Origin of the sequence: Burkholderia sp. SIMBA_051, from assembly GCF_046534915.1 — a bacterium.
Taxonomy (GTDB): Bacteria; Pseudomonadota; Gammaproteobacteria; order Burkholderiales; family Burkholderiaceae; genus Burkholderia; species Burkholderia ambifaria.
Genome location: NZ_JAWRXS010000016.1, coordinates 1 through 57,671, shown reverse-complemented (window position 1 = coordinate 57,671; position 57,671 = coordinate 1). Strand labels below are relative to the sequence as shown.

Below are 57,671 nucleotides of genomic sequence, written 5' to 3'. Positions count from 1 at the left end.
CACGTTGCCGATCTCGCGAACGACAGATCGGCCGAGGATGCCGAAGATGCCGACGCTCCGCCGCCCGCCGCCTCGCACGGTGGCGACGCGCCGGCCTACGTGATGTTTACGTCGGGAAGCACCGGCAAGCCGAAAGGCGTCGTGGTGCCGCATCGCGGCGTCGTGCGACTCGTCGATCGGCCGAACTACATCGCGATCGAGCCGGACGATGCATTCCTGCTGCTGTCCCCGATCACCTTCGATGCGTCGACGTTCGAGATCTGGGGCGCGTTGCTGAACGGCGCGCGCCTCGTGGTGTACGACGGCGCCGTCTTCGACCCCAATGCGGTTTCGCAGCTGATTCGCGAGCAGCGCGTGAGCGTGATGTGGCTGACCGCCGCGCTGTTTCATCTCGTCGTGCGCCGCTATCCGGCCATGCTGACCGGCGTGCGTGTGCTGCTGGCGGGCGGCGACGTGCTGCATCCGGATGCGGTCAATGCCGCGCTCGATGCGTTCCCCGACATCACCGTCGTCAACGGATACGGCCCGACCGAAAACACCACGTTTACGTGCTGCCACGTGATGACGCGCGACAACCGGCCTGACGGCGTCGTACCGATCGGCACGCCCGTGACCGGCACGTCGGTGCATGTCGTGCGCGGCGACGGCGATCTCGAGTCCGTTCCGGACGGGCAGGAAGGCGAGCTCTACGCCGGCGGCGACGGCGTCGCGCTCGGCTATCTGAACCAACCCGACGCGACCCGCGCGGCCTTCGTGTCGGATCCGGCCGGGCCCGGCCGGCTCTACCGCACCGGCGACATCGTCCGGCGCCGTGCGGACGGCACGCTCGAATTCGTCGGTCGGCGCGATCGGCTCACGAAGATCCGCGGCTACCGCGTCAGCCTCGACGAGGTGCAGCAACTCGTCACGCGCTTGCCGTGCGTGGAGGAATGCGTCGTGCAGGTTCGCGAAGACCCGAACGGCGAAAAGTCGTTGGTCGCCACGGTCCAGACCAACGAACAGCGCGACAACATGCCTGCGTTCATTCGCGGCGAACTGCGCAAGCTGGTGCCTGGTTTCATGATTCCCGACGCCATCGCCGTGTGCGCCGAACTACCGGTCAACGCGAACGGCAAGGTCGATCGGGTTCGACTCGCAAGTCCCATCTGAAAATCCGGAGAACGTAATGACTGAAAAAACTGTTGCCATCCCCGACATGATCGCCTCGACCTGCCGGGACACGCTCGGCTTCGCCGACCTGCGCGGCGACGAGGATTTCTTCGACCGGGGCGCCAGCTCGCTGACGATCGTCGAACTGCAGATTCAGATCGAAAACCGGCTGCAGGTGCGGGTGCCGACCAGCAAGCTGATGGCTGCGCCCACGATCGACGGCTGGGCCGGCATCTACGAAGCCGCGGCCGCCGAACTCGCGTAAGCGCGTGCGTCATTTCCCGAACACCGCTTCGTCCGTTCGAAGCGGATGCATTTAATCGATTCGACCAGGAGCAGCTCCATGCAGAACTTTCGACTGACGCCCGAGGAAATCGCCACTTTTCGCGCGCAAGGCTACATCGGCCCGTTCACGCTGTATTCGCCCGAGGAAGCGCGCGAGCGCTACAGGACGATCCGCGCGCAGCTATTCGATCGTGAATACGCGGTGTACGACCTGCCGCCGACGAGCCCGATCGCCAATTACGATCGCCACCTCGACGTCAATCTGCTGAGCGAGCATATCGGCCGGCAGGAAATCGTCCAGCGGCTGAACTCGATTCTCGGGCCCGACGTCATCTGCTGGCGTTCGGAGATGTTCCCGAAGTATCCGGGCGACGAAGGGACCGACTGGCACCAGGCCGACACGTTCGCGCACGCGTCGGGCCAGCCGCAGATCGTATGGCCGGGCGATCAGCGTTTCGGCGGCGCGATCACGGTATGGACGGCGCTGACCGAAGCGACCGAGCAAAACGGCTGTCTGCGGTTCGTGCCGGGCACGCATGAAGAGATGTTCTACGACGAGTCGAGGAAGATGCAATTCGATCCGTCCAACATCAATGCCCTCGAGAAGGACGGCATCAAGCGCGGCTTCTTCGGCTACGACTATCGCAGCCTGCAGAAGGATCCGGACTGGAAACCGGACGAGAGCAAGGCCGTGTCGATCGTGATGAAGCCCGGCCAGTTCGTGATCTTCTGGTCGACGCTGATGCACTCGTCGTTTCCGAACTCCACGGTCGACCAGACCCGGCTCGGCTACGCGAGCCGCTACGTGCCGGCCGCGGTCAAGGTCTACCCGGACACCGACACCGTCGACGAATACGGCAGCAAGATCTCGCTCGACAAGTTCGGCGTCGTGCTCGTCTCCGGCGAGGATCGATTCGGGCATAACCGCCGCGTCGAGCGCAACGCACGCGGCGTGAGCTTCGCGCAGCAACCGTCCTACGCCTGACCGACCGCCCCCGCGGCTCTGAAACCGGCGAACGGCGCGATGCGCCGTTCGTCATTCGACCGGTGCCAACCCATGATCCAGCCTATCGAGATTCCTCATGTCCGGCGCGTCGACCACGTCGTCGCGTCCGTCGTGGCGAGCGTCCTCGGCCGCGACGCCGTGACGCCCGACGACGACTTCTTCACGATCGGCGGCTCGTCGATTTCCGCCGCGCTGGTGAGCACCCAGCTCGAGCGGCAGCTCGGCCACGACGTGCCGGTGCGCCTGCTGTTCGAATATCCGTGTCTTCGCGTCTTCAGCGAAAAACTGCTCGAATCCATGAGCGTGGCCGCACGGTAGTCCCGAGATCACTGTCCTGAATCGCCTTCTCCTCGGAGGAATTCGCTTTGAACAAGCACTATCGCGCCGAAATCTACGATTTCGACAAGCAGGTCGAGCGCGCGGATCTCACGCTCGCCGATGCCGCATTGCTGATTCGCGATCGCAAGGCCGCCGCGGTCCTTGTCGATCTGGTCGATCCGAGCGCGCTCGACCGATGGTGGGACGATCCGGCCTTCCCGCCGGTCACGCAGCACCAGAGCTTCGCCGGCGCCGGCAAGTCGGGGCTCGCGATCGGGCCGACCCAGCGGCTGGTGAAAGAGCAGTTGATCCCCGGTCTGATCGACTACTTCTCCTATGCAGGCCGCACGAATGCGGCGCTGCGCGACACGGAATTCGTCAAACTCTGTATCCGCGAACTCGGCGCCGGTTCGGTCCGGGTCGGCGACTGGGGCGAACTCCCGCTCGTGTCCAAACGGGAATACCAGCCGGTGCCCAACGGGCTCTACAGCGTCCCGCCGCATTGCGACGCGATCCACTTCGGCCGCGAACCGCTGAACTGGCCGATCAAGGACGGTTACGACGAAGGCTACGATCAGATCTCGCTCTTCCTGTCGGTCCAGGACGCGGAAAACAGCGCCGGCCTCGTCATGTGGGACTACCGGCCCGCGACGCGCGCCGAGCTCGACGAACTGATGAGCGAATTCGCGCAAACCCGCCGCATCGACCGGCTGGACCGCGTGCGCAGCGTCACCATCAACGGTCGACCAGGACAACTGAACATTCTCAATACGCGCGTCATGCATGCGGTCGAGCAATGCACGACCGTGCGCCGCACGCTCGGATCGTTCCTCGTCTGGCACGACGGTCAATGGCGGATGTTTCACTGATGACAGACATCGCTTCAACGGCGGGGAACGACGCCGCGCGCAGTCGGCTCGAGGCCGAGATCGCGGTGTTCGAACGGTTCGCCGCGTCGAGCACGATCGGTCGCGCGCGCGTCGAGCGGGTCGAGCGTTTCGGCTTCGTAATCCATCCGCCCCACGCGAACGCGGCGCACGAGCCGCGATTCGACCTGTTGTTCATCGCGCTGACGCACGGCAACGAATACGCCGGACTCCCCGTGCTCAATGCGCTTTGCCGCTACGTGGAGGCCGGCGTGCTGGCGCCGTCGGTGTCGATCGGCTTCCTGCTCGGCAACGTCGACGCCGCGCGGCTTGGCACGCGCTTCGTCGAACGCGACTTGAACCGCACGTTCGGTCGCGCCGAGCGCGACACGGCCGACGACCGACGTGCTCGCGAGATGGAGCCGGTGATGAGGCGCGCCCGCTTCTGCGTCGACCTGCATCAGACGATCGAGCCGTCGGAAGCGCCGTTCTTCGTCTTCAACTACCACCCGACGAGCCTGCAACTGGCGCACGCGATCGCACCGGACACCCCCGTCGTCACGCATTGGGGCAGGCCCTTTTCCACCGCGTCCGCAGGCGGCTGCACGTCGGACGAATTCATCCAGCAGGGCGACGGCGTTGCGCTGAGCATCGAGCTTGGCCAGAAGGGCTTCGGCCTCTACCAGATCGCGGCGGGCGTGCGCGTGTGCCTGGACGCGATCACCACCGTCAGCGCGGTTGTCCACGGCGCTTCGTTGCCGCCTGTCGATGCGTGCGCGAATCCGATCTATACGTGGGCGCACATCGTCCCCTATCCGGACGGCGAGGTCAGGCTCGACGCGGGCTTGCGAAATTTCCAGCCGATCCGGGCCGGGGATCGGCTCGGCATGCGGGACGGCGCGCCGCTCGTCGCCGGCACGAGCGGCCTGCTGCTGTTTCCGAAATACCGGCGCTCCGAATCCGAGCCGAAGCCCGCGGAGCTTTACCGTCTATTGAGGCAACCGGCACTGTCCGAACTGGGCAAGGGCGACTGCCTTATGCCGCAATCCTAATCATTCCGCATACGTGGAGGCATCATGCAGCACACTTACCCAGCTCAACTGATGCGCTTCGGCACCGCGGCGCGCGCCGAGCGCATGACCATCGCCTCGGCGGTTCAAGCGCTCGATGCGGACGAAGCCGACGCCATCGTCATGGACATCGTGCCCGACGGCGAGCGCGACGCATGGTGGGACGACGAGGGCTTCTCGAGCTCGCCGTTTACGAAAAACGCCCACCACGCGGGTATCGTCGCCACGTCGGTCACGCTCGGCCAACTCCAGCGCGAACAGGGGGACAAGCTCGTTTCGAAGGCGGCGGAGTACTTCGGGATCGCCTGTCGCGTCAACGACGGCCTGCGTACGACCCGATTCGTTCGCCTGTTTTCGGATGCGCTGGACGCGAGGCCGCTGACGATCGGACACGACTACGAAGTCGAGTTCCTGCTGGCGACGCGACGCGTGTACGAACCGTTCGAGGCGCCGTTCAACTTCGCGCCGCACTGCGACGACGTGAGCTACGGGCGCGACACCGCGAACTGGCCGCTGAAGCGATCGTTTCCACGGCAGCTCGGCGGGTTCCTGACCATTCAGGGCGCCGACAACGACGCGGGCATGGTGATGTGGGACAACCGGCCGGAATCGCGCGCCGCACTCGATGAGATGCATGCCGAATATCGTGAAACCGGTGCGATCGCCGCGCTCGAAAGGGCCGCGAAGATCATGCTGAAGCCGCAGCCCGGTCAATTGACGCTGTTCCAGAGCAAGAACCTGCACGCGATCGAGCGCTGTACGTCGACGCGACGCACGATGGGCCTGTTCCTGATCCACCAGGAAGACGGCTGGCGCATGTTCGATTGAGCGACGGCAATCGTGCTTCGCGCGCGATTCGCTCGACACGCTTCCCATCTGCCGGCCGGTTCGACGAACCTGCCGGCCTTTTTCACTTCCGGCGTCCGTGGGCGCCGGCATCTTCGACAACAGGCACCTCCATGAACGACATCGTGCTGGCCATGCGCGCGCGTGGCATCAAGTCCTCCGCAGTGCGCGAGCTGCTGGAGTTCAGCAAGAATCCGGACGTGATCTCGCTGGCCGGCGGCATCCCCGCTTCCGACCTGTTCGACATGGACGGCATCGACGACACACTCGGCGCCATCCTGCGCGACGAGCACCGCGACCTGTTCCAGTATGGCCTCACCGAAGGCGAAGCGGGCTTGCGCCAACAGATCGGCAACTGGGCCGGCACGCTCGGCATACCGGCTTCGCCGGAATCGATGCTGATCACGTCCGGATCGCAGCAGGGGCTCGATCTCGTTGCGCGCGTGCTGTTCGATCAGGGCGATCGCGTACTCGTCGAGCGGCCGACCTATGTCGCCGCGCTGCAGGTATTCCAGTTCATCGGCGCCCGGATCGACGGCATCAACGGCGGCCCGGACGGGCTCGATCTCGACCAGGTCGAACGCGAACTGAAGCGCGGCGGCGTCAAGGCGATCTACCTGACGCCGAATTTCGCGAATCCGACCGGCTACACGATGCCGCTCGCGCAGCGTATCCGCCTGGTCGAACTCTCGCAGCGTCATGGCTGCGCGATCATCGAGGACGATCCGTACGGCCAGTTGCGCTTCAGCGGCGCGGCGATTCCGAGCCTGCTGTCGATCGCTTCGCAGCAGCCGGGCGGCAACCGCACCGTGTGCTACCTGTCCACCTTGTCGAAGGTCTTCTCGCCCGGCGTGCGCGTCGGATGGATCGTGCCGCCCGCGGCGCTGCGTCCGCCGATGGCCGTCGCGAAGCAGGCATTCGATCTGCACACGTCGACGCTGACGCAGAACATCGTCGCGCGCTATCTCGCGTCGGGCCGCCTGGCGTCCCGCATCGACGTGCTGCGCACCGCTTATCGCACGCGCCGCGACGCGCTGACGAAGGCATTGCGCGACGCCTTCGGCAACGACCTGTCGTTCAACGAACCCGAAGGCGGGATGTTCCTGTGGTGCCGCTTCGCGCGGCAAGTTCAGGCGGAAAAGGTGCTCGAAGCGGCCATCCGCGAAAAGGTCGTGTTCGTGCCCGGCAACGCATTCTATGCATCCGATCCGGAACGCGACACGCTGCGCGTGTCGTATTCGATGCTGGGAGAACAGAGTGCCGAAGAGGCCGCTCGCCGGTTGAAGCGTGCGTGGGACGCCGTCGTACGCGATTGACGAAGTCGACGCTGTCGTCGCGTGGCGCGGCGCGCATCCGGATACGCTTCCCCGTGCGCGCCGCCCCCGTCACTCGCCGACGATCTGCATCGCCGGGGCCGAACGCGAATGCGCGCGCAGCGTGAGCCGCACGAGCGGCGCGGTCAGCGCCGTCGTCACCAGCGCGAATATGACGAGGATCGTATAGACGCGGGTCGGAAGAATCTGCATCTGCAGCCCGATCGACAGCACGATCAGTTCCATCAAGCCGCGCGTATTCATCAACGAGCCGACCAGCATCGCGTCGCGCGGCGCAAGCCCCGTCACGCGCGCACCGATGTAGCTGCCGCCGAACTTGCCCGCGAACCCGCCGGCGAGAAACACGCCGAACCACAACCATGAAGACGCATCGTCGATCATCCCGATCGACGCGTGCAACCCGGCGTACGCGAAGAACACCGGCATCAGCACGAGCTTCACGAAGCCGTCGACATTCTCGCGCCACTCGACGTCCAGCCCCGGCACGCGACGCACGAACAGCGCCGCCGACAGCGCCCCGAACGCGCTATGGAAACCGATCAGCGACGTTGCGACCGCCGACGCCAGCACGAAGCAGAACAACACCGCCAGCCGGTCGCGCGTCGCGTGCGCCGTCTGCGCCAACCGCATGAGCAGCGGGCGCACGACGAAGCGCGCCAGCAACGCACTGATCGCCAGAAACACGAGCAAGCTGGCGAGCATGCGCGCGAACGCCCAGCCGGGCCCGTTCGACAGCGACGCGATCGTCGCCAGCAACATCCAGCCGAGCGCATCCGTCAGCATTGCCGCGGACATCGCGTGCCGCGCGCCGCTCATCGCGCCGAGCCGCAGATCGTCGACGATGCGCGCCATGACCGGCACGGCCGACACCGCGAGCGCGACACCGCAGAAGAGCACATACGGCAGCCACGGTGCGTCGATCGCAAGCGTGTCCTTCGACACGATCGCGATGACCATGCCGATCGCGGCCGGTATGCACAAGCCACCGATCGCAACGGCGACGGGCACGCGCCACCGGCCACCGCGCAACGTGACGCCGAATTCCATGTGCAGCCCGAGCTGGAACATCAGCAACACCAGCCCGATCTCACCGACCTGCGCCATCGCCGACGGCGCGCGCGGGCCAAACAGCACATCGTAGAAATCCGGTGCGATCGCGCCGAACAGCGAAGGGCCGAGCAGGAGCCCGGCCGCGATTTCGCCGACGACCGCACATTGGCCGAGCCGCTCGGCAACACGGCCGCAGACGTTGCAGCACGCGATCACGAGCATGAGTTGCAGCAACCAGATAGTCATGGAATGCCTCGGGAAAAATCGACTGGCGGAAACGGGGAAGCGGCGCAAAGCCGAAGTGTGGTCGAACGTGCATCGCAACGCGTGCAGTACGTACGCACACTTCGCGATGCCGTCAACCGAATCTCGGCATCGATCCTATAGCGCGGCTACGCGTGGCGATACTGGAAGGACCTACAGGCGGGCGGTGTCCGGCGACGGTCGCATTCGACGCACGCGCTCAAGCCGCGCGATCGGCCGCAGCAGACAACCTGCCGTCGCCAACGGACGGCGCGTGGAGAAAACCGTTGCGAATGAAGTTCGCCATTTCCTCGACCAGCGGCGTCGTGCCGGACGGCGGCAGATGCAAGGTCACGGCGAAATCCGGCAACGTGGGCAAACCCTGCGCCGGCCGCAGCGTCTGCAGATCAGAGGGGACCGTCGACGCGAGCCATGCGGTCACCGCCATGTCCATCCGGACGGTCGCCTTGGTCGCCTCGATGTCGCCGTTTTCGAACACCGTCCGCCACGCGATCTCGTGCTGCGTCAACGCGTCGAACAATGCCGGGCGAAACACGCACGCGTCGCTGACGATCGACACCGCCAGCGGCCGCTTCAAGTGCGCGTTGCCGCCGACCGCGCCGACCCACGCGAGCGGCTCGATGCGCAGGCGCTCCCCGCCCGGCTCGCTCGCCGGCTGCTCGATCACCGCGATATCGACTCTTCCATCGAGCAGCGCGGCCGACAGTTCGACCGACGCAAGATTGACGAGCACGATCTCGACGTGCGGATAGTGGTGAGCAAACGCCTTGAAAATGCCGGCGAGATAGGTGCCGACCAGATCGGACGGTGCGCCGACGCGCAGCACGCCGGCAAATACCGGCTCGCTCATGTCGTCCCAGATGCGGTCGTTGAGCCGCACGAGCTGCTCCGCCCGCTCGAGCAGACGTTCGCCCGCGGCAGTGAGTTTCAGGCGGCTCTGCGAGCGATCGAACAGCCGCTGGCCAAAGCACTCTTCGAGCCGCTTGATCTGCTGGCTGATCGCGCCCTGGGTCAGATGCAGCGCGTGCGCCGCCGCCGTCATGGTCGAGCGACGCGAAACGGTGACAAAGGTGCGCAACAGACTCGTATCGAGATTGCGGGGCATGGGGAGAAATAGAGTATTAGCAACGCTAATAGGCCCATTATAAACATTCCATACCCTAGCTTGCGAAAGACTTTTAGAGTTTGTCAGGCACCCGATCCCATTCGCGCCAAGACGGATTCCAAAGCCGCCCGCTCTTCATACGAGGTTGTCCAACCATGTCCCAGACGCTGTTCTCACTGATCGTGTTCGTCATCGTCGCCACCATCACGCCGGGCGGCGCGACCACGCTCGCGACGGCGTCGGGCACGCAGTTCGGGTTCAGGCGCAGCGTGCCGCTGCTCGGCGGCATCGCGCTCGGCCTCGCATCGCTCGCGGCAATCTCGGCGGCCGGGCTGGCCGGGCTGCTGCACGCGGTGCCGGCGCTGCAACTGATCATGAAAGTGCTGGGCTCCGCCTACCTTCTGTGGCTCGCGTGGAAAATCGCGTCGAGCGGCGCGCCCAAGAGTCACGTGAATGCCTCGCAAACGCCGACCAGCTTCCTCGGTGGCGCGCTGCTGCTGTGGCTCAATCCGAAAGGATGGACGATGGCGCTCGGCGCGGCCGCGTCGTTCGCGGCGCTGACGCCCGACCCGATGCACCTCGCCGTGATACTCGGGATCGCATTCGGCATCGCAGCGATCTTTTCCCTCGTGCTGTGGTGTACGGCCGGCGTGCTGCTCGGCCGCACGCTGCGGACCGACCGTCATTGGCGCATCGCAAACGTTACGCTGGGGCTCCTGCTCGCGCTGTCGATCGTGCCGATCTGGCTCGACTGATCGTGCACGCATGCCGTACCGCATGAAAGAGGCAACGTGCGCGCAGCACACGAGATGCGCGTAGCCGACAAGAACAAACGGCGGTTCGTCGTACCACGCCGTCGACAACACTCGACTACACCACGATCGAGCGCTTCGCTGAAGATTCAGATTCGACTCGACGCTTGACGGCTCGTCTGCCGGCCGGACGCCGGCGGGTCGTCGCCATGCAACGACGACGCAACCGGCTCTGCATCACGCACGTGCGAAGCATCCGTGCATGCATCCGGCGAAAGCATTCGTGCAGCACTTCAGGCGCCGGGGTCAGCGCGCTTTCCAGAACAACACACACAACAGCATCCGGCCGGAACCGGGTGCATCACGTCGGTGGCACTCGAAGAGTTTCACGCTTCTTCCCCGACTGATTCAGCCAGTCGATATCGACACGCCGCGGAAACCTCCTGAATCACTGTGTTGCGCGCGGGCTCGAGCTTCCCGGCTCCATGCGCAGCGAACATGTCGTCCGCGCACGCGGCCTGGTCATCGACCGCGTGCGTTTGACACTACACGCTATTTGGAGATTGTTGTGGATGCATGGAGAGAAGACGTCATGACGACGTTGTCGCGCGCGCTGAGCTTCGACGATGTATTCGAAATCGTTGCCGCACAGGCACGCGCGCTCGATTTTGAAATGTGCGCCTACGGCGCACGCGACCCGCTACCCGTGACGCGGCCCACGTTCCGTACACGCAATACCTATCCGGAATCCTGGCAACAGCGCTATATCGAGGGAAACTATTTCGCACGGGACCCCGTCGTCCGTTACGGGCTGATCTATACGTCACCGCTTGTATGGCCTGTCGACGCGTGCGCGGATGAATCGTTCTGGGAGGAAGCGAAGGCGCATGGTGTTGCGTACGGCTGGTCGCAGCCCATTCGCGACAAGCACGGGCGCATCGCGATGTGGAGTGTCGCGCGTAGCGCGGACCCGATTTCGGATCTCGAACTTGCGGCCACGGAAAGCCGGCTGATCTATCTGGCGCACGCCGCTCACGCGGTGAATTCGCGCCTGGTCGACGCGCCGGCGGCCGCGATGCAAATGGGCCCGTTCACCACGCGCGAAAAGGAAGTGCTGAAATGGGCCGCTGACGGGAAGACCGCGCTGGAAATCGCTTCCATTCTTTCCATCTCGGAGCGAACCATCACCTTCCACATGCAGAACATCATGGAGAAACTCAACTCGGTCAACAAGACACAGGCGATCGTCAAGGCCGTGTTGCTCGGCATCATCTACTAATCACAAACGGCGCGATTCGGTCTCCCGTACCGGTTGCCGTCACAACGGCATGCGTGTCTGAAGCGCGTGCATGCACGCTGCAGGTATAGCCGCATGCGGAACCCGTCCGCCGCCCCGGTGTCCGGCACCATGCCGGCGCCGGCCATGCCGAACGCTTGCGCGCCGTGCTCCGCGTCGCCGATTCGACCGGCCGTCACAGTCCATTACGCACGTGATCGAGCAGCGCCTGCAGCGGATGACGCACCTGCCGCGCGGACATGCGCTTCACCTGGCTCCGACACGAATAGCCAGTCGCCAGCGCTTCGCCCTGCGCTTGCGGCGCATCGACATGCGCGGCCCACGATTGTGCATAGATCGTCTTCGATGTCTGCAGGTTGCGCGCCTCGTGCCCGTAAGTTCCCGACATCCCGCAACATCCGGTCGCCTGAACCGTCAGCCGCAACCCGCGGCGCGCGAACACCTGCGCCCACTGCTTGCCGCTGTCCGGCGCGTTGGTCTTCTCCGTGCAATGCGGCAGCAGCCGGTACGCTGCCGAAAGATCGGCAGCGCCCGCGTCCGCGCCGCCTTCCGGCAGCGCGTGCAGCAGCCACTCCTGCGGCAGCGCGACCTTCGGCACGTCGGCCAGCCCCGTCACCTTCAGGTATTCCTGCCGATAGGTGAGCGTCATCGCCGGATCGAGGCCGACGAGCGCGACACCCGAGCGCGCGAGCGCCGCCAGTTGCGTCGCGTTGCGAATCGCAGCCTTCTCGAACGCGCGGAGAAAGCCCTGCACATGCAGCGCCTTGCCGTTCGGCGCGAGCGGCGCGAGCCAAACCTGGAAGCCGATGCGTGCGGCCAGCTCGATCAGCGTCGCCAGCTGCTCGGTGTCGAAATAGCGCGTGAACGTGTCCTGCACGATGACGACGCTGCGCGCGCGCTGCGCGTCGCCCAGCGCGGCGAGCGCGTGCGGATCGGCCGGCCGAACGTTCCACCGCCGGATCACGGCCGCGAGATCGAAGCGGCTCAGGAGCGGGCTGTCGACCATGCCGACGTGCCGCTCGAGCAGCGTGCGCACCCAGCCGGCACGCATCAGCCCGTTGTACAGCGCCGGCACGCGCGCCACCCACGGCATCGTGAATTCGAGCGAGCCGATCAGGTAGTCGCGCACCGGCCGCAGGTAGCGCTGGTGATACAGCTCGAGAAAGCGCGAGCGGAACTCGGGCACGTTGACCTTGACCGGGCACTGCCCCGCGCATGATTTGCATGCGAGGCAGCCGGCCATCGCGTCATACACCTCGTGCGAGAAGTCGGCTTCCCCGTTGCGCGCGGCGCGGCTGTTGCGCCAGCGCGTCGCGAGACCGCGCAGGAACGGCTGTCGCGTACGCGCCGCCGCGACGACGTCGATGCCGGCCTGTCCTTGCAGGCGCAACCATTCGCGCATCAGCGACGCGCGCCCCTTCGGCGACTGCACCCGTTCGCGCGTCGCCTTCCATGACGGGCACATCGCATCGTCCGGATCGAAGTTGTAGCACGCGCCGTTGCCGTTGCAGTGCATCGCCGTGCCGTAGCTCTGCCATACGCGCTCGTCGATCTGCCGGTCGTGGTCGCCGCGCGTGGGCACCTCGTCGATCTTCAGCAGCCGCAGCGTGTTGTCCGGCGGCGTCGCGATCTTGCCCGGGTTGAACTGGTTGTGCGGATCGAACGCGGCCTTCAGTTGCTGCAGCGACGGATACAGTTCGCCGAAGAACGCCGGCGCATATTCGGAGCGCACGCCCTTGCCATGCTCTCCCCATAACAGGCCACCATGCCGCTGCGTGAGTTCGGCCACCGCGTCCGACACCGGCCGCACCAATGCGGCCTGCTTCGGGTCCTTCATGTCGAGCGCCGGGCGCACATGCAGCACACCCGCGTCGACGTGGCCGAACATCCCGTACTGCAGCCCGTGGCCGTCGAGCAGCGCGCGGAATTCGGCGATGTACGCCGCCAGGTTCTCGGGCGGCACCGCGGTGTCCTCGACGAACGGCTGTGGGCGCGCCTCGCCCTGCACGTTGCCGAGCAAGCCGACCGCGCGCTTGCGCATCGCGTACACGCGCTTGACCGCCTCGTCACCGGTCGCGAGCGTGTGGCCCAGGCGCTCGACGCTCGTATCGGTGCGCAGATGCTCGACGAACGCACGCACGCGCGCATCGACCTCCTCAGCATCGTCGCCGCTGAATTCGATCAGGTTGATGCCGAGCGTCGGACGCGCTTCGTCCTGCGGGAAATACTCGGCCACGCTGCTCCACACGAAATCCTTCATCGCGAGCATCAGCACCTTCGAGTCGACCGTCTCGATCGACAGCGGCTTGAGCGCGAGCAGCGCGCGTGCATCGCGCAGCGCGTCCATAAAGCCGGCGTAGCGCACGTTCACCAGTACCGAAACCTTCGGGATCGGCAGCACGTTCAGCTTCGCCTCGACGACGAAGCCGAGCGAGCCTTCGGCGCCGCACAGCACGCTGTTCAGGTTGAAGCGGCCATCCGGTTCGCGCAGGTGCGCGAGATCGTAGCCGGTCAGGCAGCGATTGAGCTTCGGAAACTTGGCGTCGATGAACGCGGCTTTTTCGTCGCTGATACGGCGCGCGGTGCGATAGACCTTGCCGACCCGGTCCTGCCGCGCGCAGCGGCGTTCCAGCTCGTCGTCCGCGAGCGCATCGCTGTGCAGCTGCTCGCCGCCCATCAGCACGAAGTCGAGCGCGAGCACGTGGTCGCGCGTCTTGCCGTACGTGCAGCTGCCTTGCCCGCTCGCATCGGTGTTGATCATCCCGCCGACCGTCGCGCGGTTCGACGTCGACAGCTCCGGCGCGAAAAAGAGGCCGTGCGGCTTCAGCTCCGCATTGAGCTGATCCTTGACGACGCCCGCCTGCACGCGCACCCAGCGCTCGTCGGCATTGATTTCGAGGATCCGGTTCATGTTGCGCGACAGGTCCACGACCACGCCGTCGGTCAGCGACTGCCCGTTGGTGCCGGTGCCGCCGCCGCGCGCGGCCACCGCGACGTCGCGGTGCGCGGGGTCGGCCAGCAGCCGCGCGACGAGCCGCACGTCCTCCGCATGCGCGGGACAGATCACCGCCTGCGGCAGACGCTGGTAGATCGAGTTGTCGGTCGCCTGCACGGTCCGGTTCGCATGGTCCGCGCGGATTTCGCCGGCGAATCCGGCGGCCTGGAGGGCGGCGAGAAAGTCGCGGTAACGGCCTTCGGGCGGGCTGACGGGACGGGGCAACGGAGCGATCGACATGGGATGAAAGCGCGAGATGGACGGAGGCGCTGCGCGGTCTCGATCAGAAACATGACTTTTGAGCAAGATTCCACGCCACGCGGAAATCGAGTATCTTGCGAATCAGCGCGAGAAACAAACGAATTCTCCCCCGGCAAAACTTGCATAAAACTCATGAATTACCGTCGCCTGACCCCGTCCATGTCACTGTTGCTGGTGTTCGAGGCCGCCGCGCGCCACGAAAGCTACACGCGCGCGGCCGACGAGCTGTCGCTGAGCCAGAGTGCGATCAGCCGGCAGGTGCAAACGCTCGAGGATCAGCTCGGCGTGCCGCTGTTCCGGCGTGAGGGCCGCTCCGTGAAGCTGACGGAAGTCGGGCGGCGCTACTTCGTCGAGCTGAGCGGCGCGCTCGGGCGCATCCGCGGCGCGACGCTGCAGGCGATGTCGCACCAGGCCGGCGCCGGCACGCTGCGGCTCGCGACCTTGCCGACCTTCGGCTCGAAATGGCTGCTGCCGCACCTGCACGACTTCTATGCCGCGCATCCGGGCGTGACCGTGCACCTGCATTCGCGAATCGGCGGCATCGACTTCCATACCGACGATCTCGACGCGGCCATCACCGTCGGTGCGGGCGACTGGCCCGGCCTGCACGCGCACCGGCTGTACAACGAGTTCCTGATCGCGATCGCGAGCCCCGATGCGGCCGGGCGCCGCAAGGCCGGCCCGCGCGCGCCGGCATGGGCGGTCGGGCAGACGCTGCTGGGCGTGACGAGCAATCAGCACGCATGGGCGGAATGGTTCTCGCACTTCGGCCTCGATCATCGCGAGATGCGCATCGGCCCGAGCTTCGAGCTGACGTCGCACCTGATCCAGGCCGTGCGGGCCGGCATGGGGATCGGCCTCGTGCCGAAGGTGCTGGTCGAAGACGAACTGAGCCGCAACGAGCTCGTGTCGATCGGCGACGCGATCACCAGCCAGCGGAGCTACTACCTCGTGTACCCGCCGGAAAACGACACGCTGCCGTCGCTGGTGGCGTTTCGGGAGTGGCTGCTGAAATCGTGCTGACGCGATCACGTGCGCCATTCATCGAGAATCTGCTCCGCCAGGTAGTCGCACGGCGGCCGCGCGGACTTGGCGCTGCGCGCCAGCACGACCTCGAGTTCGCCGAGCGGCGGCAGCCCGTGGCTTTCCGAAAGCTGCACGAGATGATCGGGAATGCAGCAGCGCGCGAGCGGCGCAACGGCGAGCCCGGCCTCGACCATGCTCAGTAGCCCGAGGTGGCTCGGGCTTTCGTAAGACATCCGGTACGGGATCTTCTGCCGGTTCAGCGCCTTGACCGCGTGATCGCGCGCCATGCTGCCGCCGTGCGTGAAGAACGCGACCGGCAGCGGCCGCTCTTCCCACACGTTACGCTTGGGTGAGCCGACCCAGACGAGCGGCTCCATCCGGATCAGCTCGCCGGTCACGCCCTTGATCCGCGTGAGGCACGCGAGGTCGACGGTGTTGTCCTTCAGCATCGGCACGAGCGCGCTGCTCGGCTGGCCGATCACGCGCACTTCGACGCGCGGATGCATCGCCGCGAACTTGCCGAGCACCTGCGGCAGCAGCGACGAGATGTAGTCGTCGGGCACGCCGATCGTCACGCGACCGCGGATCTCCGGCCGCACGACCGACGCCCACGCCTCATCGCGCATCGCCAGCATCCGGCGGCCGTATTCGGCGAGCACGCGGCCGTCGTCGGTGGCCGTGACGTTGCGCGTGTCGCGGATGAACAGCGGCTTGCCGAGCGCATCCTCCAGCGCCTTGATCTGCATGCTCACCGCCGACGGCGACCGGTGCACGGCCTGCGCGCCCTGCGCGAACGATCCGGATTCCGCGACGGCCACCACCATCGCGAGCACATCGAGGTCGAGCTTTTTCATATCGATTCAGAAAAACTGATTAATCGATTCAGTTTATCCCGTTTTACTGTTTGCCTCCATGATCGGACAATGAATCCCGTCAGCACTCATTCGATGCAGGAAGCGAACAACATGCATACGTCCGGATCGCTCTACGGGTTTCTCGTCATTGGCGGCATGCTCGCGGTCACGCCGGGGCCGAACATGGTCTACGTGATGTCGCGCTCGATCGCGCAGGGGCGTGCGGCCGGGCTCATTTCGCTCGCCGGCGTGATGATCGGCTACCTGTTCTACATGTTCGGCGCGGCGTTCGGCATCACGACGCTGTTCATGAGCGTGCCCTATGCGGGCGCCGTGCTCGGCGTGGTGGGCGCCGCCTATCTGCTCTACCTCGCATGGCAGGCCGTGCGGCCCGGCGGCCGTTCGCCGTTCGAGGTGCGGACGCTGCCGAACGAGCAGCCGCTGCGGCTGCTCGCGATGGGCGCGACCACCAGCGTGCTGAATCCGAAACTCGCGATGCTGTTCGTGTCGCTGCTGCCGCAGTTCATCGATTACCGGCAAGGCAGCGTGTTCGGCCAGTCGCTGTTTCTCGGTTCGTTGTTGATCGCGGTGTTCGCTTCCGCGAACGGGCTGGTCGCAATCTGCTCGAGCAGCATCGCGACGTTCCTGCGCGGGCGTCCGGCACTGCTGCTCGCGCAGCGCTGGGCGATGGGAGCGGTGCTCGGCAGCCTCGGCGTGCAGATGCTCGTCGAGGCGTCGAGAATGGCGGATTTCGCGTAACGCGCTCGGCGGGTCGCGGATCGGCTGAAGCGCCGGCCCGCACGCGCCGCCCGTCGTGCGGCAGCGCTCGTCGATGGCCGGCGACACGTATCGCCGGGCATCGCATTCACACGCTCGGGCAGTCGCGGGTGGTCATAACCGGCTGCCGCACACCCGCGCGCATCACGCGGCAACCGCCTGCCGCCGCGCTTCGAGCTCGCGCACGAGCGGCAGCACGCGCTGGCCGAAGTACTCGACTTCCTCGATGAAATGCAGGAACCCGGTGAGCACGAGATCGACGCCAATCGCCTTCAGCGCGACGATCCGCTCGGCGATCTGCTGCGGCGTGCCGATCAGGTTCGTGCGGAAGCCGTCGTTGTACTGCACGAGATCCTCGAACGTCGACTTCGCCCAGTTGCCCTCGCCTTCCGGCGATGCGCTGCCGGCCTGTTTCACTGCATCGCCGAACGCATGCACGGCCTCGACGTGCGCGTGCCGGATGATGTCGTCGAGCACGGCCCGCGCCTCTTCCTCGGTGTCGCGCGCGATCACGAACGCATTGACGCCGATCCGCACGCGATGGTTGTTCGCCGCGGCCTTTGCGCGGATGTCGTCGATCTGCGCCTTCAGGTTCTCCGGCGTGTTGCCGTTCGTGAAGTACCAGTCCGACACGCTCGCCGCGTTGTCGCGCGCCGCGCGCGAGCTGCCGCCCTGGAAAATCTCCGGATGCGGCTTCTGCACGGGTTTCGGGCTCAGCGTGTAGTCGTTGAAGCGGTAAAAGTCGCCCTTGAACGTGAAATTGTCCTGCGTCCAGATACCCTTCAGCGCCTGGATGAACTCCTTCGAGCGCCGATAGCGTTCGTCATGCTCGAGCCACGGCTCGCCGATCGCGGTGAATTCGCCCTTGAACCAGCCGCTGACGACGTTGATCGCGATGCGTCCGTTCGAAATATGATCGATCGTCGCGAGCTGCTTCGCGACCACGGCCGGATGCCACGGCCCCGGCAGGATCGCGGCGAGCACCTTGAGCTTCGTCGTCGCGTGCAGCAGCGCCTGGCTGAACGAGACCGATTCGTGCTGGTATTCGGCGCCGTAGCCGGCCGTGAAGCGGATCTGGCTCAGCGCGTAGTCGAAGCCGGCCGCCTCGGCCGTGCGCGCGAGCTTCTGGTTGTATTCGAGACTCCAGTCGGTACGCTGCTCGATCGTGCTGACGACGAGGCCGCCGCTGACGTTCGGCACCCAGTACGCGAATTTGACGCCGTCGGCGGAAGGTTCGTGAATGCTCATGAAAGGTCCTGATCGAAGGGGAAAACGGGTTACGCAGCCACGGCGGCGAGTGCGCGCGGCCGCAGTTGCGGCACCGCACGGTCCACCGCGAGCGCGATGCGGGCGCGCAGCGCGGGGTTCGCGATCTCGTAGCCGTCGAAATCGCTTTCGGCCGCGTACACGCCGATCGGCAACGTGCGCGCCTGGAAGAAGCTGAACAGCGGCCGCAGTTGGTGATCGATCACGAGCGCGTGGCGCTCGCTGCCGCCGGTGGCCGCGAGCAGCACCGGCACATCGATCAGCGATTCGTGATGCACGAGGTCGAACAGGTGCTTGAAGAGGCCGGTGTACGACGCGCGATACACGGGGCTCGCGACGATCAGCACATCGGCCGTCTCGATCGCGCGGATCAGTGCGTCGAGATCGGGCGGTACCTGCGCACGCTTCAGCGCGCCGGCCAGCCGGTTGCCGATCTCGCCGAGTTCGATCAGCCGCGTGTCGATCGGTAACGTGTCGCCGAGCGCGGCAACGATCGCGTTCGTCAGCGCCAGTGTGCGTGACGGTCGTTGCAGCCCGCCCGACAGGGCGACTACGTTGAGGGTGTTGCTCATGCCATGCGTTCCCGTGGTCGAGCGGCGCGCTGTCGCGCCGATACGGTGCCAGGGTTGCAAGGAGCGTGCCATTGTCGACGGTTGCGCGATCGTCCGATCATCTGCATCACGAAGTTTTCCTCGATCGCCCGCCGGGTATGGGTTCCGCGGCCAATTGGCCAGCCGTGGCAAGCGTTCCAGGAAACGCCTCACATCGATATTCCACAGCGAGATGAACCGGCGGAAACAGCGTTGCTGATGCGCTGCTGCTCAATCAGCAGTTTTGCGCGCGGCGCGCGTCCGATCGCAGCGGTCAGGCACCGTCGCATCGAACACGATAACGTCGAATCCACTGTCGCCGCAGCGCGCTCGCGCGTCGCTGCATCCTGCGCAGCAATGCCGCTTTCGTTATCAGAAATCGATGCTTCCAGTGCGGCGCAAAACACGGAACACTCAGCTGACCACGCAGCAACCGGACCGCGCCGCCCATCGGCGCGGGTCCGCCCGTTCGAACGACTCACGCCTTGATCGCCATGACCTCCCTGTTTGCCACGCCGCGTCCGGTCAATCTTCGTATCGTCACCGCTCAGCCGGACGAATCGCGCACGCGCTCGCGCGGCGCGCCCGTTCTCACCGGCCCGGCACATCACGCGACGGATCGCACCCGTGCACACGTGTTCGTCGATCCGCGTTCGCTCGCGCTGCTCGAACGCGTGCGGCGCGTCGCGCCGAGCGACGCGAACGTGCTGATCGCCGGCGAGACCGGCACCGGCAAGGAATTGATCGCGCGCCGCGTGCACGACGTCAGCCATCGCGGCGACGGGCCGTTCGTCGCCGTGAACTGCGGCGCGCTGTCCGACACGCTCGTCGACAGCGAACTGTTCGGTCACGAGAAAGGCGCATTCACGGGCGCGGTCGGCGCGAAGCCCGGCTGGTTCGAAGCCGCGAACGGCGGCACGCTGTTTCTCGACGAGATCGGCGACCTGCCGCTGTCGATGCAGGTCAAGCTGCTGCGCGTGCTGCAGGAGCGCGAGGTCGTACGGCTCGGCTCGCGCGCGAGCATCCCGATCGACGTGCGCGTGGTGGCCGCTACCAACGTCGACCTGGAACAGGCGGTGGCGGCCGGACGGTTTCGCGGCGACCTGTTCTACCGGCTCAACGTCGTGCGGCTCGACGTGCCGACATTGCGCGAACGTCCCGGCGACATCCTGCCGCTCGCGCGCCACTTCCTCGACACATACCGCGGCCGCCTCGGCCACGGGCCGCGCGGCATCGATCCGCGCGCGGCGCGCCGGCTCGAAGCGCATCCGTGGCCCGGCAACATCCGCGAACTGGAGAACGTGATGCATCATGCGGTGCTGGTGAGCCGCCACGATGCGTTGCAGGACACCGACCTGAAGCTGTCGTCGGCATGCGCACCGGCCACGGGCGCGCGGGAAGCAGCGAGCCATGCGCCTGCTCAGGAAGCGCTCGAACTGGCGCTGTGCGCGCTGTTCGACGACGCGCACGAGAACCTGTTCGAGCATATCGAGGACACCGTGATGCGGGTGGCGTTCGACTTCAGCCACCGCAACCAGATCCAGGCCGCGCGACTGCTCGGCATCAGCCGCAATGTGCTGCGCGCGCGGCTGATTCGCGCGAAGGTGATCGCGGCGGTCAAGTAAGAGGAAGCGCGCGGCGACCCGCAGTGCCGCGCTTTCGCGATGCGGATAACGCTCGCGCCGAGCCTGCCACGATCCCTGCTGCGTCGTCGACCGACGCGAGTGAGGCGGAGCGCGGCACCACCACGGCAAGCCGCGGCCAACGAACCGAGCGGCGTCGGGCCGAGTCCCGGCATCAAGCCGCGTTGCAGCCCCACCCCGCCCGAACCGCTCGACCCGCCATTTGCCGCCCCGTTCCGCACGGCCGTGACCGAAGCGCCGCCGACCAGGCTCATGACGAGCCCGGGAATCGGCGCGACGCTGTTATCGTTACATTCGTGCTACGAATGCATCACCCGTAACGCCGACTCTGCTGTGCGCGTCGCCTATCGTTTACAGCACGCCGCCCGGCCGGCCCCCGCCCCATCGTCAGGAAACCGTCGCCATGAAAAAACTCGTGAACCACCCGTCCGATGTCGTGCGCGAAATGCTCGAAGGCATCGCGCGGCAGTCGCCGCATCTCGCGATCCTCGGCGACGAGCACGTGCTCGTCCGCCAGCCGCTGCCCGAGCCGTCGCAGCGCCCCGTCGCGATCCTGTCCGGCGGCGGCAGCGGCCACGAGCCCGCACACGGCGGCTATGTCGGCGAAGGGATGCTGAGCGCGGCCGTCTGCGGTGAAGTGTTCACGTCGCCGTCGACCGACGCCGTGCTCGCCGCGATCCGCGCGAGTGCCGGCCCGAACGGCGCGCTGCTCGTCGTGAAGAACTACACCGGCGACCGCCTCAATTTCGGGCTGGCCGCCGAGCTCGCACGCGCGGAAGGCATTCCGGTGGAGACGGTGATCGTCGCCGACGACGTGTCGCTGCGCGGCCGCGTCGAGCGCGGGCAGCGACGCGGAATCGCGGGCACCGTGCTGATCCACAAGCTGGCCGGCGCGGCCGCCGCTCGCGGGCTGCCGCTTGCCCGCGTCGCGGCAATCGCGCGCGACGCGGCGGCCGAACTCGGCACGATGGGCGTCGCGCTCGACGGCTGCACGATCCCCGGCGCCGAGAAATCGGGGTTCAGTCTCGCCGATCACGAGATCGAGCTCGGCCTCGGCATCCACGGCGAGAAAGGCGTCGAACGCACCGCGCCGCTGCCGGCCGACGCGCTCGTCGACACGCTGCTGTCGAGCATCGTCGCCGATCTCGTGCTCGATCGCGGCGAACGCGTCGCGCTGTTCGTCAACGGTCTCGGCGCGACGCCGGACATGGAGCTGGCGATCGTGCTGCGCGCCGCGTACGACAACCTGAACCGGCGCGGCATCACGGTCGCGCGCGCGTGGGCCGGCACGTTCCTGTCCGCGCTGAACATGCCCGGCTGCTCGATCTCGCTGCTGCGCTTGAACGACGAACGCGCCGCGCTGCTCGACGCGCCGACGCAGGCGCGCGCCTGGCCTGGCGGCGGCGCGGTCAATCCGCAGATTCATCTGGCCGCGGCGGCCGCGCACGACGAGCCGCTGCCGCCGCTCGATGCGGCCGGTCGCGCGTGGGCCGCGCGGCTGCAGCCGGCGCTGCACGCGGTCGCGCACGCGTTGATCGACAACGAAGCGACGCTGACGGAACTCGATACGGCCGCGGGCGACGGCGATCTCGGCGCAAGCATGTATCGCGCCGCGCAGGCGATCCTCGCGTTGCCGGAAGCCGCGTACGCCACGCCGGCCGGTGCACTCGCGGCGCTGGGCGCCGCGTTGCGCCGTGCGATCGCCGGCAGTTCGGGACCGTTTTATGCGACCGCGCTGGTGCGCGCGTCGCGACGCCTCGCCGCCACCGACGATGCCGACGCGACCGCCGAGCCGTCGGCGCGCGACTGGGCCGCGGCGTTCCGTAGCGCGGTGGATGCGATCGGCGAGTTGGGCGGCGCACGCGCCGGCGACCGGACGATGCTCGACGCGCTGGTGCCGGCCGCCGCTGCGTTCGACCGCGCGCTCGACCATGATCGCGACCCGGCGAGCGCGTGGGCGGCCGCGGTGGAAGCTGCGGAACACGGTGCGCGGCAAACGGCCGGCATGACGCCGCGCGCCGGGCGGGCGAGCTATCTCGGCGAACGCGCGATCGGCACGCCGGATGGCGGCGCGGTGGCGGTCGCGTGCTGGTTGCGCGCGTTGCTGCCGCATATTCGCTAGGCACCGATCCGGGCGATGCGCCGGCCTCGCGAGCCGGTCTGCCAGGCCGCCGGGACTGCCGGGCCCGCCGCGCCCGCCGCGCCGCCGCATCCCCGCATCCCCGCATCGCCGCATCGCCGCATCACCGCGCCGCCGCATCGCCGCATCCTCGTCCACGGCACGGGGGAAAACCCCAATCCCCAATATCGTCCTATGACATCCGGCCTCGCTAATTGGCGGGATTACTTTGATCCTCGTCGGCGCCCGCCCGGGCGCATGCTGATAACGAGGATCCCTCATGCGATACGTGCCATCGTGGACTTCCGTTTCCCCCGCCGCGTCCGTCCCGGACGAGACGGCTTCCCGCGGCGACGAGCCGCACTGCCTGCCGCGGGTCGCGATCGCGGCCGCCGCCCTCGGCAATGCGACCGAATGGTTCGATTACGGCATTTACGCGTACGGGCTCGCCTACATTTCCGCCGCGCTGTTTCCCGGCAACACGGCCAGTGCGACATTGTTCGCGCTCGGCACCTTCGCCATCTCGTTCCTGATCCGCCCGCTCGGAGGCCTGTTCTGGGGCCCGCTCGGCGACCGCCTCGGCCGCAAGCGGGTGCTCGCGCTGACCGTGCTCACGATGTCGGGTGCAACCCTGCTGGTCGGCATGCTGCCGACCTACGCGACGGCCGGCTGGCTCGCGCCGGCGGCACTCATCGTGCTGCGCATGGTGCAGGGCTTCTCGACCGGCGGCGAATACGGCGGCGCGGCGACCTTCATCGCCGAATACGCACCGGATTCGCGACGCGGCCTGTGCGGCAGCTTCCTCGAATTCGCGACGATTGCCGGGTTCTCGCTCGGCGCGCTGCTGATGCTCGGCTTCGCGCTGCTGCTCGGCGACTCGTCGATGCACGCATGGGGCTGGCGCCTGCCGTTCCTCGTCGCGGCCCCGCTCGGGCTGATCGGCTTCTACCTGCGTTCGCGCCTCGAGGAAACGCCGGTGTTCCGCGAGCTCGAGGAGCAGGCGCAGCGGCGCGAGCAGAGCACCGCGGCCACCGCGCTGCCGGTCGGTCAGCTGCTGGTCCGCTATGCGCGGCCGCTGCTGCTGCTCGGCGGGCTCGTCGTCGCGTTGAACGTCGTCAACTACGTGCTGCTCGCGTACATGCCGACCTACATGCACAAGGAACTCGGCGTCAGCGAGAACATGTCGCTGCTGATTCCGCTGATCGGCATGCTCGCGATGATGGTGCTGCTGCCGTTCGCCGGCTGGCTGTCGGATCGCGTCGGCCGCAAGACGATGTGGTGGATCTCGCTCGTCGGGCTGTTCGTCGCGGCCGTGCCGATGTTCACCTTGATGACGCACGGCGTGCTCGGCGCATTCATCGGCTTCGCGGTGCTCGGCCTGCTGTACGTACCGCAGCTCGCGACCATTTCCGCGATGTTCCCGGCGATGTTCCCGACCCATGTGCGGTATGCGGGCATGGCGATCGCATACAACGTGTCGACGTCGCTGTTCGGCGGCACCGCGCCGATCGTCAACGACTGGCTGATCGGCAAGACCGGCAATACGATGATTCCCGCGTACTACATGATGGCGGCCTGTGCGGTCGGGCTGGTTGCGCTGGCGGGCGTGATCGAGACGCGCGGGTGCTCGCTGCGCGGCGACACGGTGCCGGGGCGACCGGGCTGATACGCGGCTGATCCGCCTCGGCTTCCGCTTCCCATAAATGGCATCCTTCGCATCGCCCGCCTTCCGGCAACGGACCGCGGGCGATGCGCATATCAGCGGTACATCCACTTGCCGCCCGGCGTGAGGTCGTTTCGCGTGAGCCACGGATACGGCAATTCGAGTCCGGCACCGCCCATCAGCACCCCACGCACGGCCATCACGGGGAGCAGGTTTCGCTTGCGCCCGGCAGCGATTAACATCACTGCACTTTCCGTGGATGAGCCTGACCATGAACGATGCTCAAGACAAGGGCACAACCTCCATCAGCCTGGTGCGTGAGGCCATTCTCGTCGCGACACAGCGGAATCTCGATGTGTCGGCCGTTCTGCAGCACGCTGGAATCGCGGCAGAATTGTTGAATGCGCCGAGAGCCCGCGTGCCGGCGTTGGCCTTTTCGCGCCTGTGGGCGGCGCTGGCCGACTTGATGGACGACGAGTTCTTCGGTCTCGACAGCCACCCACTGCGCCGGGGCAGTTACGCGCTGATGTGCCACGCGGTGCTGCATTCGGACAATCTGGAACACGCGCTGCGCCGCATGCTGAAGTTCCTGCGTGCCGTCCTCGACGACATTCACGGCGAGTTACGCTGCGAAGGCGAGCATGCAGTGATCGTCCTGCATGACGATGGGCGCACACGCCGGCTCTTTGCCTACGGCACGTGGTTCATCCTCGTGCACGGTTTTGCATGCTGGCTCGCACGCAGACGGATTCCGCTGATCGAGATGAGGTTTCGCGCGTCCGCACCTAGCGATGACAGCGACTACCGCATGCGCTTCTGCGAGGACGTGACGTTCTCCGCGGAGGAGACCCTGATCCGGTTCGATCGCAGTTTCCTCGACCTCAAACTGTCCGGCACGGAAGCGAGCCTGCGTGCATTCCTGGAGAATGCACCGGCCAATATCCTGGTCAAGTATCGCAATGAATCGAGCACGACGGCCCAGGTCAGGCGCCGACTCAGAAACCAGGTCCCCGACGACTGGCCGGACCTCGACGCGCTCTCGCGGTTGCTGAATCTATCCGCGGCCACGCTGCAACGCCGCCTGCTGGCCGAAGGCACGAACTACCGGCAACTGAAAGACGAATTGCGCCGTGACATCGCAATCGAGTTGCTTTCCAGCACTTCTCTCACGGTCGCGGAAGTCGCTGCACGGACTGGATTTCAGGAAGCCAGTGCTTTTCACAGGGCCTTCAGGAAGTGGACGGGGGCCAGCCCGGGAATGTACCGCCAGGGCAAGGCGAACGCTTGATCGTACCTTCGAGTGGTCGACAGGCTCGAGCCTCGTTTCCAAACGAGCGTTGCGCAAGAGCAGGGATGCTGAGGCCAGGCAAGGCCACGCCGTGCAACCGATGAATCGCGCGCGGGCAGGCAGCGCCGATGCCGCATTCCGCTCATGCTCGCTCGAATTCCCGGGTAATGGGCAGCCGACGCACGAAGCACAGTGAAAACCCGGCGTGTCCACAGACCTCACGCAAACTGAGGTCGGCGGGCATGGATTGGTGTGCCGCCCAGGCTGACACTGCAACCGCGTTCGGCAAACCAGCACAAGCCTCGCGCCCGGTTGCGCGGCGTGACCGGAGTTGGCTCCGCGAAAGCCCCGCACTTGATAAACACCGCAAGACAAGCAATCGCTTACTCGGGCCGCAGTTTTCCCTTCGACCCGCCGCGCGACAAGAAGAATCGCCCTCGATGAGCAGCGCATTGCGGTAGCAAAAAATATATGGAGACGAGAATGAGAACCCGGTTCAGAATCCGCCGAAGCCCGGCTATTGTGAGTGTTCTATTCGCAGCATCGGCCGTTACCGTATCCGGCTGCGGCGGCGATGACACGGCATCGGCAAACGCCGCGGTCGTGACGGCAGCCGCGAAGTGCAGTGCGTTGGCTGGCACGATCGTTCCTGCCACCTCGATCGGGTTGCCGACAACCGGTGCGACTGTCGTGTCCGCGACGCTCGTCGCCGATACCGCTTCTGGTAACCGCAATGGTGAGTACTGCAAAGTGCTCGGCACCATTCATCCGGTCGATTTCAACGCGCCCGATATTCGGACGGAGGTGGATCTTCCGACCAACTTCAACGGAAAAGCGGTCCACTTTGGCGGCGGCGGATTTGACGGCACCATTGCCGATACCGAGGGTTCGCCCGCCGACGGGTTCCTGGCGGGGGCAGAGCCCGCGGGCGTCAGTACGCCGTTGCGCCGGGGTTACGTAACGATGGGGAGCGACAGCGGGCATGAGGGAAACGCCCTGGACGGTTCGTTTGCGGCAAACGACGAGGCACTCGCCAACTACGCAGGCGACCACATCAAGAAGACGCACGATTTCGCAGCCTACCTTGCAAAGGCACGATATGGGTCGGACTTCGTGCACAGCTATTTCATTGGCGGCTCGAGCGGCGGACGACAAGGCTTGATCGCCGCGCAACGATTCCCGCACGACTACGACGGCATCATTTCCACCTATCCCGCGTCGGGAATCGCGGGGCTGTGGTTGCAGATGGGCAGGATCTCGCGATCTCTGCTGGCGCCCGGAGGATACGTCACGCCCGCCAAAGGCAAGGCCGTGCTCGCAGCGGTCATCAAGCAATGCGACGCGCTGGACGGTGTGGCTGACGGCATTATCAGCAACCCTGCTGCGTGCGTGTTCGATCCGGCAGCGATTCGCTGCTCGGGCGGCGGCGACACCGGCGACAGTTGCTTGTCGGACGCGCAAATCAATACGCTGAACACCGCCGGCACACCGCTCGACTTCGGCTTCGATCTGGCAAACGGAATTCACACCTTTCCGGCATATAACGCGTTCTCCGGTGCGGACTTTTGGTCGACTCCGCTGGCCTGGGGTAGTTCCGCCGCCGATGCGACGGTCGAGCCCGGGGTGATCGGCAAGACCGCATTTTTTTACGCGTTCCCAAATGACATGCTCCGGTTCGCGGTCGCTCGCGACGCTGCCGCCAGCATTCTGAATTTCAATCCTGCGAACCCGGGCTCATTGACCTCGCGCGTCCAGGCGGTGAGTGCGCTCATGGACAGCACCAGCACCGACTTGAGTCAATTCCAGAGCCGCGGCGGCAAGATCATTCTCCAGCACGGACAGTCAGACCAGTTCATCCCCGCGCAATTGTCGATCGATTACTACAACAGGCTGGTCTCCCGATTCGGGCAGGGACCACTGGGTCAATTTCTGAAGTTCTACCTGGTACCGGGTGCGGCCCACAGCTTCGGCGGACAATTCAATGGTTCATATGACGGTCTGACGGCATTGGACAACTGGGTGACGAAAGGTGTCGCGCCCAAAGATCTGACCATCACCGACCTGACTCCGGCAACAGCCGGACGTACCCGACCGCTGTGCGAATACCCGCAGTGGCCCAAATACATCGCGGGCGACCAGAATCTGGCGGCGAGCTTCTCGTGCTCGAATTAGTCCGGTTCGGCGTGCGCGGCAATCGGCTGTGCCGGGCGGTTGGCTTCCGCCCGGAATTGTCCGCGCTGACGCAACTGGGTCCGCACGTTCCAGCCCGATGCAAATCACTACCCTCGTTACGCGCGTACGCAAACGAATAGACAAATAGCCCGTGCGATGCGGACCGTCGCACGGAGCACGGTCTGCCCGACGGACAGCGGCGATCCATCGTCAAGAGAAGCGATTTCTCCAACTGGCTGCCGCCAGTGCCATAACGCCGCAACCATCGGTGTCCGGCGACCTCATTCAGGTTGAAGTTCACGGACATGGACTGCCAATCGCGCCCGTCCGACACTGGTTGCAACTCGCGCGCATTTCAAGCACGACATTAAATCCAAGGAGCCGACATGAACCAGATAGACGTGTACTCACTCGCCGGTCGAGCCAGATTCAATGGCTTCCATGCGCTTGTGCTGTTCTGGTGTGTCCTGATGTTGATACTCGACGGCTACGACCTTGCCGTCGTCGGCGCGGCGCTGCCGTCGATCATGAAGGACATGCACATCGACGCGACCAGCGCCGGCATCATGGCCGGCTCGACGCTGTTTGGCGTCATGCTCGGGGCCATTTTCCTCGGCACGCTAGCTGACCGTTTCGGACGACCAACGATGATGTGCGTTTGCGTGGCGCTGTTCAGTCTGTTCACCGCGGCCGCCGGGTTGACGAGCGATCCCGTCAGTTTCAGCGTCACGCGCTTCGTCGCCGGTCTGGGCATCGGCGGCGTGTTGCCGATCGTCACCGCGCAGATGGCGGAGTTTTCGCCCAATGCGTTGCGTACCCGATTGGTCACGCTGGTGTTCGCCGGATATTCGATTGGCGGAATTCTGGTGGCGCTCACCGCGAAGCAGCTTATCGGCAGCTACGGCTGGCAATCGGTCTTTTTCGCCGCGGGCCTGCCCGTCCTGCTGATCCCGTTCATCATCAAGACGATGCCCCATTCGATGGTCTTCCTGATCAAACGCGGCCGGCACGACAAACTGCGCGCGGTGCTGAAGCGGTTGGTGCCCGACTATCCGTTGAGCGGTCAAGAACAGTTTGCGGGCGGTTCGTCAGACAAAGCCCAGGACGCGTCGGTGCGACGCCTCTTCCAGGACGGGCGCGGCTTCAGTACCTCGATGATCTGGGTCGCGTTCATGACGGGCCTCTTCATGGTCTACGCGCTCAGTTCGTGGTTGACCAAGCTGATGGCCATGGCCGGATATAGCCTGGGCTCGGCCTTGAACTTCGTGATTGTGTTCAACGTCGGCGCCATCGCCGGCGCGATCTTCGGCGGCTGGCTCAGCGACAAGGTCAACATCAAGCGGGTGTTGATTGCGTTCTACATCGTCGGCGCGGTCGCGCTATCACTGATGGGCTACACGAAGTCGACCGCATCGTTGTTTGTCGTCGTATTCGTGGTCGGCGCGTCGACGCTCGGTACGCAATTGCTTGCGTACGCTTATGCCGGTGACTTCTATCCCCATGCGATCCGGTCTACGGGTGTCGGCTTTGCTTCCGGCGTGGGCCGGATCGGCGCGATCGTGGCGCCGGTGCTCATCGGTTGGCTCGTGTCCTTGAAGCTGCCGCTCGAACAGAATTTCATGGCAATCGGCCTGGCTGGCCTCATCGGCGCGGCGGCGGTGACGCTGATCAACCAGACACGTGCCGACTCGCATCGCTCGAACAGTGCGCCTGTTGTCGCGGTTCAGGGTAGCGCCGGCAGCTGACGCTTCTGCATCGCAACTCGATCGCCGACATGCTTGCGAACAACACGGCTCGTATGAGCTCTACCTCAGCAAACACCACATGGCTCACTGCAAAGCACCTTTCAATGCCGGTATCGAAATGGACCGTCTCGCTCCTCTTCCGTTGAACTCGTTCGCCGACGTGACCCGCGCCGTCGATTGGGCGCTCGTCACGCGGCGCAGCGTCCGCGCTTTCCTTCCGACGCCGGTTCCTCGCGAGCACATCGAGGCCATCCTCGACGTGGCGCGCTTCAGCGCGACCGGCGTCAACATCCAGCCGTGGCATGTGCATGTCGTGACCGGCGCGACGAAGTCCCGCCTGTCTGCCGCCATCAACGAGATCAATGACGATCCTGACCGCAGCTCCGACCTGGACGAGCCCTACGACTACTACCCGCGCGAATGGATCGCACCTTATGTCGATCGCCGGCGCGCGGTTGGCTGGAACCTGTATGGCTTGCTGGGCATCGAGAAGGGTGACAAGGAGCGCATGCACGTCCAGCACGGTCGCAACTACCGCTTCTTCGACGCACCCGTGGGCCTGTTCTTCACGGTAGACCGCGTCATGCGTGAGGGAAGTTTGCTCGACACGGGGATGTTCCTGCAAAGCGTGATGATCGCCGCCCGGGCGCGCGGCCTCGACACCTGCCCGCAGGCGGCTTTCAACAAGTTCCACCGCGTCATCGCCAACGAACTGTCCATTCCCGACAACCAGATGTTGGTGTGCGGCATGAGCCTCGGTTATGCGGATCACGGCTGCATCGAGAACACGCTGGTCACGGAGCGCAGTCCGGTACGCGATTTCACCACTTTTTATAATGAATGAATGGAGACAACGTCATGAGTGCAACGGCCTATTCTCGAGGTCTTGAGAAGAACGCGGCAAACCACGTTCCATTGACGCCCCTGACCTTTCTCGATCGAACCGCCGACGTCTATCCGAATCGCACCGCGATCATTCATGGCGACTTCCGGCAGACGTGGGCGAAAACGCGTGAGCGTTGCTATCGCTTCGCGTCGGCGCTCGTTCGGTTGGGGATCGAACCGGGCGACACGGTGTCGATCATCGCGCCGAACACCCCGGCCATGCTCGAGGCCCACTTCGGCGTTCCGCTGTCGGGCGCCGTTCTCAATGCCATCAATTGCCGCCTCGATGCCGACGGCATCGCATTCATTCTGCGCCACGGCGAATGCAAGCTGCTGCTCGTGGATCGCGAACTGGCTCCCCTGGTCGCGAAAGCGTTGCAGTCGGTTCCCCATCCGCCACGCGTGATCGACATCAACGATCACGAAGCACCCGACGGCCCGGCCATTGGCGAAACCGACTATGAGTCGCTGCTGGCGAGCGGCGATCCGGAATTTGCCGGCCGCCGCCCGGCCGACGAGTGGACGCCGATCGCGTTGAACTACACGTCGGGCACCACCGGAGATCCGAAAGGCGTCGTGCCGAGCCATCGCGGCACCTACGTGATGAGCCTGTTGCAAATGACGAACTGGCCGCTCCCGCGTGCGCCGATCTACCTGTGGACGCTTCCCATGTTCCACGCGAACGGCTGGTGCTTCACATGGGCGATTACGGCAGCGGCGGGCACGCATGTCTGTTTGCGCAAGGTGAATGCCGCGAATATTCTGTCTGCCATCGCCAAGCACGGCGTCGATCATTTTTGTGCGGCGCCGATTGTTCTCGCAGGCATCGCGAGCGTGCCGCCGTCGGAACTGCAGCCGTTGCCCCGTCGTGTGCGGGTTCTGACCGCCGGCTCGCCGGCGCCGGCAGCGGTGCTGGAGGCCGTCGGCGCGATGGGTTTCGACGTCGACCACGTCTATGGCATTACCGAGATCGCCGGCACGCCGATCAGTTGCGCATGGCACGACGAGTGGGATACGTTGCCGTCGGACCAGCAAGGGAGAATGAAAGCGCGACAGGGTGTACGCGCGGCGGCGTTCGAGAACATGTCGGTAACCGATCTCGCGACGCTCGAACCCGTCCCCGCCGATAGCACGTCTTGCGGCGAAGTGCTGGTCCGCGGGAATACGGTCATGATGGGGTACTTCAAGAATGCCGACGCAACGGCAAAAGCGTTCGCCGGCGGCTGGTTCCACACCGGCGATCTTGCGGTCGTGCATCCCGACGGCTATATCCAGATCACCGACCGCTCCAAGGACGTCATCATCTCGGGTGGAGAAAACATTTCGTCCGTGGAAGTGGAGGAGGTCATTTATTGCATGGCAGGCGTGCTCAACGCGGCCGTGGTCGCTCAGCCGGACCACAAATGGGGCGAGACGCCTTGTGCGTTCATCGAACTGAAACCGGATGCCTCCCCCATCACCGAGCAGGACGTGATCCTGTTCTGCCGCGAGCGACTGGCGCATTTCAAATGCCCGCGTCGTGTGATTTTCGGCGAATTGCCCAAGACCGCCACCGGCAAGATCCAGAAGTTCCGTCTTCGGGAGCAAGCGGGCAGCCAGGCCGCGATCACGAGATTGGCGGGATAGCGCTGTCGGTCCCCTCGGCGCCCTGACGGGCGCCGGATTGTTGTCGCCCGGACAACATCATGTGCGCACACGCGGTGCTACTGGCATCCGCCGCCCTTTCCTACAATCGCTCACACGCTCGATCGACATGCGAGCGAAGCGAAGGACGCGACCTGCACGGTCGTGCTCGCGAACCGCGCTGCGCAGTGCGGCTTACCCCACATGATCAACAGGACGATCGACCATGAACAAATCCATCCGCAATGTACAGCCGGTTACCGCCCCCCTCGGCAACGAAGATGCGGGCGAACTCGTCTCTTCCCGCTACGCGGTGCGCATCGGCGACGTCGATGTCGTGCTGATCAGCGACGGCGTTCTGCCGCTGCCGACCTCCACCATGTCGACCAACGTGAGCGAAGCGGACCGCAACGAATGGTTCGACGGCCGCTTCCTGCAACGCGACATGTTCGACTGGGCGCTGAATATCGCGCTCGTGCGCAGCGGCGAGCGCCTGATCCTGATCGACTCGGGCGTGGGCGACGGCTTCGAATACTTCACGCGCGCCGGGCGATCGGTCATGCGCCTGGAATCGGCCGGCATCGACCTGGCTGCAATCACCGATATCGTGATCACGCACATGCACATGGATCACGTCGGCGGGCTGAACACCGACGGCGTCAAGGCCCGGCTGAGCCCGGACGTGCGCATTCACGTCTCGGCCGCGGAAGTCGCGTTCTGGAAGAATCCGGATTTCAGCAAGACGGTGATGCCGGAAACCGTTCCGCCCGCACTGCGCAAGGCGGCCGCGAAGTTCGTCGAGCTCTACGGCGAAAACATCGTGCAGTTCGACCGCACCGTGGAAGTCGCGCCGGGCGTGTCGGCGCGCGTGACGGGCGGGCACACGCCGGGACACTGCGTGGTGGACATCGCGTCGAAGGGTGAAAAGCTGACGTTCGTCGGCGATGCCGTCTTCGAAGTCAACTTCGACAATCCCGACTGGCAAAACGGCTTCGAACACGATCCCGAAGGGGCGGTCGACGTGCGTATCGCGCTGTTCAACGAAGCCGCCGAAACCGGCGCGATGCTGGCCGCGGCGCATGTGGCGTTTCCGTCGATCGGGCATGTCGCAAAGAACGGCGACGGTTTCCGCTTCGTTCCGGTAACGTGGGACTACTGATTGATGCAAGGCTGACGACGGACGACGTTTCCCGAATCGGCACCGGTCGATAGAAAGACGCCGCCGCACTTCGGTGCGACGGCGTCTCTCGCGCACATCAGGACCGCAAGACCCTCACGCGACGGTCGAAATATTCCGTTCCGCGACTTCGTCCACGGCGTCCTTCACGATACCGACGATCTCGTCCGCTTCGTCGCGCGTCATCACGAGCGGCGGCGCAAACCCGAGAATGTCCCCATGCGGCATCGCGCGCGCGATCACGCCGCGCTGCAGCGCCGCGGCCGACACCTGCGCGCCGATCTTCAACGCGGGATCGAACGGCGTGCGCGCGTCCTTGTCGGCCATGAATTCGAGCGCGGCCAGCATCCCGACGCTGCGCACTTCGCCGACGAGCGGATGCGAGCCAAACACGTCACGCAGCTTCGCGCCGAAATACGCGCCCACGTCGGCGGCGTTGCCGACCAGATTCTCGCGTTCGAGAATCGCGAGGTTCGCGAGTGCCGCGGCCGCGCATACCGGGTGCCCCGAGTAGGTCCAGCCGTGCCCCATCGGCCCGTGCTCCTGCGAGCCGCGCGCGATCACGTCCCACACCTTCTCGCCGACGATCACGCCCGACAGCGGCGCATACGCGCTCGTCAGCCCCTTCGCGACGGTGATCAGGTCGGGCTCGATCCCGAAGTGCTGCGCGCCCATCTTTGAGCCGAGCCGCCCGAACCCGCAGACGACTTCATCCGAGATCAGCAGGATGTCGTGCTTGCGCAGCACGGCCTGGATCGCCGGCCAGTAGCCGCGCGGCGGCTCGATGATGCCGCCCGTGCCCATCACCGGTTCCGCGATGAACGCCGCGATCGTGTCGGCACCTTCGCGCGCGATCAGCTTCTCGAGCTCGTCGACGCAGTACGCGACGAACTGCGCTTCGCTCATGCCGACGGGCGCCTTGCGATACCAGTGCGGACACACCGTATGCTTCACGCGATCGATCGGCAGGTCGAAGTGCTGGTGGAAGCTCGGCAGGCCCGTGAGGCTGCCCGTCACGATGCCCGAGCCGTGATAGCCGCGCTCGCGCGAGATGATCTTCTTCTTGTTCGGACGCCCGAGCACGTTGTTGTAGTACCAGACGATCTTGACCTGCGTCTCGTTCGCGTCGGATCCCGACATCCCGTAGTAGACCTTCTTCATCCCGGCCGGCGCCCAGTCGATGATGCGTGACGACAGCTCGATGATCGCGTCCGACGAGTGGCCCACATACGTGTGGTAGTACGCGAGCTGCTTCGCCTGTTCGTACATCGCCTCGGCGACCTCCGTGCGGCCGTAGCCGATGTTCACGCAGTAGAGGCCGGCGAACGCGTCGATATAGCGCTTGCCCTGGTGATCCTCGATATGGATGCCTTCCGCGCCGCGCACGATCTTGCCGGGCAGCGCGCCGGTCTCGTGGTCGTACGCGTGCGTCGACGGGTGCATGAAGTGGGCGCGGTCCTCGCGCAGCAGTGCGTCGATCGATTGTGTCATGATGGGTTCCTTTGAATGAGTCAGGCCGTCGCCGCGACGGGCAGGCCGAGATTGCCGAGGCAGAAGTACTTGGTTTCGGTGAACGGTTCGAAGCCTTCGGCGCCGCCTTCTCGCCCGAGGCCCGACGCCTTCATCCCGCCGAACGGAATCGGCGCCCCGGTGAATTTCACGCCGTTGACCGACACCATCGCGAAATCGAGCCGTCGCACGAGCTGGAAGATCGTGTCGATGCGTGTCGCGCACACGTAGGCGGCGAGGCCGTACTCGGTGTCGTTGGCTTTTTCGATCACCTCGTCGAGCGTGTCGAACGCGCACACCGCCGAGATCGGCGCGAAGTTTTCTTCGTCGACCACGCGCATGCCTGGTGCGGCATCCGCGATCACGGTCGGTTCGTAGAACCAGCCGCCGAGCGCATGCGGCCGGCCGCCCGCGACGATGCGCGCCCCGCGCGCACGGGCGTCGTCGACACGCGCCGCCGTCGCATCGAACGCGGCCTGGTGCATCAGCGGGCCGACGTCGACGCCCGGCTCGAATGCGGGGCCGGTCTTCAGTTCCCGCACCGCGTGCGCGTAGCGGCTGACGAATGCTTCGTACAGCGGGCGCGCGACGAAGATCCGGTTCGCCGCGCAGCAGTCCTGCCCGGAAGTCTGGAACTTCGCGCCGATGGCGATTCGCACCGCCCGGTCGAGGTCCGCATCCTCGGTCACGATGAACGGCGCGTTGCCGCCCAGTTCGAGCGCGATCTTGCGAATGCCGGCCTTCGCGGCGGTTTCGGTCACGAGCCGCCCGACGCGCGTCGATCCGGTGAAGCTCACCGCGCGTACGCGCGCATCGCCGACGAGCGTTTCCATCGCCATCTGCGGCTCGCCGAGCACGACGTTGAACACGCCGGCCGGGAAGCCGGCCTCGTCGGCGAGCTGCGCGAGCGCGAGCGCCGAAAACGGCGTCTCGTGCGCGGGCTTCACCACCACCGCGCAGCCGACCGCGATCGCGGCGGCAGCCTTGCGCGTGATCATCGCGGCCGGAAAATTCCACGGCGTGATCAGCGCCGCGACACCGACCGGCTCCATCACCGTGCCGAGATGCGCACCGTCGATATGCGTCGGTATCGTGCGGCCCGCGACGCGTTTCGCCTCGTTCGCGAACCATTCGACGAAGCTCGCCGCATAGCGGATCTCGCCGCGCGACTCGGCGAGCGGCTTGCCCTGTTCGAGCGACAGCAGCGCGGCGAGATCGTCGAGATGCCGCAGGATCAGCGCATGCCAGCGCATCAGCGCCGCGCTGCGCACCGCTTGCGGCGTCCAGCGCCACGTGTCGAACGCACGCTGCGCAGCGTCGACGGCGGCGACGATCTGCGCGCGCTCGAGCATCGGCACATGGCCGATCACGGCCTGGTCGGCGGGGTTCACGACGGCGACCGTCGCGGCACTGTCGCTGTGGATCCAGCGACCGTCGACATAGCACGTCGACTTGAACAGAACGGGGTGTCCGGGCAGCATGCTGCGTCTCCTCGTTTGGGTGGGCACGAGCGTCATTCTGGCGTGCCGCCGGGTGCGGAAATTTCGGTTTCGGCGCCCGTTTCCTGCGGTTTTTTCCGTATTGCCGCGCGTTCGCGCGAAGTTTCAGTGCCAGTCCGGCGCGCCGCCGGATTCGCACTTCACGACCTTCGTCACGATGTACGTGAAGTAGCGTTCGATGCCGAGGTCGTCCATCAGCAACGCATCGATGAAGCGCTGGTAGTGGTCGATGTCCCGCGCGAACACATGCAGCACGTAGTCGACGCCGCCACCTGTCGCGAAACACTGCGCGACCTCGGGCGCCGCGCTCACGCGATCCTCGAAACGCCGCATGTCGGGCGCGGTATGACGCGACAGCGTCACCTCGACGACGATGCGACTGCCCGAGAACACACCGATCCAGTCGACGTCCGCGCGATAGCCGCGGATCACGCCGCTTTCCTCGAGCTTGCGCACGCGCTCCCACGCCGGCGAGATCGACAGGTTCACGGCCTCCGCGAGCTTCGACTTCGTGATGCGTCCGTCGCGTTCGAGGATGCGCAGGATCGCCAGGTCGTATCGGTCGAGCTTGATCACGTCGTGCACACCCCTATGCGGCCACCGGAATGTTGCGCTCGACGATGTCGGCGACCACCGCGATCGTGTCGCCGGCCTGCACGATGCCCGGGAAGTGCCGGGCGGCGAGCAGGCCGCGCCGGCGCGCGACGTATTCGACCGGCGCGACGCCCGTGCGGTCGATGTCGTGCACGCGTGCGAGCACGTCGCCCGCATCGACCTCGCTGCCGAGGTCGCGGCACATCTCCAGCAGCCCGCGATGCTCGCTGGTCGTGAAGCACGAGCCGTCCGGCATGTCGAGCAGCGTGGTCGTGCGCGGTGCGGCGCGTGCGCCGTCGCCCTTCGCGATCACGCCCGCATGCGCGAGAAACCCGCGCACGCCGCGCTCCGCGATCGCGACGCTCGCCGCCGTCGACGATCCGCCGCCGCCCAGCTCGGTCGACACGAACACCTTGCCGGCCGCCTCGGCCGCGCTGTCGAAGAGTCCCACGCTGTCGAGCTCCAGCATCCGCATCGAGTACGGCGCGCCGAATGCGCGCATCGCGCGATCGCAGCGTGCCTGCTGGTCGCGATCGTCCAGCACGTGGATCGCCGCGAACGGCACGAAGTCGAGCGTGCGGCCGCCCGCATGGATGTCGAGCACGTGCGTCGCGAGCGGCAGCAGATGACGCTGGAAGTAATCGGCGATCTTCTCGGTGACGGTGCCGTCCGGCCGCCCCGGAAAACTGCGGTTCAGGTTGCCCGAATCGATCGGCGACGTACGGCACCCGGCGCGAAATGCCGGGTAGTTCATGAACGGCACGACGATCACGCGGCCGGTCACGTCGGCCGCCTTCAGCGATCCGGCGAGCTTCGACAGCGCGACCGGCCCTTCGTATTCGTCGCCGTGATTGCCGCCGGTCAGCAACACCGTCGGCCCGTCGCCGCGCTTCACGACGGTCACCGGAATCATGATCGCCCCCCACGCGGAATCGTCGCGCGAGTAAGGCAGCTTCAGAAAGCCATGTTGTTCGCCGTCCGCGTCGAAGTCGACGGTCGGCGTGATCGGAGAAGCCCGCATCGCCCTACTCCTTCACGAACAGCTTGCGCGGCGTGTTGCAGAACGTCTCGACGCCGGTGTCGGTGATCAGGATGCTTTCGGTGATCTCCAGACCCCAGTCGTCGAGCCACAACCCCGGCATGAAATGGAACGTCATGCCGGGTTCGAGCACCGTGCGGTCGCCCGGGCGCAGGCTCATCGTGCGCTCGCCCCAGTCCGGCGGATAGCTCGCGCCGATCGGGTAGCCGCAGCGGCTGTCCTTCTCGATGCCCGCGCGGCGCAGCACCGCGAAGAACGCGTTCGCGATGTCCTCGCACACGTTGCCGGGCTTCGCGGCCGCGAGCCCCGCCTCGATGCCTTCGACCACCGCGCGCTCGCCTTCGATGAAGTGCGCGGGCGGCTTGCCGAGATAGACGGTGCGCGACAGCGGGCAGTGATAGCGGCGGTAGCAGCCCGCGATCTCGAAGAACGTGCCCGCGCCGCGCGCGAACGTCGTGTCGTCCCACGTCAGGTGCGGCGCGGCCGCATCGGCGCCGGTCGGCAGCAGCGGGACGATCGCCGGATAGTCGCCGCCAAAGCCGTCCGCGCCACCGATCCCGGTCGCATAGATCTGCGCGACGAGATCGCTCTTCTTCATGCCGGGCTCGATCGTGTCGACGATGTGCGCATGCATGCGCTCGACGATCCGTGCGGCAACGCGCATGTACTCGATCTCGCGCGGCGACTTCACCGCGCGCTGCCAGTTCACGAGCGCGGTCGCGTCGACCCAGCGCGCGGCCGGCAGATGCTTCTGCAGCGACGCATACGCGGCCGCGCTGAAGTAATAGTTGTCGAGCTCGACGCCGATGCGCAGCGTGCTCCAGCCGCGTGCGGCAATCACGTCGGTCGACAGGTAGTCCATCGGATGACGGGCCGTCGACTGCACATAGTGATCCGGGTAGCCGACGATGTTCTCGTGCGCCATGAACACGGTGCGCTTCGCGCCATTCGCGTCCTGGCCGCGGCCGTACCAGACCGGCTCGCCGTCCATCGGCAGCAGCACGCACTGGTGTACGTAGAACGACCAGCCGTCATAGCCGGTGAGCCAGCCCATGTTGGTCGGGTCGGTGACGATCAACAGGTCGATGCCGGCCCGCTGCATCGCCGTGCGCGTCTTCGCGATGCGCGCAGCGTATTCGCTGCGCTCGAACGCGAGGCGCGGCACGGCTTGGTGGGTTTCGATGACTGCGGACATCTGTCTCCTCTCAGGTCGTGAGGTCGTTGTGGAAAATCGTGCCCACCTCCGCCGCGCGGGCGCGCTGCAGCGCGAGCACGGCGATGGCGGTGTCCTGCGCGCCGGTGCCGGTCAGGTCGCAGATCGTGATGTCGTCGCGATGCGTGCGGCCGTCGCGCTGCCCGGCGATCACTTCGCCGAGTTCGGGAAACACCGCGTCGGCCGCGACCGCACCGGCGGCGATCGCGTGCGCGAGTTCGCCGGCCACGCGGGTCTGCTGCAGCCGGTCGCAGAAGTAGCGCGCCGCGCCGAACACCGACGGCGCGAGCTCGGTCTTGTAGTCGGCGTCGGAACCCATCGCGGTCACGTGCAGCCCCGGATGCAGATCCTCCGCGTGCACGAGCGGCTCGCGACTCGGCGTCGTCGTCACCGCGATGTCCGCGTCGGCGAGCGCCGCATGCACCGATCGCGCGACGATCGCGTCGATCCCGTGCGCGGCGCGCACGTCGGCCGCGAACCGTGCGGCACGCCCGGCGTCGCGCGCCCAGACCGTCACGTGCGTGATGTCGCGCACGAGCATCAGCGCGTCGAGTTGCAGTCGCGCCTGTTCGCCCGCGCCGACGATCGCCGCGCGGCGCGCATCGGCACGCGCGAGCCGGCGTGCGGCCACCGCGCCGGCCGCCGCGGTGCGCACGGCCGTCAGGTAGCCGTTGTCGAGCAGCACGGCCTCGGTCAGGCCGGTGCGCGCGGACAGCACGAGCATCAGCCCGTTCAGGCTCGGCAGCCCGAGCGACGGATTGTCGAAGAAGCCGGGGCTGACCTTGATCGCGAAGCTGTCGAAGCGCGGCAGGTAGGCGGTCTTCACGTCGACTTCGCCGTGCCGCGCCGGCAGCGCGAGATTGAGGATCGGCGGCATCGCGACCGCATCGGTGGCGAGCGACACGAACGCGGCCTCGACCTGGTCGATCGCGGCCAGATCGAGCGGGACCAGCGCGCGCAATTGCGCTTGCCCGAGCAGCGTGACGGGATGGGTCATGTCAGTTCTCCGAAACGAGCCGGCGATGCACGTCCATGTCGATGTTCGCGCCGCTGACGACCACGACGATCGGGCCGCCGCGCTCGCGGCGCGCGATCCGTTCGTCCAGCAACGCGGCGATGCCGACCGCGCCCGCGCCTTCCACGACGAGACGCTCTTCGCGATACGCATGCGCGATGCCGCGCGCGATCGCCGGCTCGTCGAGCAGCACGACGCCGTCGGCCAGCGCGCGCGTCATGTCGAACGTGTAGCGGTTGTCGAGGCCGATGCCGCCGCCGAGCGAATCGGCGAGCGTCGGCTGTTCGTCGACGTCGACCGGGCGCCCGGCCGCGAGGCTCGCGTGCATCGCGGCGCCGCGCGTCATCGACACGCCGATCACCTCGATCGCCGGCCGGATCGCCTTCGCGGCGAACGCGACGCCGCTGAACAGCCCGCCGCCGGACAGCGGCACGACGAGCGTCGCCGCATCAGGCAACGCTTCGAGAATCTCGACGCCGATCGTCGCCTGCCCGGCGATGATTCGCGGATCGTCGAACGGCGGCACGTACGCATAGCCTTCGTCGCGCACGAGGCGCCGCGCGTCGGCCTGCGCATCGTCCTGGCTGTCGCCCGCGATCACGACCCGCGCGCCGAGCGCGGCGACCGCGTCCACCTTGTTGGTCGGCACGAGCGACGACATGCAGACCGCGGCCTCGATCCCGAACGCACGCGCGGCATGCGCAACCGCACGGCCGTGATTGCCGGTCGATGCGGTGACGACGCGCGTCACACCCTGCGACGCGAGTTCAGCGAGCGCGTTGACCGCGCCGCGCAGCTTGAAGCTGCCGGTCGGCTGCAACGTTTCGAGTTTCAGATGGACGGGTGCGCCGGCCCGCGCGGACAGCCCGGTAGACGTGACGAGCGGCGTGACGCACGCATGCCCGGCGATGCGTCGGCGCGCGCGGTAGACGTCGGACAGCGACAGGAAGGACATGGATCGCGCGCCTCATTGATGTGGTGCGATCCAGTCTAATGTTCCAAATTGCGCTTTCGAATGTCCTGGTACATTGTGCGTCGCTGGCACGACGCGTGCCGCGCTTCAGTGAAAATCGTGCACGTGCGGATACTGCTCGAACACGCCCGCGATGGTCTGGAGCGCGGCGTTGCATGCGGCATCCGTCGTCTCCGCGCCGATGCACACGCGCACCGCGTTCGGCCGCTCCGTGCCGCCGACGAGGAACGGGTCGGGCGACGTCACCGCGATCTTGCGGGTACGCAATTCGCGCACGAGCCGGTCGGCCTGCCAGTAGTCGGGCACGCGCAGCCACGCTGACAATGCATTCGGATGCGCACCCAGCACATAAGATCCAAGCGCGGCCTTCACCATCTCCTGACGCGCCGCGAGCCGCTGGCGCTGTAGCTCCACGAGCCTGCGCGCGGTGCCGTCGGCGATCCAGCGCGTCGCGATCTCCGCGATCGGCGACGTCGCCATCCAGCTGCTCACGCGCAGCACGCTCTCGACGCGCAGCGCGAGCCGCCGCGGCATCGCGAGATAACCGGTGCGCAAACCGGTCAGCACGGATTTCGTCATGCTCGTGCAGTAGAAGCCCAGCTCCGGAATCAGGCTCGCGATCGGCGTCGCCGTCTTCGCGGGGAGCGGGCCGTACACGTCGTCCTCGATCACGTACACGCCGTAGCGCGACGCGATGCGCGCGATCGACTTGCGGCGCGAATCGGACATCATCGACACCGTCGGGTTATTGAGGGTCGGCGTGCAGACGAGCGCGCTGATTCGCTCGCCGTCGCACATTTCCTCGAAATGTTCGGGACGGATCCCATGTTCGTCCATCTCGAGCCCTTTCAGCGTAAACCCGAGCACGTTCGCCGAGCCGATCACGCCGTGGTCGGTCAGGCTCTCGCACAGCACGGTGTCGCCCGGCCCGACGATCGACGCGAGCGCGAGAAAGATGCCGTGCGCCGCGCCGTTCGTGATCAGCAGCGATTCGGGATGGACCGGCAGGTTCAGCGACCCGAGCCACGCGGCGCCGGCCTCGCGATGCGCGTCGAGGCCCGCGATCGGCCGGAACGAGCGGATCCACGGCTGGTCGTCGGTGTCGGCCATCGCCGCGCAGACGCCCCGCCACGCGGCATCGTGCTCCGGCGTATGCACGATGCGCGCGATCGAGAAGTCGACCAGCTCGCGCTCGGCCGTATCGAGGATGTAGTTCGACATCGATTCGGTCACGCGGGCGGCCACGAAGCTGCCGCGCCCGACTTCGCAGCGGATCAGGCCCTGCCTTTCGAGTTCCTTGTAGGCATTGGTGACGGTCTGCACGCTGACGCCGAGGCTCGACGCCACGTCGCGCTGCGGCGCGAGCCGCGCGCCCGGTGCGAGCGCGCCGCTTTCGATGTCGGTGGCGATCGCCTTCACGAGCCGCTTGTATTTCGACTCGATGCCGTGCACCGCGCCGATCGCGTCGTGCCAGCGCGCCGATACCTCGGTCCGTCCCATCTCGATGTCTCCGTCGTTGCTTTCGCATGGTCGCTCAGAAAGACACCCGAAAATTATTGTCCTAGTGCAATCGCGTGTACAAGCAGGACGGTCAGGAACGCATGATGCGCTACATTCATTCGGCGGGACCGGTGTGCGGCTGTCCAGGGTGCGCGTCCGCGCGTCGTGCTTATAACGCGCCGACACGGCGCACGAATCGTGCGCCCCCAGCGTGGCGATCTCGACCGCCGCAGTCCGCCCGGCATGGTCTGATTCGATCCACCGCGAATTCACAGGTTTACAGCACGGCCAGCCCCGGATCCGCTGCCTGAATTACTCGTTGCACGCTGGCGCCGCGGCCTGCGGCAATGACATCCCGGTGACAAAACCGATAGTTTGCTATCGAATGTTTTTGCCTCTATCATCTCGCGCATGACCAATCTGCACGATCTACGCCTCGCCGTCAGCAGCCTGCTGGTGCTCACCGCGCGCAAGTGGCGCCGCACGAGCGACGCCGTGCTGACCGCGTACAACGTGTCCGAAGCCTGCGCGACGCCGCTGCTGATCGCCGGCCGTCTCGGCGAAGGCGTGCGCCAGGGCACGCTCGCCGAGCACGTCGGCATCGAAGGGCCGTCGCTCGTGCGCCTGCTCGACCAGCTGTGCGCGGCCGGCCTCGCGCGCCGCGACGAGGATCCGCACGACCGCCGCGCGAAGACGATTTCGCTGACGGCCGCCGGCCGCGCGGTCACCGCGAAGATGGAAGAAGACCTTCGCGTGCTGCGTGCGCAGGTGCTCAAGGGCGTCACGCGCGCCGATCTCGAAGCGACGCTGCGCGTCCTGAACGCATTCGGCGCGGCCGATGCGCAGCACCCGGCGTCACGTCCGTCCCATCCCGCCGATTCCGCGTCATGACTTATCCGAGCCTTCGCGACTGGCTGTTCTCGGGCAAGACGTTCGCCGCGTCGATGCTGGCGCTGTATCTCGGCCTGTATTTCCAGTTGCCGCGTCCGTACTGGGCGATGGCGAGCGTCTACATCGTGTCGAACCCGTTCGTCGGCGCGACGCGCTCGAAGGCGCTGTATCGCGCGCTCGGCACCGCGCTCGGCGCGGCCGCCGCGATCCTGTTCGTGCCGCCGTTCGTCGAGACGCCGCTCCTGTTCAGCATCATCGTCGCGACGTGGTGCGGCACGCTGCTCTACCTCGCGATCTCCGACCGCACCGCGCGCAGCTACGTGTTCATGCTCGCCGGCTACACGATGCCGCTGGTCGCGCTGCCCACCGTGACCGATCCGTCGACGGTCTTCGACGTCGCGATCGCGCGCACCGAGGAAATCGTGCTCGGCATCGTGTGCGCGAGCGTGGTCGGCAGCGCCGTGTTCCCGAACCGGCTCGCGCCGACGCTGATCGAGCGCACCGACGCGTGGTTCAAGGACGCCGCGTTCTACGGCCGCGAGACGCTGTCCGGGCACCTCGCCGGCAAGGCGCTGTCCGCGTGCCGGCAGCGCCTTGCCGCGACCATCACCGGCCTCGAATTCCTGCTGAGCCAGTTGAGCTACGACCACGCGCACCCGCGCGTGCTCGCCCGCACGCAGGCGCTCGCGGGCCGGATGCAACTGTTCCTGCCGCTGATGTCGTCGCTCGCCGATCCGCTGATCGCGCTGATGCGCGACCTGCACGTGCGCCCTCCCGCGCTCGACGCGCTGCTCGCCGACGCCGCGAAGTGGTTCGACGCGCCGCTGCCGGCCTTGAGGGACGGCACCGACGGCGCGATGGCCGACGACCCGGTCGCGGACGACCTGCGCGCGCGCGTCGCGGCGCTGCAGCCGCCCGACAGCGCGCTGACGAGCTGGGACGGCGCGCTGCTGTCGAACGCGCTGTGGCGGTTGCGCCAGGTCATCGACATCTGGCAGGACTGCCGCTCGCTGCGCGCGCTGATCGCGAACGAGTCGGGTGTCTGGCAGCCGCGTTACCGGCACTGGCGGCTCGGCGGCACCGAGCGCTTCTTCGATCGCGGGATGATGCTGTTCTCGACGCTGACCGTGGCCGGCGCGATCGTGTTCGCGTGCTGGCTGTGGATCCAGTCCGGCTGGCACGACGGCGCCGGCGCCGTCACGCTGGTCGCCGTTGCATGCAGCTTCTTCGCGGCACTCGACGAGCCCGCGCCGCTGGTGTTCAAGTTCTTCCTGGCCACCACCGCGAGCGTCGTGTTCGCGGGCCTGTACCTCTTCGCCGTGCTGCCGCACGTGCACGACTTCGCGATGCTCGTGCTGATGTTCGCCGGCCCGTTCATCCTGATCGGCACGCTGCTGCCGCGCCCGCAGTTCAACATGGTGACGATGCTCGTCGCGGTGAACACCGCGACCTTCATCAGCATTCAGAGCGCATACGAAGCCGACTTCTTCGTGTTCCTGAACAGTAATCTCTCGGGCGTCGCCGGGCTGCTGTTCGCGTACGTCTGGACGCGCGCGACGCGGCCGTTCGGTGCGGAACTCGCGGTTCGGCGACTGCTGCGCTCGGGGTGGGAGGACGTCGCGCGCTCCGCGTCGACGCAGCCGCTCGACGACCAGCGCAACCATGCGTCGCGCATGCTCGATCGCGTCACGCAACTGCTGCCGCGCCTCGGCGCGTCCGACGACCACCGTCATCCGTCGATCGAGAGCTTCCGCGACCTGCGCATCGCGCTGAACGCGCTCGACCTGCGCCGCTCGCGTCGCAAGCTGTCGGGCGACGTGCCGGACGCGATCGACCGCGTGCTGGCCGGCGTCACCGATCACTACACGCGCTGCGCGGCCGCGAACGCGCGCCAGCCGGCGCCGCCGGCACTGCTCGCGTCGATCGACGATGCGTTGCAGCGCGTGGCCGGCCGTAACCTGCCGAGCGCGCCGGCGGTACCGGCGGACGACGGCACGACACCCGCGGCACCAGCGGCCCCCGCCACGCCCGCGACGCACCGCCGGCTGCGCGACACGCTGCACGCGCTCGTCGGCCTACGGCTGTCGCTGTACCCGGCCGCGTCCGCTCAGCCGCCGGAAGCGGCACCGGACGGAGCACGCGCATGATCCCGCTTTCCAACCTGTCTTTCCGACCGCGACCATGATCGGCGAAATCGACATCTTCGGCGTATTCGTGCCGGCTCCGCTCGTGCTGATGCTGATCGCGTACCTGATCAACATCGTCGTGCGCGCGCTGCTCGAGCGCGTCGGCTTTTACCGCCTCGTCTGGCACCGTTCGATCTTCGACCTCGGCATCTACGTGTTCGTGTTTGCCGCCGTCGTCATCGTGTCTCACCATCTCGTGGCTAGCTAACCGTGAAAAAAACCTGGCTCTCGGCAGGGCAGATCCTGCTCACCCTGATCGTCGTCGTCGTGGCCGCCCTCGTGCTGTGGCGGATCATCAACTACTACATGTTCTCGCCGTGGACACGCGACGGGCACGTGCGCGCCGACGTGATCCAGGTCGCGCCCGACGTGTCGGGGCTCATCACCGCGGTGCAGGTCGCCGACAACCAGGAGGTCACGCGCGGCCAGGTGCTGTTCGTGATCGACCAGGCGCGCTACGCGCTCACGGAACGGCTGGCCGAAGCGACGCTCGCGCAGCGCCGCGCGACGCTCGCTCAGGCGAAGCGCGAGTATGCACGCAACCTGCAGCTCGGCAACCTGGTCGCCAGCGAACAGGTCGAGGAAAGCCGCACGCGCGTCGAACAGGGCGAAGCCGCCGTCGCCGATGCGCAGGTGTCGCTCGACACCGCGAAGCTCAACCTGCAGCGCACGACGATCGTGAGCCCCGTCGACGGCTACCTGAACGACCGCGCGCCGCGCGTTGGCGAATACGTGCCGGCCGGCCGCGCGGTGCTGTCGGTCGTCGACCGCAATTCGTTCCGCGTCGACGGCTACTTCGAGGAAACCAAGCTGCGCGGCATCCACATCGGCCAGCCGGTCGACATCGTCGTGATGGGCGAGCCGCATCCGCTGCGCGGCCACGTGCAGAGCATCGTCGCCGCGATCGAGGATCGCGACCGCACGCAGGGCGCGAATCTGCTGCCGAACGTGAACCCGGCATTCAGCTGGGTGCGGCTCGCGCAGCGCGTGCCGGTGCGTGTCGTGCTCGACGAGGTGCCCGACGACTTCCGGATGATCGCCGGCCGCACCGCGACCGTCGCGGTGCGCACCGACACGCGCCGCGACGACAAGACGAAGCCGGCTGCCGGCGCTTCCGCGGCAACCGTGCCGCCCGCTTCGTCGCCCGCTTCGTCGCCCGCTTCGGCGCCCGCGGCGTCCGCACCGGCGGCCGCGAGCGCGACGGGAGCATCGCAATGAAGCGGCACGGCCTGCGCCTCGCGGCGGCACTCGCGCCGCTCGCGCTCGCACTCGGCGCGTGCAAGTCCGTCGGCCCCGATTACACGCTGCCGCAGCAGGCGTACGTGAATGCGCCGCTCGCGAACCATGCGCTCGACGACGCGAACGGCGCGCTCGTCTCGCGCAACGCCGTGCCCGGCAACTGGTGGCAGCTGTACGACGATCCCGTGCTCGACGCGCTCGTGCGCAGCGCGCTGAAATCGAACACCGACCTGCGCGTCGCCGCGGCCAACCTCGCGCGTTCGCGCGCGGCGCTGGAAGTCGCGAACGAACAGGGCGGCTTCTCCGGCAGCGCGGAAGCAGCCGTGCAGCGCGCACAGGAATCAGCCGAGCAGTATCTGCTCGAGAACAAGCTGCCGGTCGTCAACGAAGGCACGGTCGGCATCAGCGTGTCGTATGAACTCGATCTGTTCGGCAAGCTGCGGCGCGGCGTCGAGGCCGCGCGCGCGGACAGCGAAGCCGTGCAGGCGGCCGCCGACCTCGCGCGCATCACGGTCGTCGCGGACGTCGTGCGTGCGTACGTCGAATCGTGCTCCGCCGGCGACGAGCTCGCGATCGCGAAGCAGTCGCTCGCGCTGCAGCAGCAGCGCGTGAAGCTGTCGCAGCGGCTGCGCGATGCCGGGCGCGGCAACCAGACCGACGTGACGCGCGGCGTCACGCAGGTGCGCACGCTGTCCGCCGACATCCCGCGTTTCGAAGGTCGCCGCAAGATCGCGCAATACCAGCTCGCCGCGCTGCTCGCCCGCTCGCCGGCCGACCTGCCGAAGGCAGTCGCCGAATGCGAGCGCCTGCCGAAGCTGCGCCAGCCGATTCCGATCGGCGACGGCGCCGCGCTGCTGCGACGCCGCCCCGACGTTCGCGAAGCCGAGCGCCAGCTCGCCGCCGCAACCGCACGGATCGGCGTCGCGACCGCCGCGCTGTATCCGTCGATCAGCATCGGCGCGTCGGCCGGCTCGGTCGGCGTCGCCGCCGACCTGTTCTCGTCCACCACGAATCGCTGGTCGTTCGGACCACTGATCAGCTGGTCGTTCCCGGTCAACGGCCAGCGCGCGCGCGTGCGCGAAGCCGAAGCCGCGACCGGCGGCGCACTCGCGCACTTCGACGGCGTCGTGCTGAACGCGCTGCGCGAAACGCAGTCGAGTCTCGCGACCTACGCGGCCGACGTGCAGCGCACCGATGCGCTGCGCACGGCCTACGAATCGGCGCGCAATTCCGCTGACGAAACGCACCGGCTCTATGCAGCCGGCCGCGAATCGTTCATCTCCGATCTCGATGCAACGCGCACGCTCACGAGTGTGCGCGCGCAGGTCGCCGCGGCCGAAGGACAAGTCGCCGCCGACCAGGTGAAGCTGTTCCTCGCGCTTGGCGGAGGATGGGAACGCGACGCGGCGCCCGCTGTGTCGCAGCAGACGTCGGCGGCCAGTGCGCCGGCTGCTGCGTCGGCCCCGGCCAGGTAATCGCGCACTGTGCGGGACGGCGTGCGTGACACGCGCCGTCGCGCATCACCGTGCGTGGTCTCGCATGGTCGGTAAGTCGATGCCGACGGCGCGCGTCACCGGCATTGCCGGTAAACTCGTCCGCGGTTTCCATCATTCGCTCGCCGCCCGCCGCGCGGCCCATGTTCCGGAGAGTCATCATGCGAAGCAGTGCCCGTAATCAGTTCGCCGGCCAGATCAGCGCCGTCAAGCCCGGTGCCGTCAACGACGAAGTCACGCTGCGTACGCAGGACGGCCTCGACATCGTCGCCGTGATCACGCACGGCAGCGTCGCGTCGCTCGGTCTCGCGGCCGGCACGAACGCGTTCGCGCTCGTCAAGGCATCGTCGGTGATCGTGATGGTCGACGTCGACAGCAGCAAGGTGTCGGCGCGCAACTGCATCGCGGGCACCGTGTCGTCGATCGCGAAGGGCGCGGTCAATTCGGAAGTCGTGATCCAGGCCGCGGGTGGCGCGGAAATCGTCGCGATCGTCACCAACGACAGCGTCGATCGACTCGGCCTCGCGAGCGGCAAGCCTGCGTCGGCGATCTTCAAGGCGTCGAGCGTGATCGTCGGAGTCGAGTGATCGGCTGATCGTCTGACCGCTTGCGATGACGACCCGTTGTTCGCCGCACCTGCGTCACGACGGTGCCCTGCGTGGGTTGCCGATACGCAGCGCTTGACCGAGCATGCACGATCGTTCGATCTCAACGCCCACCGGAGGAACAACCTTGATCGACTTGGCCACTCCCAATCTGCCGTCGCGCGATTTCGAAGCCACATCGCAGTTCTACGCGAATCTCGGCTTCGTCGAAACCTGGCGCGACGACACCTGGATGATCCTGAGGCGCGGCGACCTGCTGCTGGAATTCTTTCCGCATCCCGGCCTCGATCCGGCCACCAGTTGGTTCAGCTGCTGTTTCCGGCTCGCCGACGTCGGCGCGTTCTTCGATGAGCTGCTCGCGGCCGGCATTCCGGAGCAGACGACCGGCTGGCCGCGTGCGCATCGGCCGAAACGCGAGCCATGGGGCGGTACCCGCGGCGCGCTAATCGACCTGGACGGTTCATTGATTCGGCTAATTCAGACGGACGACTGAATCGTTGGGTGTCAAAGGGGCGCGGCGGACACGAAACGACGCCCCATAAACGGTTACCTTGCGAAACACGTTGCGCGCGTCGCGTGTCTTTGTCCGTGGGCCGCGCGGTCAGTGTCGATGGCGATGGTGAATGTCCGGGAAATGCGCGTGACTGTGCGTGATCGGCAGATGCACGTGCGAATGGGTGTGCGGTTCATCGCCGTCGTACGGAAAGTCGTGCGTGTGCTGATGATGTTCGTCATGCCGATGCCGGTGCGTATGCGCGAGCCGCTCGTGCGCATGTTCGTGTTCGTGCCGTTCGCGCACATGCAGCCAGATGCCGAGCGCCATCAACGCGGCCGCGATCCAGAACGTGACGGACGGCAGTGCCGGCCAGATCAGCAGCGACAGCACGACGCCGAACAGCGGCGCCACGGAAAAATACGCGCCCGTGCGCGCACTGCCGAGATGGCGCAGCGCGACGACGAACAACGCGAGACTGATCCCGTAGCCGCCGAGGCCGGTCAGCATCGCGGCGGCCGTGGCCGGAACGGCGGGCAGCGACGCACCGGCCGCGAGCGCGATGCCGATATTCACGGGCCCGGCGACCAAGCCTTTCACGCATGCGATGACCATTGCATCGTTCGCGGCGACCTTGCGGGTCAGGTTGTTGTCGATCGCCCAGCACAGGCACGCGGCGGCGATCAGCAGCGCACCGACCGGCACGCCCGCGCGCCCCGGCGCCCATGACAGCAGCGTGCCGCCGGCGACGATTGCGACCATGCCGAGAAACACCTGGAGATCCACGTTCTCGCGAAACACGACCCACGCGATGACGGCCGTCAGTACACCTTCGAGATTGAGCAGCAGCGCACTCGTCGCGGCCGGCGTGCTCGACAGCCCGAGCATCAGCAGCGCCGGGCCCGCGACGCCGCCGGCTGCGATCGCGCCGGCAAGCCACGGCAGGTCCGCGCGTTGCAGCGGCGCGGCATTCCCGGCCGGCGCGTGGCGGCTGCGCAGCCCGCGAAGCAGGATCCCGATGGCGAGACCGATGCCGCTGCCGAGATAGAACAGGCCCGCGACCATGAACGGCGACATCGCGCCGAGCAGTGCCTTGGCGAGTGGCGTCGCGGCGCCGAACAGCGCGGCGGCGATGAGCGCGACGAGAATCGCGGAATGTCTCGGGTTCATGAGGCGGTCTTTGCGTGAGGCGTTGGGCGTAAGGTGTTGGGCGTTGGCAGGCTTCATGGGATGCCGCAGCGCGGACGGTTTGCCAGTGCCGTTCAATTTCGGGGATTGCGGGGCGGCTTGCGTGAGCTTTTCAGGCACTTGTGCGTCATGTGTGGTCGGCAATGTGTATCGGCCCTGCGTTCCCGGTTGCTGAGATTATCGGCGTTTGTGTCGCGGGTCGCCAACGGATGGGCTGGCGGCCGCTTCAGTGGTCGCGCGTCCGGACATCGCGCGTCGGTCACGCGACTACGATTGCATTTCGCGCCGGGTAATTTCTGACGCGAGACATACGGGCGTGAGTGCGAATCGGGCACTTCCTCTGCGCTGCCGTTACTTTAGGAAAACGAACTATTGCGGCGCGACGTAAGCGGATTCGCGATGCACATCGTCCTTGTTTCGATATCCGGTCGCCATGCTCGTTCAACACGAGTGATGCATTGCGCAAGCTGCGTTCGCCGACGCGCTTTCATCGCGGGTTCGATTAGCAGTTCGATGCTGATGGGTTGGAGGCTAGCTGACTGGTGGTGTCGCCAGCGGAGGCAGTCCCGACCTGCCCCGAACGGGGACAGGCCAGTCTGTCAGATGATGCGCTGCACGCGCGGTGCAGGCGGACCGTCACCGCGCGATCGCGCGGCGACGCATGGCGCGTTACTCGCTCGCGGCCGTTTGCTGCTCGGCCTGCGGTGCTGCATTGGCCGGTGCTGCATTGGCCGGTGCTGCATTGGCCGGTGCTGCGTCGGCCGGTGCTTCAGCGGTCGCCGGCTGCGGCGCGGTGGCGTCGGCCTGTGCTTCCGCCTTCGGCTGCTGCGGTGCGCCCTTTGCCGCTTGCGCGCCGCCCTTGTTGCCCGGACGACGCGACTTCAGCCGGCGCGCACGCGCCGCGTCGTCGTGCGTCACGCGCCCGGCTTCGTTACCTTGCAGATCGACCCGCACCGCGTCTTCGACGAGGCACGACCAGTAACGATTGCCGCGGCACCACGTGGACATCGCCTCGCGCAGTTCGGCTTCAGTCAGGCCGACGGCCTGCGCCTCGCGGGCGAGATCGTCCCAGATGCCGACCTTCAGCGGCACTTTCGGTGCCGGATTCTTCGGGAACGCGCGCGGGAAGCGGCGCTGCAGTTTGCCGATCGCGACAATGACCGGATCGACCGGGGTCGACGGCTTCGCCGAAGCGGGCTTGGCACCGGACGGCGCTTTGGCCGCGGCACCCGATTTGGCCCCACGAGCAGGCCGGTCGCCGGACTTCGGCTTCGCGCCGGCATCCGGTTGCGCAGCCGGTCGCTTCGCATTGCGCTCCTGCTTGGCCTTGGCTGCGAGCTGCGCCCGCAATTCGGCAAGTTGTTCAAAACCCATAAATTCAATCCACCAGGAATATAAGGTGTGGTTCGTGCTGCCATTCCGCACATCGGCGTTTTGCCGCATTGCGTGCGGCTTGTCTGCCACCGATGCGGAACATTGCGGGGCCGCATCGCCACAACCGCTGTTTTCAGGCACCCGGCCACGATGCCGGACAAAAGGCAGGAGTGGAAGTATACCGGTACGCGCGGCTGTCGGCTGACTCACCGGTTCGCATTTGACGGATCCGAAGGGTGCGCAATGCATCGGCGCGGCTACGTTGCGCATTATCGCGGCGTTTTCGACCGGTAGCGAGACACGCGTTACGTAGTGCCGCTTTCGGTACTTTCGGTTTTAGTCGATCATTCCACACTACGGAATGCCGAAAGATGGCACGGACGTCCAAATACGCCGTCGCCGGCGGATTCACGCGGTTCGAAGACCTGGCTTTCGCGTACGATCCGCGCGGCGTGGCGGCGTTCGCGTCGATCGCTGCCGGTATTCAATTAGTTGCGTACGCATCGATCGTCGATCGTACGGCGGCACCGGAAAGTGCGTAGTATGACCGGATCGACATCGTCTGCGGCCTGTGGCGGTTTCGCTACGCACCGATCGGCCAATGACGTCGTTGTCGAATGCAAAGAGACCCGGTTGTACGAAACGGAGCGATTACATGAATCCTCGACACGACCTCCCGCACGACGCCATTACGCGCGAAGAGATTCACCATCGGCAGATCGACATGCGCGGCTATCGCCGCAGCGACGGCCTGTTCGAAGTCACGGCCTGTCTCGCGGACCGCAAGCCGCGCGATTTCACCCCGCCCGGCGGCACGCGCACGGTCGCGGCGCTGACCCCGATTCACGACCTCGGCGTGACGCTGGTCTTCGACGTCGACATGATCGTGCGCGCGGTATCCACGTTCATCCGATCGCATCCTTATGCGCAGTGTCCGGGCGGCGGCGATACGTTGCAGGCGCTCGTCGGATTGCGCATCGGCGCGGGCTGGAACAGCGAGGTCCGCAAGCGCTTGCCGTCCTGCGACACGTGCACGCATCTGAAGGAAATTCTCGGACCGGTCGCGACCGCGGCTTATCAGACGATGGTCGGCGTGCGGCCGTCGTCGCTGAATTACCGGGACGACAACGGAAAGCCGCTCAAGATCGACAGCTGCTATGCGTATGGCGCTTCGCGCGATCTCGTGAAGCGCCTGTGGCCCGAATACCATCAGCCGACCGTGTCGACCCAGCGTGACTAGGGCATCGATACTCGACAGTGCCGCTGCTGCGAACGACGATGCGAGTCGCAGCCGCCACGTCGCCCGAACAGTGCACTTCGCTTGAACGCGATGCGATTGGAGATACCACGGCAGGCGTCGCTGCGGTCCTTGCGTGCGGCTGCGGCACCGCTGCGACCCGGTTGATCACCGATCATCAGAACACGCCGAGCGCGAGCCCCGCAGCAAGACCCGCACCGATCTCCGCGCAGCGCGCGAGATCCTCGGCGCCGATCGTCTTCGGCGCGAGGATCCGCTCCGGCGTCTGCGCATGGGTGCAAACGATCAGGCCCGGCGCCACGTTCCTGAGCCGCCATCCGGTCGCGATCCGGTCGATCTGGCGCAGCGCGTTCTGTCCGTCGCTGCCCGCGCAGATCATCGCCGCATACGGGCGACCGTTCACGCGATCGAGCGCCGCGTAGTAGCAGCGATCGAAGAAATCCTTCATCAGCCCGGACATCGCGGCGAGATTTTCCGGCGTCGCGAACAGATAGGCGTCGGCGGCGAGCACATCGTCCGCGCTCGTCGCATCCGCACGCTGCAACCTCACGTCGACACCGGGCTGCTCGCGCGCGGCACCCGCGGCCGCTTCGGCCATCTGCTGCGTGCCGCCGGTCATCGTGTGATAGACGATCAACAGCGTCTTCATCGGTGTTCGCTCAGGTTGGGGTTCATATGCGTCGGCCATACGCGTCGGTGCGGTTTATACGGCTCATGCGGCTCATGTGGCTCATGTGGCTCATGTGGCTCATGTGGCTCATGTGGCTCATGTGGCTCATGTGGCTCATGTGGCTCATGTGGCGCAAAAGGCTTAATCGGCTCAAGCGGGCAGGGTATGCCCGATCCTGCACTCGCCCGTCGTTGCGTGGCGATTTCTTCCAGGCGGCGGATGGACCGCGCATCGAGTAAAACGACGCGCCCGGTGCGCTTCGCGCGTCGCATGGTGCACCCTCAGCCCTGCCCTGCACCTAACTCACCGCCGTGATCCGGACGCGCGTAGTACGCAAGAAACATGTCGGCGGCCGTTTCCGCGACCTTCTGCTGTTCCTGCGCGCCCAGCGGCGGCTGGCCCATCGTCACCTGCGGCCAGAATGCGAACGCTTTCACGAGCCCGTGCAGCTGATGTGCGGCGAATACGGGATCGGTCGCCGCCAGCCGGCCAGCCGCCGCGGCCGCACGAATCCATACCGTCACGTCCTCTTCGCGCTCGCCCATGCGTTCGACCATGTCGCGCGCGCGTTCCGGCGAGTGGATGGCCGCGCCGATCGCGACGCGAGCGAGCGCGAGAAACGCTTCGTCGTTCAACAACCGCAATTTGCGCTCCAGCAGTGCGAGCAACTGATCACGCAGCGGCACGTCGGCGCAATAGGCCGGCGCGCCGACGGTCAGCGTCGCGTCCCACAGCTGGTGCAGGATCGCTGCGAACAATGCTTCCTTGCCGGGGAAGTGGTTGTAGACGGTGCGCTTCGACACGTCCGCGCGCGCGGCGATGCGATCCATGCTGGTCGCGTCGTAGCCCGCCGCGCGAAATTCCTCGATCGCCGCCGCGAGAATCGCCGCGCGCTTTCGGTCAGTCATGCGCTGGGGGGAAGTGCTCGTATGCATGCAAAAATTTTACACCGCTGAGTTTACTTTTCCCAGGGATAAACTACACTGCTCAGTGTACTTTTATTTTCGGACGGATCGACATGGCTTCGCCCCTCGTTTTTCTTCATCGCGTACTGGGTTTCGCCGCCGCCAGGCGTGGTCGCACGCTGTCCGGCGAGTCGCCGCAGCACAATGGCGAACGCTTCAGCAACGTCGCGCCGCGACCGGTCGAAGGCTTCGGCAAGACGCTCGGCATTGCATGGAACATGCTGGTCAACAAGCCACGCAACACGGTTCCGACCGGTGCCCTGCCGATCGATTCGCTGACTCGCGCGCAACTGGACGCGGCCCCTGACCGCAGCCTGTATCGGCTCGGGCACTCGACGCTGCTGTTGAAGCTGCGCGGTGAGTTCTGGCTGACGGATCCGGTATTTGCCGAACGTGCATCGCCGTTTCGGCGCGTCGGCCCCAAGCGCTTCCATGCGCCGCCGATAGCACTCGAGGATCTCCCGCCGTTGCGCGGCGTGATCCTGTCGCACGATCACTACGATCATCTCGACCGTGACACGGTGCTCGCGCTTGCTGCCACGACTGGCGTGTTCGTCACGACGCTGGGTGTCGGCGACCGCCTGATCGAATGGGGTATCGACGCGAAGAAGGTACGCCAGCTCGACTGGTGGCAAAGCATCGACATCGACGGCCTGACGCTGACCGCAACACCGGCGCAGCACTTCTCCGGGCGCAGCCTGTTTGACGGCAACAGCACGCTGTGGGCGTCCTGGGTCATCGTCGCCGACGATCTGCGCGTGTTCTTCAGCGGCGACACTGGCTACTTCGACGGTTTCCGGACAATCGGCGAACGTCTTGGGCCCTTCGATGTGACGCTGATCGAGACCGGAGCATACGACCCGCAATGGCCCTACGTGCACATGCAGCCGGAAGAGACCGTGCAAGCGCACATCGACCTGCGCGGACGCACACTGCTACCGATCCACAACGGCACGTTCGATCTCGCGATGCATCGTTGGCAGGAGCCGTTCGAGCGCGTCACGGCGTTGGCAATGGTGCGTGGTGTCGAGTTGGCGACGCCCAGGATGGGCGAGCGGCTCGATTTGAATGAGCCGCATCGCGGTGAACGGTGGTGGCGAACCGTCGATGACGCAGAAAAGGCGCAAGCAGCCAAGCCGCGCCGGTGGCAGCTGTGCGCATCGGAGACGACGAAGTAGGTTTGATGGCCGGGGCGCTTCTCGCTAGGAGTGTTGCGCTGCGTTGGGGGTTTTTGTTACGGCGTGAGCCGTGGCGGCGGACTCTTCAATTGCGTGTCGGTGACGATGGTCGGCCGGAAAAGCAGACGTTCGGCGTCGGCCGAGAGCTATTCGGCCGGCCGACGATGCCGACGCGCTTCGCCTCCCTGATGCAGACTCTCTAGATTCCGGATTCGCCCACCGCGCAACAATAGACACGCCGATCATCTCAGGTTGTCTACAGAATCACATATCGCTCGACCCTCCTTGGGACGCACTGTAGAGTCAACATAGCCAGCCCCGAGCTTTGGCTTCTCCCGACACCCGTCAGTTCGCGATCCAGCACCCTCGTTGTCACGTGACAACTGGCGATCGATAGGAAACTACATCGACTGAATTCTTCCCGGACTGTTCGGCGCGCTGCATCGGGTCGCCGGTATGTCGATCGGGTTGCATTTGTCTGCAATGCGTGTTTTTCACCACGAAACACGTATCGTACGATACGATTTCGCACCGACAATCCTTGCTCGCAGCCAACCACTCGTGCGGAATTCATGCGCCCCCATTTTGCCGGCAGATGATGCGCATTTTGCGTGAAACAACATGAAGAAAGTGGCGCAACCCATTGCCAGACAAGGGCTTACGAAGACACCCTGTTTTTTCAGAAATGTTTCACGACCGTGCCGGATCCACGTCGCCTCGTGTCGCCGGACATATGAATTTACTTTCAAAAGAGGAATCGTCACGCGAGGCTACGTGACAGGATGCCGATGTCGGGCCTCCATCAGACCACTCGCTGATACAACAAGCTCGGGAATATCTGCCCCTCCCCTGCCCCGGGGTTGTTTGCTTCGTGGACGCTGAACTGGCGAATTTATTGGGGTCATATCATCAACGCTAGGATCTAGGCCGGCATGCACTCGCAAGAGCCCACGCCGGTGAAGGATGCCACCAGCCACCCGGCTAGCGGAACAGAATACGACGTGTACGCTCCGGCTCACATAGTGCGCTTCCTCCAAGACCGCATGCGCGCCACACCGCTATCACGCTCGTCATTCCCGGATAGAACCGCACCGGTTGTCACGTGACAACCGCGCACCTACATCGAGCGCCGACCAGCGACCAGGCATAACTGACCAACATCGCTTCGTGTCTCTCTCCTAGATTCCCTTCACGGTAGCGATCCCTACCGGGGCCGTGCTCGGGCTGAAGACGTGCGTCCTCAATCGCCAGTGGCAAGGTTGTCACGTAACAACTCACCCGTCGCAGTCGCAGTCGCAGTCGCAGTCGCAGTCGCAGTCGCAGTCGCAGTCGCAGTCGCAGTCGCAGTCGCAGTCGCAGTCGC

At 66.2% G+C, this 57,671-nt stretch carries 51 protein-coding genes (1 of these 51 running past the window's edge); 31 read left to right on the top strand and 20 right to left on the bottom strand.

Features of this window, described 5'->3' with window-relative positions; genetic code table 11:
- The 8 genes from SB771_RS30590 to SB771_RS30555 form a co-directional block, all read left to right on the top strand.
- Positions 1-1,149, top strand: partial view of an amino acid adenylation domain-containing protein gene (locus tag SB771_RS30590; protein WP_175662203.1) — the 3' portion only. 372 nt of this gene lie to the left of the window's left edge; 1,149 of the gene's 1,521 nt are visible here — the last part of the coding sequence; its start codon lies off the left edge, out of view; it ends in the stop codon at positions 1,147-1,149.
- Positions 1,150-1,165: 16 nt separating this feature from the next.
- Positions 1,166-1,414, top strand: coding sequence for an acyl carrier protein (locus SB771_RS30585; protein WP_011660930.1), 249 nt, complete (start codon positions 1,166-1,168; stop codon positions 1,412-1,414).
- A 78-nt stretch (positions 1,415-1,492) separates the two neighbouring features.
- On the top strand, positions 1,493-2,419 hold the full coding sequence (locus tag SB771_RS30580) for a chlorinating enzyme (protein WP_175662204.1): 927 nt from the start codon (positions 1,493-1,495) through the stop codon (positions 2,417-2,419).
- A gap of 72 nt (positions 2,420-2,491) precedes the next feature.
- Positions 2,492-2,758 carry a phosphopantetheine-binding protein gene (locus tag SB771_RS30575; RefSeq protein WP_006749752.1) on the top strand — a complete coding sequence of 89 codons (267 nt, stop codon included), beginning with the start codon at positions 2,492-2,494 and terminating at the stop codon, positions 2,756-2,758.
- Positions 2,759-2,805: 47 nt separating this feature from the next.
- A complete protein-coding gene (locus SB771_RS30570; protein ID WP_105830238.1) occupies positions 2,806-3,627 on the top strand; it encodes a hypothetical protein in 822 nt (273 codons plus the stop codon).
- On the top strand, positions 3,627-4,676 hold the full coding sequence (locus tag SB771_RS30565) for a succinylglutamate desuccinylase/aspartoacylase family protein (RefSeq protein ID WP_175662205.1): 1,050 nt from the start codon (positions 3,627-3,629) through the stop codon (positions 4,674-4,676). The genes SB771_RS30570 and SB771_RS30565 overlap by 1 nt, the downstream gene beginning before the upstream one ends.
- 24 nt (positions 4,677-4,700) lie before the next feature.
- Positions 4,701-5,522, top strand: coding sequence for a hypothetical protein (locus SB771_RS30560; protein ID WP_175662206.1), 822 nt, complete (start codon positions 4,701-4,703; stop codon positions 5,520-5,522).
- A 131-nt stretch (positions 5,523-5,653) separates the two neighbouring features.
- The gene (locus SB771_RS30555; protein ID WP_175662207.1) at positions 5,654-6,856 is read left to right on the top strand and encodes a PLP-dependent aminotransferase family protein; all 1,203 of its coding nucleotides are present in this window, start codon (positions 5,654-5,656) and stop codon (positions 6,854-6,856) included.
- Positions 6,857-6,925: 69 nt separating this feature from the next.
- On the opposite strand, the gene SB771_RS30550 is transcribed toward SB771_RS30555, so the two are convergent.
- A complete protein-coding gene (locus tag SB771_RS30550) occupies positions 6,926-8,170 on the bottom strand; it encodes a cation:proton antiporter (protein WP_175662208.1) in 1,245 nt (414 codons plus the stop codon).
- A 217-nt stretch (positions 8,171-8,387) separates the two neighbouring features.
- Positions 8,388-9,293, bottom strand: a complete 906-nt coding sequence (locus tag SB771_RS30545) for a LysR family transcriptional regulator (protein WP_175662209.1) — start codon at positions 9,291-9,293, stop codon at positions 8,388-8,390.
- A 155-nt stretch (positions 9,294-9,448) separates the two neighbouring features.
- On the opposite strand from SB771_RS30545, the gene SB771_RS30540 reads away from it, so the two are divergent.
- Both SB771_RS30540 and SB771_RS30535 read left to right on the top strand, forming a co-directional pair.
- On the top strand, positions 9,449-10,048 hold the full coding sequence (locus tag SB771_RS30540) for a LysE family translocator (protein WP_011660923.1): 600 nt from the start codon (positions 9,449-9,451) through the stop codon (positions 10,046-10,048).
- Positions 10,049-10,637: 589 nt separating this feature from the next.
- Complete coding sequence (locus SB771_RS30535; protein ID WP_175662267.1) at positions 10,638-11,324, top strand: autoinducer binding domain-containing protein; 687 nt, start codon at positions 10,638-10,640, stop codon at positions 11,322-11,324.
- 193 nt (positions 11,325-11,517) lie between these two features.
- Here the strand turns inward: SB771_RS30535 and SB771_RS30530 are convergent, their stop codons facing one another.
- Positions 11,518-14,577 carry an FAD-binding and (Fe-S)-binding domain-containing protein gene (locus SB771_RS30530; RefSeq protein ID WP_175662210.1) on the bottom strand — a complete coding sequence of 1,020 codons (3,060 nt, stop codon included), beginning with the start codon at positions 14,575-14,577 and terminating at the stop codon, positions 11,518-11,520.
- Positions 14,578-14,730: 153 nt separating this feature from the next.
- On the opposite strand from SB771_RS30530, the gene SB771_RS30525 reads away from it, so the two are divergent.
- Positions 14,731-15,621 carry a LysR substrate-binding domain-containing protein gene (locus SB771_RS30525; RefSeq protein ID WP_105830246.1) on the top strand — a complete coding sequence of 297 codons (891 nt, stop codon included), beginning with the start codon at positions 14,731-14,733 and terminating at the stop codon, positions 15,619-15,621.
- Between the two features lie 5 nt (positions 15,622-15,626).
- Here the strand turns inward: SB771_RS30525 and SB771_RS30520 are convergent, their stop codons facing one another.
- Positions 15,627-16,478 carry a LysR substrate-binding domain-containing protein gene (locus SB771_RS30520; RefSeq protein ID WP_175662211.1) on the bottom strand — a complete coding sequence of 284 codons (852 nt, stop codon included), beginning with the start codon at positions 16,476-16,478 and terminating at the stop codon, positions 15,627-15,629.
- A 111-nt stretch (positions 16,479-16,589) separates the two neighbouring features.
- Here SB771_RS30520 and SB771_RS30515 point away from each other — a divergent pair, with 111 nt between their 5' ends.
- Complete coding sequence (locus SB771_RS30515) at positions 16,590-17,237, top strand: LysE family translocator (RefSeq protein ID WP_175662268.1); 648 nt, start codon at positions 16,590-16,592, stop codon at positions 17,235-17,237.
- Between the two features lie 162 nt (positions 17,238-17,399).
- On the opposite strand, the gene sfnG is transcribed toward SB771_RS30515, so the two are convergent.
- The 3 genes from sfnG to SB771_RS30500 all read right to left on the bottom strand — a co-directional run bounded on the left by sfnG (position 17,400) and on the right by SB771_RS30500 (position 19,593).
- Complete coding sequence (sfnG, locus tag SB771_RS30510) at positions 17,400-18,503, bottom strand: dimethylsulfone monooxygenase SfnG (RefSeq protein ID WP_175662212.1); 1,104 nt, start codon at positions 18,501-18,503, stop codon at positions 17,400-17,402.
- A 29-nt stretch (positions 18,504-18,532) separates the two neighbouring features.
- On the bottom strand, positions 18,533-19,093 hold the full coding sequence (gene msuE / locus SB771_RS30505; RefSeq protein WP_175662213.1) for an FMN reductase: 561 nt from the start codon (positions 19,091-19,093) through the stop codon (positions 18,533-18,535).
- A gap of 188 nt (positions 19,094-19,281) precedes the next feature.
- Positions 19,282-19,593: a hypothetical protein gene (locus SB771_RS30500; protein ID WP_175662214.1), complete on the bottom strand. Its 312-nt coding sequence runs from the start codon at positions 19,591-19,593 to the stop codon at positions 19,282-19,284.
- Between the two features lie 12 nt (positions 19,594-19,605).
- On the opposite strand from SB771_RS30500, the gene SB771_RS30495 reads away from it, so the two are divergent.
- From SB771_RS30495 to SB771_RS30485, 3 genes are all read left to right on the top strand, one after another.
- Positions 19,606-20,736, top strand: coding sequence for a sigma-54 interaction domain-containing protein (locus SB771_RS30495; protein WP_175662215.1), 1,131 nt, complete (start codon positions 19,606-19,608; stop codon positions 20,734-20,736).
- Positions 20,737-21,157: 421 nt separating this feature from the next.
- Positions 21,158-22,876, top strand: a complete 1,719-nt coding sequence (locus SB771_RS30490; RefSeq protein WP_175662216.1) for a dihydroxyacetone kinase family protein — start codon at positions 21,158-21,160, stop codon at positions 22,874-22,876.
- 277 nt (positions 22,877-23,153) lie between these two features.
- Entirely contained in the window at positions 23,154-24,539 is a 1,386-nt protein-coding gene (locus SB771_RS30485; protein ID WP_175662217.1) for an MFS transporter, read from the top strand.
- A 92-nt stretch (positions 24,540-24,631) separates the two neighbouring features.
- Here SB771_RS30485 and SB771_RS30480 read toward each other — a convergent pair whose 3' ends face one another.
- Complete coding sequence (locus SB771_RS30480; protein ID WP_175662218.1) at positions 24,632-24,778, bottom strand: hypothetical protein; 147 nt, start codon at positions 24,776-24,778, stop codon at positions 24,632-24,634.
- A 29-nt stretch (positions 24,779-24,807) separates the two neighbouring features.
- Here SB771_RS30480 and SB771_RS30475 point away from each other — a divergent pair, with 29 nt between their 5' ends.
- The 6 genes from SB771_RS30475 to SB771_RS30450 all read left to right on the top strand — a co-directional run bounded on the left by SB771_RS30475 (position 24,808) and on the right by SB771_RS30450 (position 33,408).
- Positions 24,808-25,824 (top strand): AraC family transcriptional regulator, encoded by a 1,017-nt coding sequence (locus SB771_RS30475; RefSeq protein ID WP_175662219.1) that lies wholly within the window; start codon positions 24,808-24,810, stop codon positions 25,822-25,824.
- Between the two features lie 483 nt (positions 25,825-26,307).
- A complete protein-coding gene (locus SB771_RS30470; protein ID WP_175662220.1) occupies positions 26,308-27,996 on the top strand; it encodes a tannase/feruloyl esterase family alpha/beta hydrolase in 1,689 nt (562 codons plus the stop codon).
- Positions 27,997-28,382: 386 nt separating this feature from the next.
- Complete coding sequence (locus SB771_RS30465) at positions 28,383-29,741, top strand: MFS transporter (RefSeq protein WP_175662221.1); 1,359 nt, start codon at positions 28,383-28,385, stop codon at positions 29,739-29,741.
- 79 nt (positions 29,742-29,820) lie between these two features.
- The gene (locus SB771_RS30460) at positions 29,821-30,585 is read left to right on the top strand and encodes a nitroreductase (RefSeq protein WP_175662222.1); all 765 of its coding nucleotides are present in this window, start codon (positions 29,821-29,823) and stop codon (positions 30,583-30,585) included.
- 14 nt (positions 30,586-30,599) lie between these two features.
- Positions 30,600-32,252, top strand: a complete 1,653-nt coding sequence (locus SB771_RS30455; protein WP_175662223.1) for an AMP-binding protein — start codon at positions 30,600-30,602, stop codon at positions 32,250-32,252.
- A gap of 223 nt (positions 32,253-32,475) precedes the next feature.
- A complete protein-coding gene (locus tag SB771_RS30450; RefSeq protein ID WP_175662224.1) occupies positions 32,476-33,408 on the top strand; it encodes an MBL fold metallo-hydrolase in 933 nt (310 codons plus the stop codon).
- A 114-nt stretch (positions 33,409-33,522) separates the two neighbouring features.
- On the opposite strand, the gene SB771_RS30445 is transcribed toward SB771_RS30450, so the two are convergent.
- From SB771_RS30445 to SB771_RS30410, 8 genes are all read right to left on the bottom strand, one after another.
- Entirely contained in the window at positions 33,523-34,917 is a 1,395-nt protein-coding gene (locus SB771_RS30445; RefSeq protein ID WP_175662225.1) for an aspartate aminotransferase family protein, read from the bottom strand.
- A gap of 20 nt (positions 34,918-34,937) precedes the next feature.
- Complete coding sequence (locus SB771_RS30440) at positions 34,938-36,416, bottom strand: NAD-dependent succinate-semialdehyde dehydrogenase (RefSeq protein WP_175662226.1); 1,479 nt, start codon at positions 36,414-36,416, stop codon at positions 34,938-34,940.
- A 123-nt stretch (positions 36,417-36,539) separates the two neighbouring features.
- Positions 36,540-37,010 carry an Lrp/AsnC family transcriptional regulator gene (locus SB771_RS30435; protein WP_175662269.1) on the bottom strand — a complete coding sequence of 157 codons (471 nt, stop codon included), beginning with the start codon at positions 37,008-37,010 and terminating at the stop codon, positions 36,540-36,542.
- Between the two features lie 13 nt (positions 37,011-37,023).
- Positions 37,024-38,049: a N(2)-acetyl-L-2,4-diaminobutanoate deacetylase DoeB gene (gene doeB, locus SB771_RS30430; protein WP_011660903.1), complete on the bottom strand. Its 1,026-nt coding sequence runs from the start codon at positions 38,047-38,049 to the stop codon at positions 37,024-37,026.
- Between the two features lie 4 nt (positions 38,050-38,053).
- Positions 38,054-39,262 carry an ectoine hydrolase DoeA gene (doeA, locus tag SB771_RS30425; protein WP_011660902.1) on the bottom strand — a complete coding sequence of 403 codons (1,209 nt, stop codon included), beginning with the start codon at positions 39,260-39,262 and terminating at the stop codon, positions 38,054-38,056.
- A 10-nt stretch (positions 39,263-39,272) separates the two neighbouring features.
- On the bottom strand, positions 39,273-40,277 hold the full coding sequence (locus SB771_RS30420) for a cyclodeaminase (protein ID WP_175662227.1): 1,005 nt from the start codon (positions 40,275-40,277) through the stop codon (positions 39,273-39,275).
- Between the two features lies 1 nt (position 40,278).
- Entirely contained in the window at positions 40,279-41,250 is a 972-nt protein-coding gene (eutB, locus tag SB771_RS30415) for a hydroxyectoine utilization dehydratase EutB (protein WP_175662228.1), read from the bottom strand.
- A gap of 105 nt (positions 41,251-41,355) precedes the next feature.
- The gene (locus SB771_RS30410; RefSeq protein WP_105830264.1) at positions 41,356-42,768 is read right to left on the bottom strand and encodes a PLP-dependent aminotransferase family protein; all 1,413 of its coding nucleotides are present in this window, start codon (positions 42,766-42,768) and stop codon (positions 41,356-41,358) included.
- A 411-nt stretch (positions 42,769-43,179) separates the two neighbouring features.
- Here SB771_RS30410 and SB771_RS30405 point away from each other — a divergent pair, with 411 nt between their 5' ends.
- The 7 genes from SB771_RS30405 (at position 43,180) to SB771_RS30375 (ending at position 49,675) form a co-directional block, all read left to right on the top strand.
- The gene (locus tag SB771_RS30405) at positions 43,180-43,659 is read left to right on the top strand and encodes a MarR family winged helix-turn-helix transcriptional regulator (protein ID WP_006755464.1); all 480 of its coding nucleotides are present in this window, start codon (positions 43,180-43,182) and stop codon (positions 43,657-43,659) included.
- Positions 43,656-45,806: an FUSC family protein gene (locus tag SB771_RS30400; RefSeq protein ID WP_175662229.1), complete on the top strand. Its 2,151-nt coding sequence runs from the start codon at positions 43,656-43,658 to the stop codon at positions 45,804-45,806. Before SB771_RS30405 ends, SB771_RS30400 begins: the two co-directional genes overlap by 4 nt.
- Before the next feature lie 34 nt (positions 45,807-45,840).
- Positions 45,841-46,053 (top strand): DUF1656 domain-containing protein, encoded by a 213-nt coding sequence (locus tag SB771_RS30395; RefSeq protein ID WP_006755496.1) that lies wholly within the window; start codon positions 45,841-45,843, stop codon positions 46,051-46,053.
- Positions 46,054-46,055: 2 nt separating this feature from the next.
- A complete protein-coding gene (locus SB771_RS30390; RefSeq protein ID WP_175662230.1) occupies positions 46,056-47,063 on the top strand; it encodes an HlyD family secretion protein in 1,008 nt (335 codons plus the stop codon).
- The gene (locus SB771_RS30385; RefSeq protein WP_175662231.1) at positions 47,060-48,559 is read left to right on the top strand and encodes an efflux transporter outer membrane subunit; all 1,500 of its coding nucleotides are present in this window, start codon (positions 47,060-47,062) and stop codon (positions 48,557-48,559) included. The genes SB771_RS30390 and SB771_RS30385 overlap by 4 nt, the downstream gene beginning before the upstream one ends.
- Positions 48,560-48,738: 179 nt before the next feature.
- Positions 48,739-49,164, top strand: a complete 426-nt coding sequence (locus SB771_RS30380; protein ID WP_175662232.1) for a molybdopterin-binding protein — start codon at positions 48,739-48,741, stop codon at positions 49,162-49,164.
- Positions 49,165-49,309: 145 nt separating this feature from the next.
- Positions 49,310-49,675 carry a bleomycin resistance protein gene (locus tag SB771_RS30375; protein ID WP_175662270.1) on the top strand — a complete coding sequence of 122 codons (366 nt, stop codon included), beginning with the start codon at positions 49,310-49,312 and terminating at the stop codon, positions 49,673-49,675.
- Between the two features lie 108 nt (positions 49,676-49,783).
- Here SB771_RS30375 and SB771_RS30370 read toward each other — a convergent pair whose 3' ends face one another.
- Together SB771_RS30370 and SB771_RS30365 are read right to left on the bottom strand one after the other, a co-directional pair.
- Positions 49,784-50,845 (bottom strand): DMT family transporter, encoded by a 1,062-nt coding sequence (locus tag SB771_RS30370; RefSeq protein ID WP_175662233.1) that lies wholly within the window; start codon positions 50,843-50,845, stop codon positions 49,784-49,786.
- A gap of 687 nt (positions 50,846-51,532) precedes the next feature.
- Positions 51,533-52,237 carry a ProQ/FinO family protein gene (locus SB771_RS30365; protein ID WP_175662271.1) on the bottom strand — a complete coding sequence of 235 codons (705 nt, stop codon included), beginning with the start codon at positions 52,235-52,237 and terminating at the stop codon, positions 51,533-51,535.
- A 371-nt stretch (positions 52,238-52,608) separates the two neighbouring features.
- Between SB771_RS30365 and SB771_RS30360 the strand changes: the two genes are divergently transcribed.
- Together SB771_RS30360 and SB771_RS30355 are read left to right on the top strand one after the other, a co-directional pair.
- Positions 52,609-52,779: a hypothetical protein gene (locus tag SB771_RS30360; protein WP_175662234.1), complete on the top strand. Its 171-nt coding sequence runs from the start codon at positions 52,609-52,611 to the stop codon at positions 52,777-52,779.
- A gap of 113 nt (positions 52,780-52,892) precedes the next feature.
- On the top strand, positions 52,893-53,477 hold the full coding sequence (locus SB771_RS30355) for a DUF2889 domain-containing protein (protein WP_175662235.1): 585 nt from the start codon (positions 52,893-52,895) through the stop codon (positions 53,475-53,477).
- Positions 53,478-53,652: 175 nt separating this feature from the next.
- Here SB771_RS30355 and SB771_RS30350 read toward each other — a convergent pair whose 3' ends face one another.
- Positions 53,653-54,144 (bottom strand): flavodoxin family protein, encoded by a 492-nt coding sequence (locus SB771_RS30350; protein ID WP_011660890.1) that lies wholly within the window; start codon positions 54,142-54,144, stop codon positions 53,653-53,655.
- A 302-nt stretch (positions 54,145-54,446) separates the two neighbouring features.
- The gene (locus SB771_RS30345) at positions 54,447-55,100 is read right to left on the bottom strand and encodes a TetR/AcrR family transcriptional regulator (protein WP_175662236.1); all 654 of its coding nucleotides are present in this window, start codon (positions 55,098-55,100) and stop codon (positions 54,447-54,449) included.
- Between the two features lie 83 nt (positions 55,101-55,183).
- Between SB771_RS30345 and SB771_RS30340 the strand changes: the two genes are divergently transcribed.
- The gene (locus SB771_RS30340; protein ID WP_175662237.1) at positions 55,184-56,308 is read left to right on the top strand and encodes an MBL fold metallo-hydrolase; all 1,125 of its coding nucleotides are present in this window, start codon (positions 55,184-55,186) and stop codon (positions 56,306-56,308) included.
- Positions 56,309-57,671: the final 1,363 nt, after the last annotated feature.

Coding starts and splice junctions, on each gene's coding strand:
- SB771_RS30395 (WP_006755496.1), top strand. CDS start 45,841: ATGATCGGCGAAATCGACATCTTCGGCGTATTCGTGCCGGCTCCGCTC.
- SB771_RS30525 (WP_105830246.1), top strand. CDS start 14,731: ATGAATTACCGTCGCCTGACCCCGTCCATGTCACTGTTGCTGGTGTTC.
- SB771_RS30520 (WP_175662211.1), bottom strand. CDS start 16,478: ATGAAAAAGCTCGACCTCGATGTGCTCGCGATGGTGGTGGCCGTCGCG.
- doeA (WP_011660902.1), bottom strand. CDS start 39,262: ATGTCCGCAGTCATCGAAACCCACCAAGCCGTGCCGCGCCTCGCGTTC.
- SB771_RS30545 (WP_175662209.1), bottom strand. CDS start 9,293: ATGCCCCGCAATCTCGATACGAGTCTGTTGCGCACCTTTGTCACCGTT.
- SB771_RS30540 (WP_011660923.1), top strand. CDS start 9,449: ATGTCCCAGACGCTGTTCTCACTGATCGTGTTCGTCATCGTCGCCACC.
- SB771_RS30405 (WP_006755464.1), top strand. CDS start 43,180: ATGACCAATCTGCACGATCTACGCCTCGCCGTCAGCAGCCTGCTGGTG.
- sfnG (WP_175662212.1), bottom strand. CDS start 18,503: ATGAGCATTCACGAACCTTCCGCCGACGGCGTCAAATTCGCGTACTGG.
- SB771_RS30530 (WP_175662210.1), bottom strand. CDS start 14,577: ATGTCGATCGCTCCGTTGCCCCGTCCCGTCAGCCCGCCCGAAGGCCGT.
- SB771_RS30580 (WP_175662204.1), top strand. CDS start 1,493: ATGCAGAACTTTCGACTGACGCCCGAGGAAATCGCCACTTTTCGCGCG.
- SB771_RS30420 (WP_175662227.1), bottom strand. CDS start 40,277: ATGACCCATCCCGTCACGCTGCTCGGGCAAGCGCAATTGCGCGCGCTG.
- SB771_RS30495 (WP_175662215.1), top strand. CDS start 19,606: ATGACCTCCCTGTTTGCCACGCCGCGTCCGGTCAATCTTCGTATCGTC.
- msuE (WP_175662213.1), bottom strand. CDS start 19,093: ATGAGCAACACCCTCAACGTAGTCGCCCTGTCGGGCGGGCTGCAACGA.
- SB771_RS30345 (WP_175662236.1), bottom strand. CDS start 55,100: ATGCATACGAGCACTTCCCCCCAGCGCATGACTGACCGAAAGCGCGCG.
- SB771_RS30340 (WP_175662237.1), top strand. CDS start 55,184: ATGGCTTCGCCCCTCGTTTTTCTTCATCGCGTACTGGGTTTCGCCGCC.
- SB771_RS30455 (WP_175662223.1), top strand. CDS start 30,600: ATGAGTGCAACGGCCTATTCTCGAGGTCTTGAGAAGAACGCGGCAAAC.
- SB771_RS30385 (WP_175662231.1), top strand. CDS start 47,060: ATGAAGCGGCACGGCCTGCGCCTCGCGGCGGCACTCGCGCCGCTCGCG.
- SB771_RS30410 (WP_105830264.1), bottom strand. CDS start 42,768: ATGGGACGGACCGAGGTATCGGCGCGCTGGCACGACGCGATCGGCGCG.
- SB771_RS30450 (WP_175662224.1), top strand. CDS start 32,476: ATGAACAAATCCATCCGCAATGTACAGCCGGTTACCGCCCCCCTCGGC.
- SB771_RS30470 (WP_175662220.1), top strand. CDS start 26,308: ATGAGAACCCGGTTCAGAATCCGCCGAAGCCCGGCTATTGTGAGTGTT.
- SB771_RS30465 (WP_175662221.1), top strand. CDS start 28,383: ATGAACCAGATAGACGTGTACTCACTCGCCGGTCGAGCCAGATTCAAT.
- SB771_RS30355 (WP_175662235.1), top strand. CDS start 52,893: ATGAATCCTCGACACGACCTCCCGCACGACGCCATTACGCGCGAAGAG.
- SB771_RS30365 (WP_175662271.1), bottom strand. CDS start 52,237: ATGGGTTTTGAACAACTTGCCGAATTGCGGGCGCAGCTCGCAGCCAAG.
- SB771_RS30565 (WP_175662205.1), top strand. CDS start 3,627: ATGACAGACATCGCTTCAACGGCGGGGAACGACGCCGCGCGCAGTCGG.
- SB771_RS30550 (WP_175662208.1), bottom strand. CDS start 8,170: ATGACTATCTGGTTGCTGCAACTCATGCTCGTGATCGCGTGCTGCAAC.
- SB771_RS30485 (WP_175662217.1), top strand. CDS start 23,154: ATGCGATACGTGCCATCGTGGACTTCCGTTTCCCCCGCCGCGTCCGTC.
- SB771_RS30360 (WP_175662234.1), top strand. CDS start 52,609: ATGGCACGGACGTCCAAATACGCCGTCGCCGGCGGATTCACGCGGTTC.
- SB771_RS30490 (WP_175662216.1), top strand. CDS start 21,158: ATGAAAAAACTCGTGAACCACCCGTCCGATGTCGTGCGCGAAATGCTC.
- SB771_RS30535 (WP_175662267.1), top strand. CDS start 10,638: ATGACGACGTTGTCGCGCGCGCTGAGCTTCGACGATGTATTCGAAATC.
- SB771_RS30515 (WP_175662268.1), top strand. CDS start 16,590: ATGCATACGTCCGGATCGCTCTACGGGTTTCTCGTCATTGGCGGCATG.
- SB771_RS30555 (WP_175662207.1), top strand. CDS start 5,654: ATGAACGACATCGTGCTGGCCATGCGCGCGCGTGGCATCAAGTCCTCC.
- SB771_RS30480 (WP_175662218.1), bottom strand. CDS start 24,778: ATGTTAATCGCTGCCGGGCGCAAGCGAAACCTGCTCCCCGTGATGGCC.
- SB771_RS30560 (WP_175662206.1), top strand. CDS start 4,701: ATGCAGCACACTTACCCAGCTCAACTGATGCGCTTCGGCACCGCGGCG.
- SB771_RS30380 (WP_175662232.1), top strand. CDS start 48,739: ATGCGAAGCAGTGCCCGTAATCAGTTCGCCGGCCAGATCAGCGCCGTC.
- SB771_RS30370 (WP_175662233.1), bottom strand. CDS start 50,845: ATGAACCCGAGACATTCCGCGATTCTCGTCGCGCTCATCGCCGCCGCG.
- eutB (WP_175662228.1), bottom strand. CDS start 41,250: ATGTCCTTCCTGTCGCTGTCCGACGTCTACCGCGCGCGCCGACGCATC.
- SB771_RS30585 (WP_011660930.1), top strand. CDS start 1,166: ATGACTGAAAAAACTGTTGCCATCCCCGACATGATCGCCTCGACCTGC.
- SB771_RS30400 (WP_175662229.1), top strand. CDS start 43,656: ATGACTTATCCGAGCCTTCGCGACTGGCTGTTCTCGGGCAAGACGTTC.
- doeB (WP_011660903.1), bottom strand. CDS start 38,049: ATGCGGGCTTCTCCGATCACGCCGACCGTCGACTTCGACGCGGACGGC.
- SB771_RS30440 (WP_175662226.1), bottom strand. CDS start 36,416: ATGCTGCCCGGACACCCCGTTCTGTTCAAGTCGACGTGCTATGTCGAC.
- SB771_RS30350 (WP_011660890.1), bottom strand. CDS start 54,144: ATGAAGACGCTGTTGATCGTCTATCACACGATGACCGGCGGCACGCAG.
- SB771_RS30475 (WP_175662219.1), top strand. CDS start 24,808: ATGAACGATGCTCAAGACAAGGGCACAACCTCCATCAGCCTGGTGCGT.
- SB771_RS30460 (WP_175662222.1), top strand. CDS start 29,821: ATGGCTCACTGCAAAGCACCTTTCAATGCCGGTATCGAAATGGACCGT.
- SB771_RS30575 (WP_006749752.1), top strand. CDS start 2,492: ATGATCCAGCCTATCGAGATTCCTCATGTCCGGCGCGTCGACCACGTC.
- SB771_RS30445 (WP_175662225.1), bottom strand. CDS start 34,917: ATGACACAATCGATCGACGCACTGCTGCGCGAGGACCGCGCCCACTTC.